Annotated in this window: 60 protein-coding genes and 3 pseudogenes (2 of these 63 only partly in view); 51 read left to right on the top strand and 12 right to left on the bottom strand. The window is 39.9% G+C overall.

The window, feature by feature from the left end; genetic code table 11:
* Together QR721_RS03525 and pruA are read left to right on the top strand one after the other, a co-directional pair.
* Positions 1-652 carry the 3' portion of a CamS family sex pheromone protein gene (locus QR721_RS03525; RefSeq protein ID WP_348029097.1) on the top strand. It extends 569 nt beyond the left edge of the window, so the window shows 652 of its 1,221 coding nt (coding positions 570-1,221); its start codon lies off the left edge, out of view; its stop codon occupies positions 650-652.
* Positions 653-777: 125 nt separating this feature from the next.
* The gene (pruA, locus tag QR721_RS03530) at positions 778-2,325 is read left to right on the top strand and encodes an L-glutamate gamma-semialdehyde dehydrogenase (RefSeq protein WP_348029098.1); all 1,548 of its coding nucleotides are present in this window, start codon (positions 778-780) and stop codon (positions 2,323-2,325) included.
* Positions 2,326-2,382: 57 nt separating this feature from the next.
* Here the strand turns inward: pruA and QR721_RS03535 are convergent, their stop codons facing one another.
* Positions 2,383-3,423: a flavin-containing monooxygenase gene (locus QR721_RS03535; RefSeq protein WP_348029099.1), complete on the bottom strand. Its 1,041-nt coding sequence runs from the start codon at positions 3,421-3,423 to the stop codon at positions 2,383-2,385.
* A gap of 365 nt (positions 3,424-3,788) precedes the next feature.
* Here QR721_RS03535 and gatC point away from each other — a divergent pair, with 365 nt between their 5' ends.
* The 4 genes from gatC to QR721_RS03555 all read left to right on the top strand — a co-directional run bounded on the left by gatC (position 3,789) and on the right by QR721_RS03555 (position 8,051).
* Positions 3,789-4,079 (top strand): Asp-tRNA(Asn)/Glu-tRNA(Gln) amidotransferase subunit GatC, encoded by a 291-nt coding sequence (gatC, locus tag QR721_RS03540; protein WP_348029100.1) that lies wholly within the window; start codon positions 3,789-3,791, stop codon positions 4,077-4,079.
* Between the two features lie 13 nt (positions 4,080-4,092).
* Positions 4,093-5,559, top strand: a complete 1,467-nt coding sequence (gene gatA / locus QR721_RS03545; RefSeq protein WP_348029101.1) for an Asp-tRNA(Asn)/Glu-tRNA(Gln) amidotransferase subunit GatA — start codon at positions 4,093-4,095, stop codon at positions 5,557-5,559.
* Complete coding sequence (gene gatB / locus QR721_RS03550; protein ID WP_348029102.1) at positions 5,559-6,989, top strand: Asp-tRNA(Asn)/Glu-tRNA(Gln) amidotransferase subunit GatB; 1,431 nt, start codon at positions 5,559-5,561, stop codon at positions 6,987-6,989. Before gatA ends, gatB begins: the two co-directional genes overlap by 1 nt.
* Before the next feature lie 144 nt (positions 6,990-7,133).
* A complete protein-coding gene (locus QR721_RS03555; RefSeq protein ID WP_348029103.1) occupies positions 7,134-8,051 on the top strand; it encodes a diacylglycerol kinase in 918 nt (305 codons plus the stop codon).
* A gap of 116 nt (positions 8,052-8,167) precedes the next feature.
* Here the strand turns inward: QR721_RS03555 and QR721_RS03560 are convergent, their stop codons facing one another.
* Both QR721_RS03560 and QR721_RS03565 read right to left on the bottom strand, forming a co-directional pair.
* On the bottom strand, positions 8,168-9,055 hold the full coding sequence (locus tag QR721_RS03560) for a hypothetical protein (RefSeq protein WP_348029104.1): 888 nt from the start codon (positions 9,053-9,055) through the stop codon (positions 8,168-8,170).
* Positions 9,056-9,142: 87 nt separating this feature from the next.
* On the bottom strand, positions 9,143-9,841 hold the full coding sequence (locus QR721_RS03565) for a DUF421 domain-containing protein (protein WP_348029105.1): 699 nt from the start codon (positions 9,839-9,841) through the stop codon (positions 9,143-9,145).
* Between the two features lie 105 nt (positions 9,842-9,946).
* Here QR721_RS03565 and QR721_RS03570 point away from each other — a divergent pair, with 105 nt between their 5' ends.
* The 3 genes from QR721_RS03570 (at position 9,947) to QR721_RS03580 (ending at position 12,208) form a co-directional block, all read left to right on the top strand.
* Positions 9,947-11,131: a DHH family phosphoesterase gene (locus tag QR721_RS03570; RefSeq protein ID WP_348029106.1), complete on the top strand. Its 1,185-nt coding sequence runs from the start codon at positions 9,947-9,949 to the stop codon at positions 11,129-11,131.
* An 80-nt stretch (positions 11,132-11,211) separates the two neighbouring features.
* Positions 11,212-11,727, top strand: a complete 516-nt coding sequence (gene uraH / locus QR721_RS03575; protein WP_348029107.1) for a hydroxyisourate hydrolase — start codon at positions 11,212-11,214, stop codon at positions 11,725-11,727.
* Positions 11,728-11,839: 112 nt separating this feature from the next.
* A complete protein-coding gene (locus QR721_RS03580; protein WP_348029108.1) occupies positions 11,840-12,208 on the top strand; it encodes a rhodanese-like domain-containing protein in 369 nt (122 codons plus the stop codon).
* Between the two features lie 182 nt (positions 12,209-12,390).
* On the opposite strand, the gene QR721_RS03585 is transcribed toward QR721_RS03580, so the two are convergent.
* A complete protein-coding gene (locus QR721_RS03585; RefSeq protein WP_348029109.1) occupies positions 12,391-13,602 on the bottom strand; it encodes a dicarboxylate/amino acid:cation symporter in 1,212 nt (403 codons plus the stop codon).
* 203 nt (positions 13,603-13,805) lie between these two features.
* Between QR721_RS03585 and QR721_RS03590 the strand changes: the two genes are divergently transcribed.
* The 3 genes from QR721_RS03590 (at position 13,806) to rlmD (ending at position 16,782) form a co-directional block, all read left to right on the top strand.
* Positions 13,806-14,633: a hypothetical protein gene (locus QR721_RS03590; protein ID WP_348029110.1), complete on the top strand. Its 828-nt coding sequence runs from the start codon at positions 13,806-13,808 to the stop codon at positions 14,631-14,633.
* A 93-nt stretch (positions 14,634-14,726) separates the two neighbouring features.
* Positions 14,727-15,251: a DinB family protein gene (locus QR721_RS03595; RefSeq protein WP_348029111.1), complete on the top strand. Its 525-nt coding sequence runs from the start codon at positions 14,727-14,729 to the stop codon at positions 15,249-15,251.
* A gap of 136 nt (positions 15,252-15,387) precedes the next feature.
* Entirely contained in the window at positions 15,388-16,782 is a 1,395-nt protein-coding gene (gene rlmD / locus QR721_RS03600) for a 23S rRNA (uracil(1939)-C(5))-methyltransferase RlmD (protein WP_348029112.1), read from the top strand.
* A 15-nt stretch (positions 16,783-16,797) separates the two neighbouring features.
* Here rlmD and QR721_RS03605 read toward each other — a convergent pair whose 3' ends face one another.
* A complete protein-coding gene (locus tag QR721_RS03605) occupies positions 16,798-16,962 on the bottom strand; it encodes a DUF4368 domain-containing protein (protein WP_348029113.1) in 165 nt (54 codons plus the stop codon).
* A gap of 437 nt (positions 16,963-17,399) precedes the next feature.
* On the opposite strand from QR721_RS03605, the gene QR721_RS03610 reads away from it, so the two are divergent.
* The 5 genes from QR721_RS03610 to QR721_RS03630 all read left to right on the top strand — a co-directional run bounded on the left by QR721_RS03610 (position 17,400) and on the right by QR721_RS03630 (position 22,602).
* Positions 17,400-18,335, top strand: coding sequence for an ABC transporter ATP-binding protein (locus tag QR721_RS03610; RefSeq protein WP_348029114.1), 936 nt, complete (start codon positions 17,400-17,402; stop codon positions 18,333-18,335).
* The gene (locus QR721_RS03615) at positions 18,328-19,098 is read left to right on the top strand and encodes an ABC transporter permease (protein WP_348029115.1); all 771 of its coding nucleotides are present in this window, start codon (positions 18,328-18,330) and stop codon (positions 19,096-19,098) included. The genes QR721_RS03610 and QR721_RS03615 overlap by 8 nt, the downstream gene beginning before the upstream one ends.
* Before the next feature lie 343 nt (positions 19,099-19,441).
* Positions 19,442-19,510 (top strand): hypothetical protein, encoded by a 69-nt coding sequence (locus QR721_RS03620; RefSeq protein WP_348029774.1) that lies wholly within the window; start codon positions 19,442-19,444, stop codon positions 19,508-19,510.
* Positions 19,511-20,144: 634 nt separating this feature from the next.
* Positions 20,145-20,681, top strand: a complete 537-nt coding sequence (locus tag QR721_RS03625; RefSeq protein ID WP_348029116.1) for a DUF6143 family protein — start codon at positions 20,145-20,147, stop codon at positions 20,679-20,681.
* Between the two features lie 652 nt (positions 20,682-21,333).
* Positions 21,334-22,602, top strand: a complete 1,269-nt coding sequence (locus QR721_RS03630; RefSeq protein ID WP_348029117.1) for a RidA family protein — start codon at positions 21,334-21,336, stop codon at positions 22,600-22,602.
* A 213-nt stretch (positions 22,603-22,815) separates the two neighbouring features.
* Here the strand turns inward: QR721_RS03630 and QR721_RS03635 are convergent, their stop codons facing one another.
* Together QR721_RS03635 and QR721_RS03640 are read right to left on the bottom strand one after the other, a co-directional pair.
* Positions 22,816-23,247 (bottom strand): hypothetical protein, encoded by a 432-nt coding sequence (locus QR721_RS03635; protein WP_348029118.1) that lies wholly within the window; start codon positions 23,245-23,247, stop codon positions 22,816-22,818.
* A 19-nt stretch (positions 23,248-23,266) separates the two neighbouring features.
* The gene (locus QR721_RS03640) at positions 23,267-23,608 is read right to left on the bottom strand and encodes a hypothetical protein (RefSeq protein ID WP_348029119.1); all 342 of its coding nucleotides are present in this window, start codon (positions 23,606-23,608) and stop codon (positions 23,267-23,269) included.
* 49 nt (positions 23,609-23,657) lie between these two features.
* Between QR721_RS03640 and QR721_RS03645 the strand changes: the two genes are divergently transcribed.
* The 5 genes from QR721_RS03645 to QR721_RS03665 all read left to right on the top strand — a co-directional run bounded on the left by QR721_RS03645 (position 23,658) and on the right by QR721_RS03665 (position 28,938).
* A complete protein-coding gene (locus QR721_RS03645) occupies positions 23,658-24,824 on the top strand; it encodes a hypothetical protein (RefSeq protein WP_348029120.1) in 1,167 nt (388 codons plus the stop codon).
* Between the two features lie 438 nt (positions 24,825-25,262).
* Positions 25,263-26,111: a DUF7164 domain-containing protein gene (locus tag QR721_RS03650; protein ID WP_348029121.1), complete on the top strand. Its 849-nt coding sequence runs from the start codon at positions 25,263-25,265 to the stop codon at positions 26,109-26,111.
* 52 nt (positions 26,112-26,163) lie between these two features.
* Complete coding sequence (locus QR721_RS03655) at positions 26,164-26,838, top strand: galactosyltransferase-related protein (RefSeq protein ID WP_348029122.1); 675 nt, start codon at positions 26,164-26,166, stop codon at positions 26,836-26,838.
* Between the two features lie 26 nt (positions 26,839-26,864).
* On the top strand, positions 26,865-27,533 hold the full coding sequence (locus tag QR721_RS03660) for a protein kinase domain-containing protein (RefSeq protein ID WP_348029123.1): 669 nt from the start codon (positions 26,865-26,867) through the stop codon (positions 27,531-27,533).
* A 112-nt stretch (positions 27,534-27,645) separates the two neighbouring features.
* Entirely contained in the window at positions 27,646-28,938 is a 1,293-nt protein-coding gene (locus QR721_RS03665; RefSeq protein WP_348029124.1) for a glycosyltransferase, read from the top strand.
* A 417-nt stretch (positions 28,939-29,355) separates the two neighbouring features.
* Here the strand turns inward: QR721_RS03665 and QR721_RS03670 are convergent, their stop codons facing one another.
* Positions 29,356-29,955 carry a hypothetical protein gene (locus QR721_RS03670; protein WP_348029125.1) on the bottom strand — a complete coding sequence of 200 codons (600 nt, stop codon included), beginning with the start codon at positions 29,953-29,955 and terminating at the stop codon, positions 29,356-29,358.
* 149 nt (positions 29,956-30,104) lie between these two features.
* Here QR721_RS03670 and QR721_RS03675 point away from each other — a divergent pair, with 149 nt between their 5' ends.
* From QR721_RS03675 to QR721_RS03795, 25 genes and pseudogenes are all read left to right on the top strand, one after another.
* Positions 30,105-30,578 carry a CotY/CotZ family spore coat protein gene (locus QR721_RS03675; RefSeq protein ID WP_348029126.1) on the top strand — a complete coding sequence of 158 codons (474 nt, stop codon included), beginning with the start codon at positions 30,105-30,107 and terminating at the stop codon, positions 30,576-30,578.
* A 370-nt stretch (positions 30,579-30,948) separates the two neighbouring features.
* Positions 30,949-31,494: a histidine phosphatase family protein gene (locus tag QR721_RS03680; protein WP_348029127.1), complete on the top strand. Its 546-nt coding sequence runs from the start codon at positions 30,949-30,951 to the stop codon at positions 31,492-31,494.
* Between the two features lie 157 nt (positions 31,495-31,651).
* Complete coding sequence (locus QR721_RS03685; RefSeq protein WP_348029128.1) at positions 31,652-31,918, top strand: hypothetical protein; 267 nt, start codon at positions 31,652-31,654, stop codon at positions 31,916-31,918.
* A gap of 179 nt (positions 31,919-32,097) precedes the next feature.
* The gene (locus QR721_RS03690) at positions 32,098-32,619 is read left to right on the top strand and encodes a PAS domain-containing protein (protein WP_348029129.1); all 522 of its coding nucleotides are present in this window, start codon (positions 32,098-32,100) and stop codon (positions 32,617-32,619) included.
* A 50-nt stretch (positions 32,620-32,669) separates the two neighbouring features.
* Positions 32,670-32,918 (top strand): hypothetical protein, encoded by a 249-nt coding sequence (locus tag QR721_RS03695; RefSeq protein WP_348029130.1) that lies wholly within the window; start codon positions 32,670-32,672, stop codon positions 32,916-32,918.
* On the top strand, positions 32,912-33,334 hold the full coding sequence (locus QR721_RS03700; RefSeq protein ID WP_348029131.1) for a GGDEF domain-containing protein: 423 nt from the start codon (positions 32,912-32,914) through the stop codon (positions 33,332-33,334). The genes QR721_RS03695 and QR721_RS03700 overlap by 7 nt, the downstream gene beginning before the upstream one ends.
* A gap of 363 nt (positions 33,335-33,697) precedes the next feature.
* Positions 33,698-33,904: pseudogene (locus QR721_RS03705) on the top strand (flagellin N-terminal helical domain-containing protein); the annotation flags it as partial.
* A 285-nt stretch (positions 33,905-34,189) separates the two neighbouring features.
* A pseudogene (locus QR721_RS03710) lies at positions 34,190-34,774 on the top strand (flagellin N-terminal helical domain-containing protein); the annotation flags it as partial.
* A gap of 377 nt (positions 34,775-35,151) precedes the next feature.
* Positions 35,152-35,268: pseudogene (locus QR721_RS03715) on the top strand (flagellin); the annotation flags it as partial.
* A 621-nt stretch (positions 35,269-35,889) separates the two neighbouring features.
* Positions 35,890-36,498, top strand: a complete 609-nt coding sequence (locus QR721_RS03720; protein WP_348029132.1) for a DUF8042 domain-containing protein — start codon at positions 35,890-35,892, stop codon at positions 36,496-36,498.
* Positions 36,488-38,332 (top strand): motility associated factor glycosyltransferase family protein, encoded by a 1,845-nt coding sequence (locus tag QR721_RS03725; protein ID WP_348029133.1) that lies wholly within the window; start codon positions 36,488-36,490, stop codon positions 38,330-38,332. The genes QR721_RS03720 and QR721_RS03725 overlap by 11 nt, the downstream gene beginning before the upstream one ends.
* Before the next feature lie 64 nt (positions 38,333-38,396).
* Complete coding sequence (locus tag QR721_RS03730) at positions 38,397-39,350, top strand: Gfo/Idh/MocA family oxidoreductase (RefSeq protein ID WP_348029134.1); 954 nt, start codon at positions 38,397-38,399, stop codon at positions 39,348-39,350.
* Complete coding sequence (locus tag QR721_RS03735; RefSeq protein WP_348029135.1) at positions 39,350-40,294, top strand: Gfo/Idh/MocA family oxidoreductase; 945 nt, start codon at positions 39,350-39,352, stop codon at positions 40,292-40,294. Before QR721_RS03730 ends, QR721_RS03735 begins: the two co-directional genes overlap by 1 nt.
* A 49-nt stretch (positions 40,295-40,343) precedes the next feature.
* On the top strand, positions 40,344-42,386 hold the full coding sequence (locus QR721_RS03740; RefSeq protein WP_348029136.1) for a sulfatase-like hydrolase/transferase: 2,043 nt from the start codon (positions 40,344-40,346) through the stop codon (positions 42,384-42,386).
* 101 nt (positions 42,387-42,487) lie between these two features.
* The gene (locus tag QR721_RS03745; protein WP_348029137.1) at positions 42,488-43,174 is read left to right on the top strand and encodes a class I SAM-dependent methyltransferase; all 687 of its coding nucleotides are present in this window, start codon (positions 42,488-42,490) and stop codon (positions 43,172-43,174) included.
* 308 nt (positions 43,175-43,482) lie between these two features.
* Positions 43,483-44,529: an N-acetylneuraminate synthase family protein gene (locus QR721_RS03750; RefSeq protein WP_348029138.1), complete on the top strand. Its 1,047-nt coding sequence runs from the start codon at positions 43,483-43,485 to the stop codon at positions 44,527-44,529.
* Positions 44,530-44,544: 15 nt separating this feature from the next.
* Positions 44,545-45,678: a UDP-N-acetylglucosamine 2-epimerase gene (neuC, locus tag QR721_RS03755; RefSeq protein WP_348029139.1), complete on the top strand. Its 1,134-nt coding sequence runs from the start codon at positions 44,545-44,547 to the stop codon at positions 45,676-45,678.
* An 11-nt stretch (positions 45,679-45,689) separates the two neighbouring features.
* A complete protein-coding gene (locus tag QR721_RS03760; protein WP_348029140.1) occupies positions 45,690-46,388 on the top strand; it encodes an acylneuraminate cytidylyltransferase family protein in 699 nt (232 codons plus the stop codon).
* A 153-nt stretch (positions 46,389-46,541) separates the two neighbouring features.
* Positions 46,542-46,871, top strand: coding sequence for a hypothetical protein (locus tag QR721_RS03765; RefSeq protein ID WP_348029141.1), 330 nt, complete (start codon positions 46,542-46,544; stop codon positions 46,869-46,871).
* A gap of 536 nt (positions 46,872-47,407) precedes the next feature.
* Complete coding sequence (locus QR721_RS03770; RefSeq protein ID WP_348029142.1) at positions 47,408-47,608, top strand: hypothetical protein; 201 nt, start codon at positions 47,408-47,410, stop codon at positions 47,606-47,608.
* Positions 47,609-47,730: 122 nt separating this feature from the next.
* Positions 47,731-48,591 carry a hypothetical protein gene (locus QR721_RS03775; protein ID WP_348029143.1) on the top strand — a complete coding sequence of 287 codons (861 nt, stop codon included), beginning with the start codon at positions 47,731-47,733 and terminating at the stop codon, positions 48,589-48,591.
* 235 nt (positions 48,592-48,826) lie between these two features.
* Complete coding sequence (locus tag QR721_RS03780; RefSeq protein ID WP_348029144.1) at positions 48,827-49,141, top strand: hypothetical protein; 315 nt, start codon at positions 48,827-48,829, stop codon at positions 49,139-49,141.
* A gap of 143 nt (positions 49,142-49,284) precedes the next feature.
* Positions 49,285-49,572, top strand: a complete 288-nt coding sequence (locus QR721_RS03785; protein ID WP_348029145.1) for a hypothetical protein — start codon at positions 49,285-49,287, stop codon at positions 49,570-49,572.
* Positions 49,569-49,691, top strand: coding sequence for a hypothetical protein (locus QR721_RS03790; protein ID WP_348029146.1), 123 nt, complete (start codon positions 49,569-49,571; stop codon positions 49,689-49,691). The genes QR721_RS03785 and QR721_RS03790 overlap by 4 nt, the downstream gene beginning before the upstream one ends.
* An 18-nt stretch (positions 49,692-49,709) precedes the next feature.
* Complete coding sequence (locus QR721_RS03795; RefSeq protein WP_348029147.1) at positions 49,710-49,931, top strand: hypothetical protein; 222 nt, start codon at positions 49,710-49,712, stop codon at positions 49,929-49,931.
* A gap of 142 nt (positions 49,932-50,073) precedes the next feature.
* Here QR721_RS03795 and QR721_RS03800 read toward each other — a convergent pair whose 3' ends face one another.
* Both QR721_RS03800 and QR721_RS03805 read right to left on the bottom strand, forming a co-directional pair.
* On the bottom strand, positions 50,074-51,354 hold the full coding sequence (locus QR721_RS03800) for a solute carrier family 23 protein (protein ID WP_348029148.1): 1,281 nt from the start codon (positions 51,352-51,354) through the stop codon (positions 50,074-50,076).
* A 536-nt stretch (positions 51,355-51,890) separates the two neighbouring features.
* A complete protein-coding gene (locus tag QR721_RS03805) occupies positions 51,891-52,676 on the bottom strand; it encodes a 3-hydroxybutyrate dehydrogenase (protein ID WP_348029149.1) in 786 nt (261 codons plus the stop codon).
* Positions 52,677-52,791: 115 nt separating this feature from the next.
* On the opposite strand from QR721_RS03805, the gene QR721_RS03810 reads away from it, so the two are divergent.
* Together QR721_RS03810 and QR721_RS03815 are read left to right on the top strand one after the other, a co-directional pair.
* The gene (locus QR721_RS03810; RefSeq protein WP_348029150.1) at positions 52,792-53,679 is read left to right on the top strand and encodes a LysR family transcriptional regulator; all 888 of its coding nucleotides are present in this window, start codon (positions 52,792-52,794) and stop codon (positions 53,677-53,679) included.
* Between the two features lie 98 nt (positions 53,680-53,777).
* A complete protein-coding gene (locus QR721_RS03815) occupies positions 53,778-54,185 on the top strand; it encodes a carboxymuconolactone decarboxylase family protein (RefSeq protein ID WP_348029151.1) in 408 nt (135 codons plus the stop codon).
* A gap of 19 nt (positions 54,186-54,204) precedes the next feature.
* Here QR721_RS03815 and QR721_RS03820 read toward each other — a convergent pair whose 3' ends face one another.
* Positions 54,205-54,675, bottom strand: a complete 471-nt coding sequence (locus tag QR721_RS03820) for a YjdJ family protein (RefSeq protein WP_348029152.1) — start codon at positions 54,673-54,675, stop codon at positions 54,205-54,207.
* 201 nt (positions 54,676-54,876) lie between these two features.
* Between QR721_RS03820 and QR721_RS03825 the strand changes: the two genes are divergently transcribed.
* Complete coding sequence (locus QR721_RS03825) at positions 54,877-56,580, top strand: flagellinolysin (RefSeq protein ID WP_348029153.1); 1,704 nt, start codon at positions 54,877-54,879, stop codon at positions 56,578-56,580.
* Between the two features lie 56 nt (positions 56,581-56,636).
* On the opposite strand, the gene QR721_RS03830 is transcribed toward QR721_RS03825, so the two are convergent.
* Complete coding sequence (locus QR721_RS03830; protein ID WP_348029154.1) at positions 56,637-57,488, bottom strand: VOC family protein; 852 nt, start codon at positions 57,486-57,488, stop codon at positions 56,637-56,639.
* 154 nt (positions 57,489-57,642) lie between these two features.
* Here QR721_RS03830 and QR721_RS03835 point away from each other — a divergent pair, with 154 nt between their 5' ends.
* A protein-coding gene (locus QR721_RS03835; RefSeq protein ID WP_348029155.1) for a winged helix-turn-helix transcriptional regulator crosses the window boundary here: on the top strand, positions 57,643-57,671 show its start. It continues 280 nt past the right edge of the window; the window shows 29 of its 309 coding nt (coding positions 1-29); it begins with the start codon at positions 57,643-57,645; its stop codon lies beyond the right edge, outside the window.

The following is a 57,671-nucleotide window of genomic DNA, read 5'->3' on the forward strand; positions in this document are numbered from 1 at the left end:
TGAACTTGCGGGTATTTCCATCGGTCTTGCCTTGAAATCGGTCTATCGTTTCCAGACAGAGATTGGCGGACCTTACTATTATGAAAAAATTCCTAAAGCTGAAATGGAGAAAAACGGTAAGGAAATCGCTCAGAAAGTTGTAGATCGTGTTCGCAAAATCAAAGGGTTGAAGAATGTGCCAATCGTCATTGCGTTGTACCGGGAAGAAGCCCAGGATTCTCCTGTTGCTGGCGACTTTGTTTCCAAAACGATTGTTGACGAAGGGGAAACACAAATTGGCAAGTGGAACAAGATTGATGAAAAGCATGTATTGTTCCCATCCGACAATGCAAAGAAAAATCATTTTGATGATAATCAGGCGATCAAGAGCTTTGGTGATGATATAGCGAAGTATTTCCCTAACTATGTCGGTATTGTCGGTGAAGGCTTCTATGTTAATAAGGACCTTCAACGTCTTACAATCCGTGTGCCGATTGAGTTTTACGGAAAGAGTGAAGTGACCGGATTTACGCAGTATGCTTATGGGCTGATTCAGGAGAAGTTCCCTGAGCATTATGATCTTGAAGTTCAGATTTCTTCAAATGAAAAGCTTGAAAGTTTGATTACAAGAGAAAAAGGGGATAAGAAACCTGTCGTGCATATACTCCATTAAGGCCCCTTTTTGAGATATAAGGACAAAAACCAGAAAGTCGTGTTCCTGCTTCGCCAGGGCGCCAAAGGCCTGGTTTTTGTCCTTTTCTTTAAGTGTGCCGAATTCAGGCAGGAGGTTGTTATGTTATGAGAACGCCTTATCGTCATGAACCTTTCACAGACTTTGAAAATGAAGACAATCGGAAAGCGATGCTGCAAGCACTTGATCAGGTCAAGGGAGAATTGGGGAAAACGTACCCACTCATCATTGGTGGAGAACGGGTTGAAACTGAGGACAAAATTGTTTCAGTCAACCCAGCGAACCCGGAAGAGATTATCGGTTACGTTTCCAAGACAGACAGGGAGCTGGCTGAAAAGGCAATACAAGTAGCAGATGAAACATTTAATGAATGGCGTAAATCAGACCCTGCTGTAAGGGCGGATATTCTATTCAAAGCAGCAGCCATTGTCCGTCGGCGCAAAACAGAATTCACTGCATGGGCAATTAAAGAAGGTGGCAAGCCGTGGAAAGAAGCGGATGCCGATGTTGCTGAAGGAATTGATTTTCTAGAATATTACGGTAGAGAAATGCTTCGCCTTAAAGATGGCGGGCATGTGATCAGCCGTGAGAATGAATACAATCAGTATCATTACATCCCGCTCGGTGTAGGTATCGTTATTTCCCCATGGAATTTCCTATTTGCCATCATGGCTGGTACTTGTGTCTCTGCTCTTGTGACGGGTAATACAGTGTTACTTAAGCCAGCAAGTGCAACACCTGTCATTGCTTACAAGCTGTTAGAAGTTCTCGAGGAAGCAGGTTTGCCAAAGGGGGTTGTCAACTACGTTCCAGGACCTGGGCGCGAAGTCGGTGACTATCTCGTTGAGCATCCGCGCACACGCTTTGTCAGCTTTACGGGGTCGCGTGCAGTCGGTACAGGGATTTTCGAGAAAGCCGCGAAAGTACAGGAAGGGCAGAAATGGCTGAAACGTTCGGTCATTGAAATGGGTGGAAAGGACACAATTGTTGTGGACAGCGATGCTGACTTGGAACTTGCTGCTGAATCAATCGTACAATCAGCATTCGGTTTCAGCGGTCAGAAATGTTCCGCTTGCTCGCGTGCTGTAATTGTTGGCGATGCTTATGACGAAGTGAAGCGTCTCGTCGTGGAGAAAACGAAGAAAATCAGCGCTGGTGACCCCCATGACAACAGCTATTTCACAGGGCCGGTCATTGAGCAAAAGGCTTATGACAAAATTATGGAGTACATCGAAATCGGAAAGAAAGAAGCAAACTTGCTCATCGGTGGCGATGGGGATGATTCAAATGGGTGGTTTGTGCAGCCGACTGTATTCGGTGAAGCAGATCAGCAGGCGAAAATTATGCAAGAAGAGATTTTCGGACCTGTTGTTGCCCTGACAAAAGCTAAAGATTTTGATGATGCTATTGAAATTGCGAACAATACCGATTATGGTCTTACAGGAGCGGTCATTTCCCGTGATCGGGATCACATTGAAAAGGCCAGACGTGATTTCCATGTAGGTAATCTATACTTCAATCGTGGTTGTACTGCTGCAATTGTCGGTTACCAGCCATTTGGCGGTTTTGATATGTCCGGCACGGATTCGAAAGCGGGCGGACCGGATTATTTGTTGCAATTCATGCAGGCGAAGACGACTTCAGAAATGTTTTAGTAAAGTTGAAGAAGCGGAGGGCTCATATGCCTTTCGCTTCTTTTGTTTAAAGATAAATTAATCAATCTCTTTAGCAAGATAAGCCGCATCGTCTCCAACTCCGAGAAGTAAAGCAGAACCCCGTCTGTGCTGCCAAGGTAGCCCGAGGAAATATAATCCTTTTTCCTCTGTAACCCCACGTTTATGTATAGGTTGGCCTTTATTATCGAAAATGTGTGGCAGCTTAATCCAATTATAATCAGAACGGTACCCTGTAGCCCATATAATATTAGCAGTCTCGATTCCTTCGTTGTTTTCAAAAAGAAGTTTGTCCGCTTTGGCTGATATGGTTCTTGGCAACAATGTTATATTTCCGGAACGGATCAGTTTTTGAGTTTCGAGCCCTATAATAGGATCTCTTTCTCTCAAGAATTTGCCCAACCGTGAGTTAACAGAAACATTCAAGATTCCGATAGACTTAAACCACCAGAAAATGTCCTTTTTGAATAAGGAGTCAGGTATGAAAATTGGTCGTTTGCTAATGGATAAATAGACTTCTCGAGTAGCAGATAGTTCAGCGGCAATCTGCATCCCCGAATTTCCACCGCCAATAATTACTGTTGGTCCACTGTTCAATTGTTCGGGATTACGGTAATAGGCAGAATGGATTTGGAATACACCATCAGAAAGGTTATTGGAAAACGACGGAATTGCCGGCTGTTGAAAAGGCCCAGTAGCAATAACAACATTGTTTGCCGTATATGCTTCTTCAGTGTTCGTCGCAATAGTGAAGATTCCCTCACTTTTCGATAAGTTCTCAACTTTTGTATTTAGCTTTACCGGAATTTCATAATGTTGAGCGTATTCTTTTAGATAAGTGGCAATCTCATCTTTAGTCGGGTACCCATCCGGAGCGCCGGGAACCTTCATCCCTGGCAAACAACTATTAGCTCTCGAGGTGAAGAGAATAAGAGAATCGTATCTGTTGCGCCAAGAATCTCCTATGGATTGGCTGTTATCCAGAATGAGGAAATGTTGATTCCTCTTTTTTAGATAATACCCCATTGCCAAACCGGCTTGGCCGGCACCGATGATGATCGTTTCATAATGTTCCCTCATTGTTCACCTCATTAATCTAATTCAGCCCTTTTTCTGAATTATCGGCTTTAAATTCTGTTTCAGTAAGCAGAAACTTGATAAAATTCCTTTCAAATACAGATTACTGAAAAAAATCAATTTTAATGTGAAAAGAAATTGAGGAGCGGAAGAGGAGACTGAGTAAAGAGATCGCCGTCGGCTTGTACTATACAGCTATATATTTGGTGAACGATCAATGAAGCTGACTAGACTTTAATTTGATAATTCTTCTCCAATAACTTAATGACTCCGGCAGTTGCCTATATGCAACCTGTTCTGCTATTATTAGTAGTATTGTTGCACTTTTTTACCTGTGCGAAAAAACAGAACCATGGAGGTGCTCGCTCGTGGCAGATATTACGAAGGATCAGGTGAAGCATGTTGCTCATCTGGCGCGACTAGAAATCACGGAAGAAGAAGCAGAGCAGTTTACTGAACATCTCAGCGCAATCATTACATATGCAGAGAAGCTGAATGAATTGGATACAGAAGGCATCGAGCCAACTACACATGTGCTCGATTTGAAGAATGTTTTCCGCAAAGACGAAGCAAAGCATACGATTACCCAAGAAGATGCAATGAAGAACGCACCGGACTCAGAGGACGGCCAGTTCCGCGTGCCATCAATTTTGGAATAGGGAGGGAATCTGAATGTCACTTTTGGATCATACGATCAAAGAACTTGAAGCCAAGCTTGCAGCGAAGGAAATCACTGTTGAAGACCTCGTGAAAGCTTCATTCGACCGAATTGGCGAAGTGGACGGCGAAGTCCAGGCTTTCATTACATTGAACGAAGAAAAAGCGCTTGAAGCGGCAAAGGAACTTGATGCTTCAGACGATAAGGACGCAAAACTGTTCGGGATTCCATGCGGGATCAAGGACAATATCGTAACTAAGGAATTGCGTACAACTTGTGCAAGCCAATTCCTACGCAACTTCAATGACCCCCTTTACAACGCGACAGTCGTTGAAAAGCTTGGCGCCGAGAAGGCGGTAAACGTTGGTAAATTGAACATGGATGAATTCGCAATGGGTTCTACAAACGAGAACTCCAGCTTTGCTGCGGTTAAAAACCCATGGAACACAGACTATGTACCAGGTGGTTCTTCAGGCGGCTCAGCAGCAGCTGTGGCAGCAGGCGAAGTACTGTTCTCACTCGGTACGGATACAGGTGGTTCAATCCGCCAGCCAGCTTCATTCTGTGGCGTAGTCGGCTTCAAGCCTACATATGGTCTTGTATCACGTTACGGCCTTGTTGCATTCGCTTCTTCTCTTGATCAGATTGGACCGATCACTAGAACAGTTGAAGACAACGCACGCGTGCTTGAAGTTATTGCTGGCAATGACAAGATGGACGCAACAAGCGCGAACCTTGATATTCCTGAATATACGAAGGCACTTACAGGCGATGTAAAGGGCCTGAAAATTGCTGTACCGAAAGAATATATCGGTGAAGGCGTCGATCCAGAAGTAAAAGAAGCAGTCATGAATGCACTCAAAGTGTATGAATCACTTGGCGCTACTTGGGAAGAAGTTTCTCTTCCACATTCAGATTATGCCGTTGCAGCTTACTATCTGATTTCATCTTCAGAAGCATCTGCGAACCTTGCTCGTTTTGATGGTGTACGTTATGGCGTACGTTCTGAAAACGCTGAGAACATGATCGATATGTTTAAGAAGTCACGTTCAGAAGGCTTCGGTGAAGAAGTGAAGCGTCGTATCATGCTCGGTACGTTCGCGCTCAGCTCTGGATACTATGATGCTTATTATAAAAAAGCACAGCAAGTTCGTACATTGATCAAGAACGACTTCGAGAACATTCTTGAGAAGTTTGATGTCATCATGGGACCAACTTCACCAACACCAGCTTATAAAATTGGCGAAGTAATTGATGATCCGATGACAATGTACGCAAACGATATCATGACTGTACCAGTGAACCTTGCAGGCGTACCGGGAATTTCCGTACCATGTGGTTTCTCTTCAGAAGGCATGCCAATCGGATTGCAGATCATCGGTAAGCACTTTGATGAATCAACTGTATACCGTGCTGCACATGCATTTGAACAGGCAACAGATCATCATAAGAAACGCCCTGCTCTTGGAGGTGCGAAATAATGAATTTCGAAACTATCATTGGACTTGAAGTCCACGTTGAACTTAAAACAAACTCTAAAATCTTCAGCTCAAGCCCGAATGAGTTCGGTGCTGAGCCAAATACAAATATCCACCCGATTGATCTTGGTTATCCGGGCACATTGCCAGTGATGAACGAAGAAGCAGTCAACTTTGCGATGAAAGCTGCGATGGCTCTTAACTGTGAAATCGCGACTGACACGAAGTTCGACCGTAAGAACTACTTCTATCCGGACAACCCGAAAGCTTACCAGATTTCCCAGTTTGACAAGCCAATCGGTGAGCATGGCTGGATCGATATCGAAGTCGATGGCAAGACGAAGCGTATCGGCATTACACGTCTTCACCTTGAAGAGGATGCTGGTAAGCTGACACATGGTGACTATGGTCATTCTTATGTCGATTGCAATAGACAGGGTACACCGCTTGTTGAGATCGTTTCTGAGCCAGATATCCGTACACCGGAAGAAGCATATGCTTACCTTGAAAAACTTAAGAACATCATCCAGTACACTGGCGTTTCCGATTGTAAGATGGAGGAAGGTTCACTTCGTTGTGATGCGAACATTTCCCTTCGTCCATACGGTCAGGAGAAGTTCGGTACAAAGGCAGAGCTTAAGAACTTGAACTCATTCGCATACGTGCAAAAGGGTCTTGAATTCGAGGAGAAGCGTCAGGAGAAAGTCTTGCTTTCAGGCGGTATCATCGAACAGGAGACACGCCGCTACGATGAGAAGACGAAAGAAACAATCCTCATGCGTGTCAAAGAAGGTTCAGAGGACTACCGTTACTTCCCAGAACCGGATCTTGTTCCACTTTACATTGATGATGCTTGGAAAGAGCGCATCCGTGCAGAGATTCCTGAACTTCCAGACGCTCGCCGCAAGCGTTACGCTGAGGAATATGATCTTTCAGCTTATGATGCAGGGGTTCTTACGAGCTCTAAAGAGATGGCTGATTTCTTTGAAGCGACAATTAATAATGGCGCTGATGCGAAACTGGCTGCTAACTGGCTTCAAGGTGAGATTTCTGGTTACATGAACAAGAACCAGAAGGAATTGCATGATCTTGCAATTACACCTGAGGGACTTGCGAAAATGATCAAACTGATCGGGGACGGAACAATTTCTTCCAAGATTGCGAAGAAAGTATTCGCTGAACTCGTTGAAAACGGTGGCGATCCTGAACAAATCGTCAAGGATAAAGGGCTTGTCCAGATCTCTGACGAAGGCCAGTTGACTGAGATCATCACAGCGATCCTTGATGCGAACGAACAGTCAATCATTGACTATAAAAATGGTAAAGACCGTGCCCTTGGTTTCCTAGTAGGTCAGGTCATGAAACAGACAAAAGGCCAGGCGAACCCGCCAATGGTTAACAAGATTCTTGTTCAGGAAATGGACAAGCGATAATAGCAACACCCGGTTTGGAAGGCTACCGTCTCTATTGGCGGTAGTCTCCATTTGATTAAACAGCCCGGTAGAGAGTATGATAGAGAACAGTGCTGTAATGATTCGAACGATTAAGTAGCAATCAGATTAAGGGGGATGATGTCCATGCAGAAGGCCCGGATCATTTACAATCCGACTTCCGGACGTGAGGTTTTCAAAAAGGAATTGGCAAATGTGCTGCAAAGTTTCGAGCAGGCTGGTTACGAGACGTCGGCTCATGCCACGACTTGCGAAGGCGACGCGATCGAAGCGGCAAGCAAGGCAGTCGAAAATGGTTTCGATGTTGTCGTAGCGGCTGGCGGCGATGGGACGATTAATGAAGTGATCAATGGAATCGCACCAGCAGAGAATCGTCCACGACTTGGCGTCATTCCGACTGGAACGACGAACGACTTTGCCCGGGCGCTGGGCATCCCCCGCGATATTAAGAAGGCAGTCCAGATTATCGTCGAAGGAGAATCGATGCCGCTTGATATAGGGAAGGTCAACGAACGCTACTTCATGAATATTGCTGGTGGTGGTAAATTGACAGAACTGACATATGAGGTTCCGAGCAAGCTGAAGACAATGCTTGGACAGCTCGCATATTATATGAAAGGTATTGAAATGCTCCCTTCACTGAAGCCGTTATCCGCACGCATTGAACTGGATGATGAAGTCATTGAAGAGGACATCATGCTTTTCCTCGTCGGTAATACGAATTCCATTGGCGGTTTTGAAAAATTGGCTCCAGACGCAGATTTGGAAGATGGCCTTTTTGATGTGCTGATTCTCAAGAAGACGAATCTGGCGGAATTTATCCATATCGCTTCACTTGCCCTGCGTGGCGCCCATTTAGGTGCCAAGCAGATCATCTACCGCAAGTCGAGCCATGTGAAGGTGACAGCTGAAGATAAGATGCAGCTTAACATTGACGGTGAGTATGGTGGATTGCTGCCAGGAGAATTCAACAATCTCAACAAACATATTGAGTTTTTTGTTCCAGCTGAGTTTAAAGGGAACAAAGTCTTGGCTGAAGATTGATAGATACTTAAAACTTAGAGACTGTGCTGAGAGTCCTGATGGGCTGTCGGCACAGTCTATTTGAATTTCCGTATACATGAAGTTTTCAGCACAACGAGCGCGATTGAATTTACGTATTATTTGACTGAAACGGCCATACTCAAAGCATCAAGTGGCACTTTGTTCGTGTTCAAACGATAGATCATATCATTCTCCTGCCAGCGGATGTCAACATCGACGGAGTTTGCCCCTTGTGGATAGTTTATCGCAACAATTCCTTTATCTTTAGGCGCGGGCAGTTTATGTTTCTCAAGATAATTAACGATTTCCTTGGCAATGGCAGGGCTGTTCAATTTATCTTCAGTTATATAGGTAATGTTGAATGTCCAATTGCCTTCTTCCCAGCCGAAGTAACCGTGACCGGCAGCACCTTCACTATAACCTCTGATGCCATAGCCTAAGTCTGTTGCAGTTTCTATATTTTTCGGTACTTCTTTTCCATTCATGAATTCTTTCAAATCTTTTGCAGCGGCATCGGCTGAAGGGAAACGTATTCCAGAGAACGTTGCGACGAGGTCGTCCGCTTTTGTCCTGTAGTCAACAGAGTAGAAGGATGATGTATCTTTGGTGACATTTGTAGTGACATCACCGTTAACTGGGAAAGCAGTCGGACGTTTAACGAGAGAATTGTTCATTTTCAATGTATTAGCTAAAGTTTTTGGCTCAATTTGATTTGATTCCGTATCCTTGCTTTTGTCAGATGCAAGTTGTTGGTTTTTTGTGCCGGGGTTCTTATTAGCTGCTTTCTGTTGATCTTGTTCGTTTTCGTTCTGTTTTTGCTTATCATTTGTTTCTTTTTGTACATTGGTTGCATTATCATCATTGCTGTTCTTCTCTTTGGAAGCAGTCGGATTCTGGCTGGACTCATCCTTCGTTCCCTTTGAAGAGCCGTCATTTGAAGAGCAACCAGCAATAAGTCCGGCACATAGTAAGACAGACAGCAATGTGTATACTTTTCTATTCATTATGTATCTCCTCCTGTTATCTATTACATTGTTCACATTCCCTCCATGAAATGGTAAAAAACGAATTTAACTGTAATTCTTATCCACTTATTTAAGCTCTTCCCCCGTATAATCCACATGTAAAGAGCCATCTTCCTGAACTTCTGCATAAAACACATCATCATATGATTGTACGCCTGCCATTTGGAGCTGCTGATCAAGCCATTTGCAGTCAATATCGAGTTTTTCCAAATTGCCGGTAAGTACTTGACCGTCTGTAATGACACTGGTCGGGATTGGGAAAATCTTTTGCTTTGAAGGCTGCTTATTGAAATCCTTTTGAACGAGAGGCTGTTTCTCCTGCTTTTTCAAGACAGAGAGTTTACCGTCTGTTTCAAAAATGGCATAGTCAACATCTTTAAGAGAAAATACGTTGTTTTCCCGCAAAAGGCTGTTCAGACTTTCCATATCGAGACGCATCGTTTTCAATTGTTCTTCCATGATTTTTCCGTCTTTGATGACGATGACGGGTTGTCCACTGATGATTTTGCGTGCTGCTTCTGATTTGATATTGAGCCAGCCAAGCAACAAGGTGAAAATCGCCCAGCCAAAAAGTGCAAGGAGACCATTGCGCATGCTGATACTACTGTCAATCGCGAGCGATGCACCAATTGTTCCAATAGAGATAGCTGAAACAAAGTTAAAGAATGTCATTTGTGATATTTCTTTGCGTCCCATAATGCGTGTAAGCAGAAAAAGTACGATAAAAGAGAGACCGAGACGAAGCAGTAGGGTAGTTATGGACATAATCAAACTCCTTTTTTTCTTAGCGTCTGCAATTTTCACAAAAATTATTAGACATAAGGATAGAAAAAGCTAAATTCACCCATACTGCAAATAGAGGTGAATCGTATGTTCAAATTGCTTACACATAATGACTTGGATGGAGTGAGCTGTGGCATTTTGGCAAAGCTCGCTTTCGGTAAAAAGGCGCAAGTTCGTTACAATTCCGTCGCCGGCCTGGACCGGGAAGTTGCTTGGTTCCTTGAAAATGGGGATCCAGAGACATTTCTGTTCATAACAGACCTTTCCGTAAATGAAGAAAATGAGCTCGCATTGCAGGCCTTCCATGAGCGTGAGGGACGTGTGAAACTGCTTGATCACCATAAGACATCCATGGATTTCAATAAATACGACTGGGCTAAAGTCGAGGTTGAAGACGAAGCAGGGAAACTGAAATGTGCTGCTTCCATCTTCTATGAATATCTCGTTGAAGAAGGTCTGCTTGAGAAGCGTGCAGCGATTTCCGACTATATCGAGCTTGTCCGTCAATATGACACTTGGGAATGGGAAAAACAGAACAATCAGATGGCACGCCGCCTGAATGCTTTGTTCTACCTTTTGTCGATTGAAGAGTTCGAGGAGAAAATGCTGGAGCGGCTTAATGGGAATGAGCCATTTTATTTCAATGATCTTGAAAAAGAAATTCTCAAGATGGAAGATAAGAAAATGGAGAGCTACATACGCCGTAAACGCCGTGAACTCGTCCAACTGAAGGTTGGTGGGCTTTTCGCTGGTGTCGTGCATGCTGAATCATACCACTCGGAGCTTGGCAATGAACTAGGTAAAGAATATCCGCATCTCGACTATATTGTGATCATCAACATGGGTGGCAGGCGTGCCGGTTTCCGCACAATCCATGACCATGTCGATGTGTCAGATGTGGCCAGCCAGTTTGGAGGTGGTGGTCATGCAAAAGCATCCGGCTGTGCGATGTCGGATGAAGTGTACGAGCATTATGTTTCGCGTGCTTTTGCTGAGGAACCGCTTCGTGAAGATGCACGGCGCAATCGATTCAATTTGAAAAATGCAGAAAATGGTTCACTGTATCGCAATCGCGCTGGTGATCGATTCTTCCTGCATCCTGGTGGAGAAGACAGATGGATTATTGAAATGAATGGCCGGGATTTGGAGCGTGAGTTCACGAGCTTTGAGAATGCTGAGAGATATGTGAAACGAGCTGAAGCTGCATGGCTAGCGTTCGATGAAGATCTAGTTGATTATTTGCATATGGATCGCCGAGGAAGAAAATCTTAAAGGAAGCGCTTACCAAAGTTTCTTGCTTTGAATAGACGGGTATCTCTTTGAACATAAACAATTAAGGGAGGCTCCTCAATTTGAAGAAATCATGGATTGGTGTTATCGGATTTGTTCTAATCGCAGTTGTGGCATTCCTGTCATTCGAGATGGGAACAAATTCAATGAAAAGCGCTGAAAGCAAAAAGACTTCAGAAGAAAAGACAGAACAGCAATCAAAGATGGATAAGAAGAGTGGCTCAGGTCAGATGCAAGGCGGCCTTTCTACACATGTGCTTGATCAGGCACAAGGTAAACCTGCAGAGGGCATACCAGTCACTTTGTATAAGGTTGATCATTCAGGAAAGAAAACCAAAATCAATAAGGCAAAGACAGCAGAAGATGGTCGTGTGAAAGAATTGCTTGCACCTTCTAAAGTAAAGGAAGGCGATTATGAAATCGTCTTCTCTGTGGGCAAATATTTTAAGAAGTCGGGTGCGAAGACAGAATTTCTTAATGAAATCCCAGTCCGTTTTCATGTAGAGGATGCAAGCAAACATTATCATGTGCCGATTGTAGCAGCACCAGGTGGCTATAGCACATATCATGGCAGTTAAGAATTTTGAATAAAGAGCGTGCAGGTACATATCCTGCACGTTCTTTTAATTGACATATTACCCATGGGGTATATTATGAAGTTATAATCCATTAAAACGAGGTGCAGAGAATTTGATTTTCTTGGTACTCATCGGTGTGCTCGTAATTGTTTTTGTTTACCAGACATTCTTTATGAATAAGAACATTCGTAATATACCGGCAGAACAGCTAGACAACTTGATTCGGGATAAGAAGGACAAGCAGCTGATTGACGTTCGGAATCCAGGTGAATTTGCAAGCGGACATGTTAAGGGTTTTCAGAATATCCCTTTGAACGACTTGCCAAAGTATTTGGACACAATGCCCCGTGATAAGGAGATTATCGTCATGTGTGAGAGTGGCTCACGGAGCAATAAGGCATGCAGTCTTCTTAATCGAAGCGGTTTTGAAAAAATTACGAATGTGCAAGGCGGCATGAGCAAGTATCGAAAAAGTAAATAAAAATAGTTGAAGAGCGGACTGGCCTGGGGGGGCTGTCCCGCTTTTTTGTTTGCACCTAAAAAACAGTTCTTAAGAGCTGAGATGGTGTGTACCGTTTAGTACGTAGAGTGTAACTACAGCAGTTAAGCAAACAAAAAAGACGCTCCACTCTCACAAGGAGAATTGAAGCGTCTTGCAAGGAATTATCTCTCTAATTCTCTTTCCGATCCAGCGACAACAACTGCTGCTGATGCGTCACCGATGATGTTGACAAGAGTTCTTAACATATCAAGAATCCGGTCAATTCCAGCGATAAGCGCGATGCCTTCAAGCGGCAGACCGACAGAGGATAGGACCATCGTCAGCATAATCAGCCCAGCACCAGGAACTCCCGCTGTGCCTATGGAAGCTAGCACTGTTGTCAGCACGACAGTCAAAAGTTGCATCATGCTCAGATCCAAATTGAAGAACTGGGCGATGAACACGACAGAAACCCCTTGATAAATGGCAGTTCCGTCCATATTAATTGTCGCGCCAAGTGGCAAGACAAAGCTGCTGATCTTCTTCGGAACGCCAAGGTTCTCTTCGACATTTTGAATCGTTACAGGGAGCGTACCGGCACTGCTTGCTGTACTGAACGCGACCATGCCAGCTGGTGTCATCCCTTTAAAAAATCTGATTGGATTCATCTTTGCGAAAACACGTACTGCAGATGAATAGACAAATATCATATGAAGAATGCATGCAACAAGTACCGCGAGAATGACTTTCAGAAGCGGCAACAGAACACTAAGGCCATATGCGCCGACAACTGGTGCTACGAGACCAAGAATCCCGATCGGAGCGACTTTCATGATCATGCCAGTAACTTTGTACATGATTTCTGAAAACGCGTCAAAAAATGTTAATACTGGCTGAGCCCGTTTTCCAACAATTGTAATGGCAATACCGATAAAGATTGCGAAGAAGATGATTTGCAAAATATTCGCAGTCGCCAACGCCTCGAATGGATTCGTCGGAACAATCTCAAGCAATGTCTGAATTGCTCCCGGCGCTTTCTCTGCGCTAGCAGCTTCTGCCGCTTGTGACGCATCAAGCTTAATATCAAGACCTTTACCTGGTGAGAACATGAGTGCCACAGCCAGCCCAATGATGATAGCAAGTGCAGTGGTAATGAGGTAGTAGACGATTGTCTTCATTCCGATTCGTCCGAGTTGCTTCGGATCTCCCGTACTTGCAATCCCGACAACGAGCGTAGACAGGATGAGCGGAGCGATAATGAACTTGATGAGACGCAGGAACAGATCTCCAAGCGGCTTAATGACTTCAATAGATTTGCCAAAAATCAAACCAAGAATGATGGCAACAACAAAAGCGATGAAAATCTGTGTGACAAGATTGAACTTGAGTTTCATTTCAAAGCGAGCCTCCTTTAATAGTGAACATTCCCCTGACACTATGAATTACTGCTGCTCTGATGTATGAATCCGTGATGTCTTTTAGTGATGAAGCAGTCTGAATGGGACAATCTACATCACTGTTATTCCATGTTTTACCCTATTCACCAAAAGGGAAAAGTATCCTGGACTGAACAGAATTCGGCAAAGGAGAGAACATCATGAAGAAACCACGCAAATGGCTCGCAACTAGCGCAGCCTTGTTTATTATACCAGCACTTGCAGCTTGCTCAAGCAGTAATGGAAGTGATACCGGTAAACAGGAGCAGCCCAAGACAGAAATGAGTTCAAAAGCCAATACATCCTCTGATCGTAAATCTGATCAAGAATCCAAAAAAAGCCAGACTCAAAATAAAGAAATGCCGCAAGCCCAAGTGTTGCAAGCAATAAAAAAAGACTTAAAAACTAAGATTCCAATAAAATTGCCCACACAGCTACCAGTTGATGAAGGAAAGCATCTGACAGCTATCACATCATCAGGGGACACGAGCTATCAGATTCAGTTTTACGAAACGGATACACCTGTAGCGGTGAATGATCCAAGTGTGCCAGGTAAAAGGAAAGATGCTGTGAAAATTGCCGACATGCAAGTGAAAAAGTTTGATTCTGTAAAGAAGGCACAGGAACAAATCGGTTATCAGAATTACAGCAAAATCGGCGGTAAGAAAATGGATCTAGGACATGGGGTCTCCGGGTATCGGGATGCTGGAGCAGGATCTGCGAATATCGGCTGGAATGAAGGCAGATGGGATCTTGTTTCAAGAGCGCGTACTAATAACGCGAAGGCAGGAGAGCAGCTGGCTTTAAAGACAGTCGATTATCTGGAAAAACATACATTACCGGCGCCAAACAAATACGGATCCTTCCATCTCGATGCTGAAGATAAAGGAACGAGCTGGGTTCTATGGCAGGACGGAGATACTGTTTATAACTTCAACAAAGTCGATGATCCAATGAATCTATTGGCAATTGTTGAGGAGATGAAATAGTAGTGCCATTGTTAAGCAAGTGCCTAGGCAGGAAGCCTGGGCACTTTTCGTGCTATCTTAATCTATAGATTGTTACCGAAAGGAAAGATACTAATGGACTTTAATATAGAAGAAGCAGTTCAAATATTGGAGAGGACGCCAAAAACATTAGCGTCATTTTTGGCGGGCTTGTCTGTTAGTTGGCTGCACTGTGATGAAGGAGAAGATACATGGAGTTCTTATGAGGTGATCGGTCATTTAATTGATGGAGAAAGGAACAATTGGATTCCGAGATTGAAGCACATACTGCAAGAAGGGGAGAGAAATCCTTTTCCTCCATTTGATCGATTTGCTCATTTGCAGGATGATATGAAAAAGCCTATCGAAGAGAAGTTAGCCGAATTTGCTGAGTTGAGAAAGCATAATTTGCGAGTGCTGAAAGAATTTAGATTGAACGATGAACAACTCGAGAGAACAGGATTCCATCCGGCATTTGGAATTGTCAAAGTGAGAGAGTTGATTTCGACATGGGCAGTGCATGATATGACGCATATGAGTCAGATCGTCAGGGTCATGTCGAACAGATATGAACAGGAAGTCGGTCCTTGGAAGGCGTACTTGGGGATACTGAAACGATAGGGCGATCAGCTACGGGTATCATTTTCTGTCCATTTAAAAAGTCTTATTGGCATTTGAGTTGGAGATGATGAAGCAGAGGGTCATTATACATGATACAATAGAACTTATCCTATTAATGAAACGAAGGAAGATCAATTTGGCAAAGACAAAACCACCTGTTAATAAAAATGATTCCGTTCATATAACGTTCGAAGACCTGACACATGAAGGAAATGGCGTTGGCAAAATCGACGGTTATCCAATTTTTGTCCCGCATGGCCTACCTGGTGAAAAGGCACTAGTGAAAGTCGTAAAAGTGAATAAAAACTTTGGTTTCGGCAAGCTGCTTGAAGTAGAGAACCGAAGCCCGGAACGAGTCGAACCCCCGTGCAATGTGTATTACAAATGCGGTGGCTGTCAGCTCCAGCATATGAGCTATGATCTTCAGCTGGAAATGAAGCGAAACCAGGTGCTTGGCGTCATGAAAAAAGTTGCCCATCTGGAGCATGTTCCAGTACATCCAACACTCGGTATGCCGGATCCTTGGCGTTACCGTAACAAAGTTTCCATCCCAGTCGGTGAGAAAAACGGCGAGCTGATCACAGGCTTCTACCAGCAGCGCAGCCATCATATTATAGACGATATGGAAACATGTGTGATCCAGGAAGAATTGAATGACCGTATGATTGAAGCTGTTCGCCGTATTGCGACGAAGCTTGGCATCACAGCTTACAATGAGAAAACTGACCGCGGTATGCTGCGCCATATTATGGTGCGGAGCGGGGAGGCGACGAAAGAAACGATGATCGTTCTCGTTACTCGTACAAGCAAGCTGCCGAATAAGGAAAGGCTCATTAAAGAGTTGACAGAGACGTACCCGAATATCAAGTCGATTGTCCAGAATATTAACGATCGCCAGACAAACGTTATCCTCGGACGCAAGACGAAGGTGCTTTGGGGTACGGAATACATCCATGATAAGATTGGCGATATTACATTCGGAATCTCGGCATTGTCATTCTATCAAGTGAACCCGGAACAGACGAAGGTGCTTTATGACAAGGCGCTTGAGTATGCTCAGATCGGAGCGGACGATGTCGTTGTTGACGCGTATTGTGGCATCGGTACGATTTCACTCTTCCTTGCTCAAAAAGCGAAAAAAGTATACGGCATCGAAATTGTCCCGGAAGCGATTGAAGATGCGAAAAAGAATGCAGAGCTGAACGGAATCGAAAACGCTGAATTTGTCGTCGGTCAAGCTGAAAAAGTGCTTCCTCAATGGAAAGCGGAGGGATTCACGCCAGACGTTGTAGTCGTCGATCCGCCACGTAAAGGGTGCGAAGTCGACTTTCTCGATGCAATTATTGAAATGCAGCCGAAACGAGTTGTATACGTGTCTTGCAATCCGTCGACACTTGCGCGCGATTTGCGCGTATTGGAAGACGGAGGATATGAGACAAAAGAAGTTCAGCCAGTCGATATGTTCCCACAGACGAATCACGTTGAGGTAGTATCGCAGTTAGTTTTAAAAGAAAAAGCAGGCTCCAGTTAAGGGGGAAACCTGCTTCTATTCAAATGTTCGGGCGGCAAATCGGTAATGAACTACGGGTGTGCCGTCTTCTTTTACATCAATCCGATTGATCAGGCGATGTAAAATCTCAGGTGTTAATTCATCAAAGTTTAGAAAATGGAGAAGCTCATGTTTCAGCTTGTCGGTATTTTGTATCTTCAATGACCTGCTCAATTGGACGGGGTGGTTCCCTTCTCCAGATCTAGCGATAATTGAATGCCCGCAGTGTGACCCCTAGAGCTGCTTGTAATATCATAGGTTCGCTTGTCAAACGGGATCATTGTCCCAACCAGACCGAAACATGCTTATACAAGTAGGGGGTGAACAGTTTTACGGACGGGATCACATCGTCCACGGGCTTTAGCTGTTGCATTAGGTTGTTTATATCTCTTAGTTATAAATTGGGGAAACAATTGGATTCTTACGGGTATTTGGGATAGGATGTATTCGTTTGTGGAACGGCAGGGTTCCTTAAAATAAGGTGGGCTATTCATAATAAAAAGAAGGATATAAAGCATTAAGTTTTGCTAATGGGGGGGAATACTGGCAAATGGGTATTTTAATTGCAGCTAATTAAAAAATGGTAAGGAGATAAAGGAATGACATACGCATTAGAAATAAAAGACTTAAAAAAGGTCTATACCGGGGGTGTCAAGGCTTTGCGTGGCATCGATTTGAAAGTGGAAGAAGGAGACTTCTACGCTCTCTTAGGTCCTAATGGTGCCGGCAAATCTACGACCATCGGGATTGTGACATCCCTCGTCAATAAGACATCAGGAAAAGTCAGTATCTTTGGTTATGATATGGACACACAGTTAATGCAGGTCAAGCTGCAGATTGGTCTGGTCCCTCAAGAGTTCAACTTTAGCCCTTTTGAAACGGTCCAGCAGATTGTCGTGAACCAGGCGGGTTATTACGGCGTGTCAAGAAAAGAGGCGTTGAAACGCAGTGAAAAGTACTTGAAGCAATCTGATTTATGGGAGAAAAGAAATGTTCGGGCAGGGATGCTTTCTGGAGGGATGAAACGTCGACTGATGATTGCACGCGCCTTGATGCATGAACCGCGTCTACTTATTCTTGATGAACCGACTGCCGGTGTGGACATCGAGTTAAGGCGAGAGATGTGGGCGTTTCTGAAAGAGTTGAATGCAAACGGCACGACGATTATTCTGACAACACACTACTTGGAAGAAGCGGAGATGTTGTGCCGCAACATAGGTATCATTCAAAAAGGGGAACTGATTGAAGATACCAGTATGAAATCATTGCTAGCCAAGCTCCAGTTTGAAACATTTATTTTAGATATCGAATCTTCAGGAAGGATGCCGGTGATCAAAGGCTATAACAGCGAACTCGTGGACGAAACGACCCTTTCAGTGGAGGTAGCGCGTGATCAAGGAATCAACGAAGTATTCAATCAACTGTCAGAACAAGGGGTTAAAGTGTTGTCCATGCGCAACAAGTCCAACCGATTGGAGGAGTTATTCTTAAATCTTACAGAAAAAAACCGCGTAGTGGAGGAAGCCCATGTTTAAACTTTATTTTACAGCATTAAAAGGTCTGGCGGTTAAAGAAACTAACCGCTACCTTAGAATCTGGGTCCAAACACTGGTCCCGCCAGTCATCACAACTTCCTTGTACTTTATTATCTTCGGGAATTTGATTGGGAAACGGATTGGCGAGATGGGAGGATTCTCCTACATGGAGTTTATAGTCCCTGGATTGATTATGATGTCGGTCATCACGAGTTCCTATGCAAATGTCTCGTCATCATTTTTCTCACAAAAGTTCCAAAAGAACATTGAAGAACTGTTGGTTGCTCCCGTACCGACTCATATCATTATTTGGGGCTTTGTGATTGGGGGAATAGGAAGAAGTATTCTGGTGGGGACACTGGTCACAATTATTTCCCTGTTTTTTGTTCCGTTACAAGTCCATTCTTGGAGCATTGTCGTCTTGACACTTTTGATGACATCTATTTTGTTCTCTTTGGGGGGACTGTTGAACGGCATTTTTGCGCAATCATTTGACGATGTGTCTATTGTTCCTACGTTCGTCCTTCAGCCGTTGACTTACTTAGGCGGCGTGTTTTTCGCCATCTCCATGCTGCCTCCGTTTTGGCAGGTCGTATCGAAACTTAACCCGATTGTTTATATGATTTCCGGATTCCGATTCGGGTTCCTCGGTGTGATCGATGTTCCGATTTTATTCTCTATTCTCATTTCGATTATCTTTGTCATTGTACTTTATGGAGTCAATTGGTATCTGATTGAAAAAGGTCGCGGACTGAGGAGTTGATATCTATTGTACTTACTCAATAAGCCCTTAAAAGATGTGACAAATCCAAACCATCTTCCGCATTGAAAGATGGCTTTTTATGGCGAGTACTAATTTGTGGAATAATTGAGGTAGCCATTGGACGCTGACGTTATGGTACACAGTATCTGTATGCGAAGGGAACGGAAATAATCGGGTAAATTCAAATCATTAGTAATTTGTTGATATATTAATTTTTGCATAGACTTTTTCTAATGGAATTTATTATTCGATTACAAATCTTATAAAAGAAAAAATGGAATAGTTGATTCAATGATATGAACAATCGGAAACGAAAAGACTGCATCCGATTGCTCGAGGAGCTATGCTACATGCTATCTTTGTTACAATTCATCCATTTATTGATGGAAACTTTGTTTATCAGCAATACTAACATTTTATTAACGCAATCCCATAAAAAACGGTAAATCCACGTTAAAGATGTTACAGCTAACAATATCCAAAACGTTAATTTACCGCACTTTTTGCACCGCGCATTAACGATATTACACACTCTCATCTCACGGGCGGCATGATGAAGAAGTTTTTAGGTAAACACTACTACATCTATGTTTATCTGCGATCACCATCCAAGTCATGTAGAGTGCTGTTCATTACTCGTTAGGAAAGAGAAATAAAGGTTATATAACATAGAGTAAGAGCCTTTTCTTGAGAGAAAAGGCTCTTTAATCATTCATTAACTAATATTAAACCTCATGCAGTAATTGTTTGTTACTCTAACAATGGTTTTGATATAGCGAGGTTCCATATATAAAAACAGCACTGACCAACTAAACTCTTATACTTTTATCAACTCCGTAGGCCATTACATGGTTCCCCTATGGCACTATCCAAAACTCTTCACCAGCAAGCTCCTAAATGTATAAACATCTAAAATCCCTTCCTATACACACTTAATAAATTCATGAGATACGAAACTAATTTGTTTAACCTCTATGTTTTTAATATGTTTGTCCAAGCGTAATTTTTCAATTCACATAAATTATTGAGAAAGGAGTGAAGTTCTTATGACGAACTATAATGACCGATTTAGTAATGTTGTTAACATCCCGAATCCTTTGTATCAATCTTTAAAAGGAAGATATTTTGTTGGACAAACTGATCACATACGTTTCGGTAAAGGGACAAATGCGTGGGGAGGATTAATTAATCCGGTTAAATCTGATGTTGATTTATTTGTAAATGCATTTACGATCACCAACCATTCCAACCAACCGATCGAAGCCGAGATTTGGTTTAATCCCATTCCTCCTGGAGAATTTACAATTTCGGATAATGTGACACCTGCAAACACAGCCCTCTGTCCTCCGCCAATTCCCGAAGTGAAAATTGCGTATGCAGAGTTTGTTGAAGGATCTCCAAGAAAAGGAGTAATGGCATTTAGACGGATTGTACCTCCGCAAAGTACTTTAGTCAGTGAGGAAGATGGGAAATTTATTTTTCCACCTGGCGGGTCATTTATTATTTTCTTAAGATCAAAAACTAATGAAATCATTAAATCTGAAGTCGCGTTTGGCTGGTTTGAAAAAGATACGAAGGATTAATTAATAAACCGGATCTAAACTATATAATCAAGATAATACTCTGTTAATCTAATAGCTCTAAAGCAAATAGAAAATTCTAGTTGATTGCCTATCATCTGTTGTATTTAAACAGTTGATAGGCCTTTTGATATTGTATGAACGGAAATATCATAGTTGATTTATTGGTTAACTCTGCAGAATCTTCTTTGCTGTCATGTTCACTTCTACTTAATAAGGTAACTATATCTTTTGTTATATGGAAATTTTAATTAGTAAAAATGAAGAAAGCCTGCTATAATTGCAACGAGAGTGACCACTCGATGATTATTAACTCAAGTTTCGCTAAAGAAATTGGACAGGAAGCCTTGATCTAAGAGGCTGCGAGTTAACAAAAACATCGCTTGCTTAAAAACGAAGTCTTTGTCTATTAAGAATTGTTTTTTCAACTGCATGCAGAACGCAAATCGGTTGAGTCATAGCAGTCTTCATATACATATTAATGATTTCATCGCCAAGCTGATACAATAAATCTCGTAAAGTCTAATCATCTTGTTTCTGCCGTTGTACTTACTTCATTTACGCGGCAAATTCAGTTCTCGTCTTAAAATTACGGGGCGAAATATGAGTTAATACATAGATTTATCAAATTATATTGTTAAAGGGGATTTATTAAATGAGCGGATATAACGCAGTAGCACCAGCAAATACTGAAAATGCTCCAAAGAATGGTCTTTCTTCACATTCTGCAGCATTCTCACATTACAGCAACATTTCGGCACAATTGCCAATCGATCCAAAGACTGGTGAACTTGTAGCTGGCGGCATCAAAGCACAGGCAGAACAGTGCTTTAACAACCTTAAAGCAGTAGTTGAGAGTGTTGATCATGTCTTGAGCGATGTAGTTAGAGTTAGTGTATTCGTTAAGGACATTGCAGATGTTGATGCTGTAGATGAAGTTTACAAAACTTTCTTCCCTACATACGTTCCTGCACGAACAACAGTTGCAGTTGCAGATCTTCCAAAGGGAGCTTCTGTTCAAATCGACGCACTTATTACACACGGCCTAGGTACAATTCCAAATGCACCACAGGCAGGCGACTTGATCAAGCTTACAAACAACACACACAATGCGCCAACAAGCACGCTTTCTACACAGACTGTAGCGTTCTCACACTACAACAACCTTACAACACAGCTTCCGATCGACCCGAAAACTGGCCGTTTGGTTGTAGGCGGTGTTAAAGAGCAGACTGCACAGGCTTTGAAAAACATTAAAGCTATTCTTGAAAGCATTGACGTACCATTTGATGATATCGTGAAAGCTACTGTATTTGTTACAGACTTGGCTGACGTTGAAGCTGTTAACGAAGTATACTCACGCTTCTTCCCGGATTCAGCAATTGCAAGAGCTGTAGCATACGTGCCTGCTCGCACAGTAGCTCCGGTTGCTGCATTGCCGCTTGGCGCTTCAGTTGCGATTGAAGCAGTCGTTTCTCACGGTGACGGTACGCCTCCACAGGAGATCGAAGACAGACATGGTATCGTAATCTGGGCAAACAACACTGAAAATGCTCCTATCGATGAGCTTTCTACACAGACTGTAGCATTCTCTCACTACAACCACCTTTCAGCTCAATTGCCAATTGACGCTAAAACTGGTGAAGTTGTATCAGGCGGCATTAAAGAACAAACTGAACAGACTTTGAACAACCTTAAAGCAATCGCAGAAAGCATCGAACACTCTTTGGAAGATGCAGTTAAAGTTAACATCTACGTTAAGAACATTGCTGATCTTGATGCTGTAGACGAAACTTACAAAGCATTCTTCCCAGAAGGCAAGCCTGCAAGAAGAGTTGTTGGTGTATCAGAATTGCCAAAAGGCGCTCTAGTTCAAATCGATGCAATTCTTGGAAATGCTGAAGGAACTCCTCGCAAAGCATAATTGGCTTTTGCTTTTATGCTGAACGCATGTCCTTTCATAAAAGAGCAGCCTCAAATGAATATTTGAGGTTGCTTCTTTTTTTAGAGGCTTAGTGCGATTGTCCGAATTGAAGAAAGACGGTTAACCGATGTGGTTAACCGTCTTTTTCATATAGTTTTTATTATGATTTTATTGCGCTTTATCCAAAATTAATTTCTATATGGTTCAGCAATGTTATTTCCATTTCTTTCGGATACAGATTTTTACAATATCCTTTTCTTTTAGCCTCCAAAATACATCTTTGTTATGGCGTACTCCTTTATTCATTAATATTGGCTTTCCTTCACATAGAACGGAGTAGCCAACCACTTCAAATTCATCTCCTTCATTTGCATCTTCACGATCAATGACGCATTGGAATGAACGTTCATCAGTTATCGTCTTCGTTTCTTTGGTACCGTCTGATTTGACTGCTGTATACGTTATGGTTTTAATGAGCTTCCCGCATACGATGACTTTTTCTGGACATACATCTTCAATAACGGGTTTTGGAAATGTTAATTTTGTTACAACACTCCCGGGAAGAGCAGGTGGAACGAGCTGAGTCTTGAACTCTATGACCTTTTGGCAACAGGACTGCGGATTGGGTGTTGGACAATTATACAATGCTCATATCTCCTTTCGTTTATTTCTTTCGAATACAAACTTTTATAATGTCCTTCTCAACTAGTCTCCAGAACACATCAACTGTACCGGATCCACCAGGTGCTGGGCGTTTTCCTCTATTGATTAGTTTTGGTTTACCTTCACAGAGAACATCGTAACCGACTACTTCAAATTCGTCTCCCTCATTCGCATCCTCACGGTCGATGACACACTGGAATGCTTGTTCATCGATTAGTGTATTTTGCTTCAATGTCCCATCTTCCAGAACAGCTGTATAAACGATTTCCTTCGTCAGCTTTCCACATACAATGACTTTTTCAGGGCAAACATCTTCAATAACTGGAGCTTGTGCAAAATACACTTTTGTTTCTACGATTTTAGTAGATGATGCTGGTGGGACAATCTGTGTTTTGAACTCGACTACATGTTGGCAGCAAGATTGCGGGTTTGGATTCGGGCATAGCGTAGTAGTTGATGATGTTGAAGTACTTGACGATGTTGAAGTACTGGTTGAAGTCGAAGTACTGGTTGAAGTCGAAGTACTTGTAGATGTTGAAGTACTTGTAGATGTTGAAGTACTTGTAGATGTTGAAGTACTTGTAGATGTTGAAGTACTGGTCGAAGTCGAAGTACTTGTAGATGTTGAAGTACTGGTAGAAGTCGAAGTACTTGTAGATGTTGAAGTACTGGTAGAAGTCGAAGTGCTGGTAGAAGTCGAAGTACTAGTCGAAGTCGAAGTACTTGTAGATGTTGAAGTACTGGTCGAAGTCGAAGTACTTGTAGAAGTTGAAGTACTTGTAGAAGTTGAAGTACTTGTAGAAGTCGAAGTGCTTGTAGAAGTTGAAGTACTTGTAGAAGTTGAAGTACTTGTAGAAGTCGAAGTGCTGGTAGAAGTCGAAGTACTAGTCGAAGTCGAGGTGCTTGTAGAAGTTGAAGTACTGGTAGAAGTCGAAGTGCTTGTAGAAGTTGAAGTACTAGTCGAAGTCGAAGTACTAGTCGAAGTTGAAGTACTAGTCGAAGTTGAAGTACTAGTTGAAGTCGAAGTGCTGGTTGAAGTCGAAGTACTAGTCGAAGTTGAAGTACTAGTCGAAGTCGAAGTACTGGTCGAAGTCGAAGTGCTTGTAGAAGTTGAAGTACTGGTCGAAGTCGAAGTGCTTGTAGAAGTCGAAGTACTGGTCGAAGTCGAAGTGCTGGTTGAAGTTGAAGTACTGGTCGAAGTCGAAGTACTAGTCGAAGTACTTGTTGTTATGGGTGGAGTACAGGATGGTCCAGGAATCATTGAGTTCCCTATAATTGTTGGATTACCTGCCTTTGCGCTAACCAGTACACAATCTAGGAAAAGTGGACGGGTAACATTGAATGTAATACAGACAGTTGCTGAAGTAGTATTTGGATTAGTCAAGCTTTCAATTTTAATACCTCTAATCTCATTAGTACCTGGACTTCGAATAATTGTACACTTTGGATTCCCACCTTGGCCTATACGTGTACAGGTTATATTTTGGTCTGTTAGTGAGTTAAGAAAATCAGGGCAGCCTATTTCATTAATTCCGATAATAAAGTGGCTTAATCCTTGAGGATTTCCGACTCGCCGAACATCATAACAGAAGCGATTAATACTTGGGTCAGATGAAGTCGTATTGTATGAGAACTCCCAGCCGTCAGTTGGCTGACTGTTTGGAAAAGAAATGAATACCGAATTATCACATGCCATTTATTGCTCTCTCCTTTTTAATGCGCTTTAACATATTATTACCGTTGCCAATTTTTGAATTGGACGAAAAACCTATTCTTGTGATCCTCCTTTTTTCATTTCTTAACATGCTATTATCGAAATTCATTTTTGGACTGGACAATAAAAATGTTGGGCCTTCAATTTTGATTGTTGGTGGTTAAGGCATAAAGCGATAGATGGCCAACTATACACTTCAATGCTCCCTTACATAAAAATAATATTGACTCGTATAAATCTAAAGTTGAGGTTTGTGCAGAAATTATAATAAAGGATGTGTAGCATGTTGCGGAGAGCTGTTGTTGTATTTGTTGAAGACAACAAGCATTTACTTCTTCAACTCGGTTGTTTATATGCTTCTTTTAAACATATTGGGTCTTCTGATACGGACTTAATTGTTTTTGGTACAGAAGAGGCACTTCGAAAAGTTCCTGAAGACTGTATCAAGGTTCAGTATGACATTGCTGCGGATCCTCCTGAATTTTTGGATTACCGTTTTATTAATTCCATTAGTTGCCTAGTAGGTGAGCAAGCCGATTTTTTAAATGACTATGATTTGATTTTAAGAACGGATGCGGATGTTTTTCTGACACCTTCATGGAATTCATATTATCCGGAACTGTATACAGTAGGAAGAGGCGGTTACGTAAATGATGAAATAACAAGGGAAAATATTAAACTTATCTCCTCTAAATTTAATTTAACTCACAAGGGACTGCATAATTTGGGGTCAACGCATTATGGCGATGCAAGATTAGTTAGAGAGGTGTGTAAACTTGCAACTGAACTGACTGCGTATATCCTGACAGAAGAATTTAAGGAAGGTGAGGGACAGTGGCCGAGTTGGTACCGAGGTGTTGCGACAATGTACGCTTGTGAAATCGCAGCCAACCATCTTGTAGGACAAATTAAGGTGGATCCAACGAAACTCGATGTCGGAAGCGCTTCAGATGATTCTATAGAAGGGCACCCCCATATTCACTGCTGGCATACAGATAACATGTTTTCAAAGTTCCAATTCACTGCTGGGAATTATGACCATCTAAGTATGGATAATTTGGATGTGAACAAAATTAACGAATATTGTCTTTATAATGCTTTAAATTCTAAAGGGATGATTTTGGTTGATTAAGGTTTCAAAGTTAACGATTTGTTGGCTAAAGAGCGGATAAAGGGTGATGCAAATGTTGGATAAAACATCTATCATCATTCCAATCAGTTTGAATGATGAGATTAGAGCTAAGCTTTTTCGATGGGTGAAAAGTTTTTATGAAAATGTTATGCCTGAAGTGGAATTGTGCATCGGAGTTGCAAATGAGAAGCCATTTTCTAAAGCCAAGGCAATAAATGAAGCGGTGAGATCTTCAAAGGGTCAATATTTAGTACTTGCAGATGCAGATATATTTTACAATCCTAAATTAATTGAAAAATCAATTGAAGCATTGGCAGAACATCCTTGGGTAATCCCATACAATGAGGTATTAAATGTTCATAGAGGTAGTACAGATGAGCTGATTCAAACGGAACCCCAATGGCCGGTTTCTATTGAACTTGATACGCGCCCCCGAACACATGGACCGCGTCTAAGGGGAGGAATCAATATTGTAACACGTGAAAATTTTGACCTTGTTGGTGGGTTTGATGAAAGATTTACCGGATGGGGAGGAGAGGATGATGCGTTCGCGTCGTCACTGAACCATCTTTGTGGCCATTATAAGAGACTTGAAGGAACGATTTATCATCTTTGGCATCCTGCGAATAACAGCTCTGATGAGAATTATAAAGCAAACATTGAATTATTGAAGAGATATTCAAATAAAGAAGCAGTTCTGGAGGAAATCAGGAAAAGGGAGAAGTGATAGAGAAATATTGGGGAGGGACTAACTTGGAACAGCAAATTAAATATTATGCTTTGCAGCCTAAACCAATCGGAATTGGACACTACGGAACCGTTTATGAAGCATTTGATTCATTAAAAGAGCAAACTGTAGCAATCAAAAAAATACGGGCTTATGATGGGGAAAAGGAAGCTTTCATTTTAAAAGAGGCGGGGAAGGGCAATGGATTCCTGCCAATATTTCATGATTTCTTTGTGATAGATGAGTATGGGTATGTCGTTATGGAACTCCTGGATGGAAAAAAGCTGGGAGCAGGATTTCATGACAAAATTAAACAGTGGGATGAAAAAAAGGCTGTTCAGACCGCAATCAATATTTTGACAGGAATTTCTTCTATACATGAGCTTGGTTACATTCATAATGACATCATGCCCAAGAATATTATGGTGAAAGAGTATCGTCCTGAATTGACGAAAGTTTATGATTTTAATCGTGCCAAGGAAATTCGGAATGAGGGAATGGTTTTAAAAGATTTGCGCAATACAGCAGAAGTATGTTTCGTCATGTTAAATGGCATGTTGCCCAAAGTCTTAACAGGGGCAGATTTGGAGAATAAGGAGCTTGAGTCTGTACTGCTAAAGGCAATTAAGCCGACTGATGAAAATAAATATCATTCTACAAAGGAATTTATTGATGCATTAAGACCTTTTAGTTAAAAACAGCGAGGGGGCGGGTTGATTACCCGTCTCCTTTTTTATGAAAGTCATTTCTACAAAACAAAACATATATTAAAAAGATTGGATTCAAAAGTTTAATGGAGGTTGCTAAATGAAAGTTGCGTTGCTGACTATGTTTAATGGCCTGGATAGCACATATTCAATAGTGAATGTTGTAGCTGAACAACTGAAAATGATGCTAGATGACGAGGATGTAACACCGATTATGCTTGTAACTGAAAATTGTTCGCTGAATGAGAGATATGGAGTTTTCCTTGATGAACGGATTGAATGGCGAAAAGTTGCAAACTCAGTAAACGATAAACAAATTCATTGGCATGATTATACCGAAGCGAAGGGGGAAGTTCACGATACTTTCTTTAATGAAGCCGAAACGGTAGCTGCAGATCTTACTGAGAAACTAAAAGATGTGGACGTTTGTGTGATGCATGATATTCATTACCAAGGATGGCATTTGCTTCATAATATTGCAGTCAGAATGGCTCAAAAGAAATTGCCGCAACTCCCTTTTATTGCTTTTACTCACTCAGCGCCTGTCAGCCGACCAAAAGAAACAGCTTGGCCATTTTCTGCTCGTTTCTCACCAATGCCGAATACGACATATGTATATCCGACTCAATCAGGCATCTCAGCGCTTGCTGAGCAATACGACACACCTGAAGGGACTTGCAGAGCTGTTAATAATAGTCTCGATCTGTTAAGTAATGCTTCAGAAGCCGTACTCGCATTAGCTGAGAAAGTTAATTTATTTACTCCAGATATATTAGTCATATATCCTGGAAGGTTAACTACGGGTAAGCGATTTGAGAAAGTGGCATCACTTTGCGGTGCGATTAAGAAGCATTATGAAAAGACAGTTCAAATTATTTACTGCGATTTCCCAAGCGCAGATATTGAGTCAGACCGATATAAGACATTTATAAGACATACGGGTAAAGAGCATGGATTAGAGAATGAAGATATATTTTTCACTTCAGACCTCGATTCATATAAATACGGTTTTCCAAGAGAAAGTGTCCTTGAGCTGTTTCAGCTTTCCAATCTATTCATATGTCCATCCTTCTCAGAGTCATTCGGATTAACCGTATTGGAAGCGGCTGGCAGAGGAAATATAATTGTATTGAACGAACGGGTTCCTGCACTTGAAGAATTAGGAAAGAAGTTACATGCCCATTTCATGTGCTGGGATGCAAGGAACTTCGGTTTTGATACGTTTGAAGACTACCATCCATCAGAGGAAGCGTATTTAAAAGATCATGCGGGAATCATTGTGAATTTAATGAAGGAAAACCCGGTGATTCATGCCAAGACAATTGCAAGACAGCGCTATACACCACAGTGGATTTGGCACCATCAGCTAAAACCATTACTGAAAAAAGAATAAAAAAATAGAATAACACCTGTGAGCGGGTGTTATTCTATTTTTTCTTTTTTATGCAAACTTTTATGATCCCCTTTGAAAAATGTCGAAAAGCGACTTTATTCTCGGTATGTTCATTTTGGGCAAAGTTCGCCTCTTCACTTATAACATCGCAAACTATTTTTAACTGTTCAATCTTATACAAATCCGTTTCACTAATATCAGGACGATCGATCAGGCAGTTGAAAGGGACTTCATCATGTACTGCATAATTTGAAATGATATTTCCATCCTTAACCGCAGTGTACGTAATGATCTTTCTTAATAAACCGCAAATGACTACGACCCCATTACAGACTTTTATAATGTCAGCCGTAATCTTGTTTGAAACAGACGTACTGCCTTGGACAGCTGGGGGTACAAGCTGAGTCGAATGTTCAATTAGATGGAAGCAGCATAATTCTTTTTGATATCCCGGAGGGCCTGGTTCGCCCTTAGGCCCTTGAGGTCCAGGTTCACCTTTTTCACCTTTGTCGCCTTTAGGACCTTGAGGCCCAGACTTGCCGTGAGGTCCCTGGGGTCCACGATCGCCTTTGTCGCCTTTAGGACCTTGAGGCCCGATCTTGCCATGCGGTCCCTGAGGTCCAGGTTCACCTTTTTCACCTTGAGGCCCTTGAGGTCCGGTCTTGCCCCGTGGTCCCTGGGGTCCACGTTCACCTTTTTCACCTTGAGGCCCTTGAGGTCCGGTCTTGCCCCGTGGTCCCTGGGGTCCACGATCGCCTTTGTCGCCTTTAGGCCCTTTAGGCCCGGTCTTGCCGTGAGGTCCCTGGGGTCCACGATCGCCTTTATCTCCTTTAGATCCTTGTGATCCTTGTTCTCCCTTAGGTCCCCTAGGTCCAGTTTTCCCGGCAGGCCCAGAGGGTCCTTGTTTTCCTTCTGGTCCGGGAATACCTCTTTTACCCCGCTTCCCTGGTGGACCAATACAGTGGCAATGCTCATGTCCGCATTTATCACACATATTTTCACTTCCCTTTGCTGCATCTTATGTATGCTTCACAACCAATGTAAGACAATTGAACAGAAATCCGCTATTTCACCATTTAACGCCATAGTCAACTAGTGCCTAACACATCGGTACAACAGTGCCAATATGCTGGAATTAGGACACTTATGCTGGAGGGGGGAAGTAAATGGGTCAAAAACAAGAGGGGGAGCATAAGGATTGTCATGAAAATTGCATCTGCAAAGTCCTCAAAAATCTTCTTGAAACCCAAAGAAAAAGAAAGGGTGAGATGGACACTACGGAATCATGTACATGTTCCATAAATCGTGGAACGGATCAAGAAAAAGAACCGATTTCTTTTATTTTGCAGACACCATATGGTCATCCGTTTTTTACTTGGGGGAAAATTGGAAAGAAAGACTGTTTCGCTACAGTTTTTTTTACAGTAGAAAAAGTTGATTGCAAAGAAAACTGTGCGTTATTGCGATTAATGAAGCCTAACAAGACAATCATTGATCCAGACACTGAATGTATCGAATCATCAAGTATTTGTGGAGTTGATTATGTAGTACCAACAAAAGAATGTGTTTTCATCAAGTTGGACTGTTACAGTGCAGTAAAACTGACATCAGCTGATTTTATTAAAAGTAAATCATGCTAAACAGACGGGTAGGCAAGACTTTTCTGAAGTAGGAAGAGTCTCGCCTTTTTTGATTACAGCAATGGGCTGGAAATTGGTGTTCCGCTATCTTCTATTAAAATTGCTTAAAGTTACATAGTTGCTGATATATTCAGATAAATAGGATTCACTTAACGACTTCAGGTACTCAACGGAATACATGTTATAATTAATGACATAAGCTAAGAAATTTAGGGACAACCCTTTTTAATTAGGCTAGTTTTCCATATAGTTCATATTGTTATGTTCTCATAAGGGAATTGATATGAGATCATCCAGTGGGCTGTCGTTGAAAAAGGACAAATCTAATTATTAGGACAAAAACTCATTAATCATAATGAAGGTGAAACAAGTGGAGAAGAATATTTACATCATTAGACATTGCAAAGCAAAAGGGCAGTATCCGGAAGCTGAATTAACAGAAGCAGGGCAGGAACAAGCGAAGGAACTGGCTGCTTTTTTAAAGGATATAAAAATAGAACGAATTATTTCTAGTCCTTATTTGCGGGCAAAGCAGACCATCGCACCGTTTGCGGAAGCCGAGAGTATAGAAGTAGAGATTGACAGCCGCTTGGCCGAACGTACTTTGGATCCGAATGCGGTTCCAGATTGGCTGCAGTGGATGAAAGACTCATTTAAGGATTTGGAGATTAGGGATGTCGGCGGTGAATCCGGCAAAGAAGCGACGGAGCGCATTGCTGGTGTCATTCATGATATTGTAGCAGGAGATGTTGAAAACACAGCTGTTGTAACACATGGTGGGATGACCACGTTGCTATTGCGTCAGTATGATGAGGGCATTGGATTTGATCAGTGGAAAGCTTTAAGCAATCCTGATGTGTATGTATTGACAGTCTCGGATGAAGAAGTTCGGTATGAACGGCTTTGGAAATCGTAATCAGTTAATTTCATTATTATATTTATATAAGCAAGGGCTCTGCTAAAGCGGAGCCCTTGCTTTTTATCTCTTTGAGGAGAGGTGGGCGAACGCCGTGATACCGGAATGAATCTTGCATACAATGCCCATGTAAACAAAAAAACTATGAGGTGAGTTAATGTATTACAATGAGCCATCGGGTTACGGTTATCAAAATGTTAGTCACGGTCATCATGGACATCATGGATTAATGCATCGCGTACTAATGGAAACTGAGCCAGTTGTACGGCACGGTTTGATGGAGGCACAACATACATCCGTTATGCATGCTATGAGAGAGGTCGCAGCTATGTCTTACTTGATGGGAATGGGCTATTGTTACGCAGATGCTAGACGCATGGTTGAATCATGGGAATGCAACGAAACATTCCCTCAGGGACGCTAATTAGGATAAAAGCCTGCTTCAAGGTTCCTTTATTAAGGAACTTTGGGGTAGGCTTTTGTATTATTGGCTGGATATTTTTAAATCAGACTTTTTGCATACGTATAGTAATAAAATGTATCGTAAATCTATTGGAATTGGTATAATATGTCTAAAATTCTCCCCTTTTAGGATGGTTAAGCTTGGATAATAAGACAAAGTCATTAGAAGAAGTCATCGCCGATCGAGAACGATACCGGATGCTTGTGGAACATGTAAGCGACTGGATTTGGGAAGTGGATCAGAATGGGATTTACACATACGCTAGTCCACAAATTAAGGATATCCTTGGGTATGAGCCGGATGAAATTATCGGTAGAACGCCATTTGACTTGATGGTACCTGAAGAGGGAGAGCGAATTGGACCGATTTTCGTTCATCATGTTGAAAATAAATTGCCGATTAAAAGCCTTGAGAATAGAAACCTTCATAAAGATGGACAGGAAGTTATCCTCGAAACGAGCGGCTCTCCTATACTTGATGAGGAAGGGAATTGTATCGGTTATAGAGGAATAGATCGAGATATTACCCTTAGAAAGCAGGAAGAGCGCAAACAGCAGCGTCTTCTCGATATTATTGAAGCAAATCCTGAATTCATTTCTACTTTTCATATTGAGGGACAGGACTATTATTATAACCCTGCGGCCGTCAGCTTCTTGGGATAGAAGAGGGAGATAAACATAAAAACCGAGAAAATCTGTTGTGGAATGCTGAATTGGTGAAAACAGAGGGTATCCCAATAGGTGAGAAGGGATTCTGGAAAGGTGAATCTGAACTTCTTGATCAGGAAGGAAATTATATCCCTATATCTCAAATGATCGTTGCACATAAATCGCAAAATGAGAAAGTGGAATTCCTATCAACAATTGCCCACGATATTTCTGAACGAAAAGAACTGGAAAAAGTCATTCATCACCAGGCACATTATGATCACTTACGAACTTGCCAAATCGGAGAATGCTGAATCACAAATTGTCTCTGTTACAGGAACTGTCTGATGATTATCAAGTGGCTGTGCTATTTATTGATCTGAATAATTTTAAGCACATTAATGACAGTCTTGGTCATGAAGCCGGAGACCTAGTTTTACAAGAAGTGTCAGATCGATTACTTAAATGTGCTCAAGATGCGGGCTTTGTATGTCGTTATGGTGGGGATGAGTTTCTTATAATTTTGGAAAACAATCAGCTTGTTCAAGTGGAAGAGCAAGTTGAGAAAATCAGGGAAGCATTTAGCAGGCTGTTTGAAATTAGAGGAAATCTGTTGCATGTGACAGATAGTGTAGGTGTTAGTATGTATCCTGAAGATGGGGAGGATTTGGTTACGCTCATTAAGAATGCGGATCATTCGATGTATCGAGTGAAGAGGAGGGCATTGTAGCTGTTCCCACAAACAACACATCTAGACTGTATCTCACAACAGTGTTTAAGAAAAAGGCATGTAACCCCGCGGTTACTGCCTTTTTATGTTGTTTAAAAAATGTGTAGCTGTTTTTCATGTTACTGTTCTTTCTTTAAGTTGAAAAGTTCAATAGTATTTAACATCTCATCTACTTACCCGATATAAAACAAGTCAGCTGATAAAAATACTTAGCTAAAAAAAGAATTAAAAGTTTTTTACTAAATATGCTAAACATAGCAAAATGGCTGACGATAATATAAGTGTAACCGGGAAGACCGAGTTACATAAATCACGGGACACACGGATGTGACCCGAATACAAATACACGGAGGTAGATTGATCATGATTATCAATCACAATATGTCAGCACTAAACGCACATCGTCAGTTGGGCGCAAACAATGGAGCAGTTCAGAAGTCTTTGGAGAAACTTTCTTCAGGTCTTAAAATCAACCGTGCAGGAGATGATGCAGCAGGTCTTGCAATTTCCGAGAAAATGCGCGGCCAAATCAAAGGTTTGGAAATGGCGTCTAAGAACGCTCAAGACGGTAGACAATAAATGCCGCTTCAGGCAGCAATGTCTGGATGAAAACTCCGTGAATTCGGTGGAACCCCAAACCAAGCTTAGCAGTTGCGGCTGGTGGGCAATACCGAGCCAAGCCTGGTGAATTGAGAGCAAGATGTAGCCAGGAAGGTGTAACGATCAGGTAGTGAGGACTCAAAACCAATAACCTACCCACGAGCGCGGGGCATCCCAAGTGGATGAAGATATGATCTGAACTTTATGGAAACATAAAGAAGCAGTGGATTAAAAGCCATTGCGATAACAAAATTGATTTCTCTTATCCAAACTGCTGAAGGTGCATTGAACGAAACACACGCAATCCTTCAAAGAATGCGCGAACTTGCAGTTCAGTCTTCGAATGATACCAATACAGATAAAGACCGCCAAGAATTGCAAAAAGAGTTGAATCAGTTAACTGAAGAAATCACTCGTATTTCAACTGATACTGAATTCAACACTAAGAAACTTATTAATGGAGACGCTGATGGAAAAGTTGTTGGATCTGGAAGTGGAGCGGCTGCAACAGGATCTTCATTGACTTTCCATATTGGTGCTAACCAAAGTCAAACAATTTCCCTTGATATTGAAGATATGGGGGCTGTAGCTTTAAAAGTTGCTACAGAAAATACTACAGGATCTGGAAGTGGCGCAGTAACGACTACTTCAGCAATTAGTATTTCTTCTCAAACAGGTGCTGAAACAGCAATTACTACAATTCAAAGTGCCATTGACAAGGTTTCTGCTGAACGATCTAAACTTGGTGCATACCAAAACCGCCTAGAGCACACTATCAACAACTTGGGTACTTCTGCAGAGAACCTGACTGCAGCTGAATCTCGTATCCGTGACGTAGATTTTGACTTAGTTGCCGCATAAACTGGCAATGACAGTCACAGTCGTCCTGACTGGGAACGGTCAGTGATTACAACCGGGTGAATTGCTGGAAAACCCTAATAGTTTGTCTTGCCACAACGCAGCTGGAAACGGCAAACGTGAAGGCTTTGAAAAAAGACGAGATTGGGCAATCAGCAGCCAAGCACCTGTGGCGAAAGCCTGGTGAAGGTTCAACGACTAGGATATACCACCTAACCTTTCACAAGCATGGTGATGAAATCCGTAGGGAACTGGAAGAGCCGCAAAGCTTCCAGCAACCGAAGTGCCCGGCCCCGATCCGAAGCAAGTCTTCGAAGGGTGAAGATATAGTCTGGTCATTTGTGAAAACAAATGTTCGCACGATGGCGAAAGAAATGATGAACTTCACTAAGAACAACATCCTTTCTCAAGCGGCACAATCTATGATTGCTCAAGCAAACCAGCAGCCTCAAGGCGTGCTACAGTTGCTTCGTTAATTTTAAACATTTAGGAGACTCTAGCTTTGCTAGAGTCTCCTTTCTAATTAAGGTGACAGAGTTGAAAAGTATTTCTACTATAAAAGTAGTCATAAAGTTTTCGATACAAAGTATCGCATGTATGACTTTGTTGTAATCGAACACAAGATTGATTTGGATAGAATTTGGGGAAAGTGATTTAACAATCTCGCAAGTAAGTATATGGAATGGCCATGTTATCTGCTATTTTTGTATCCGCCAAGCCTGGTACCAGGTACCAATTAAAATTTCTCAATTACTAGGATATAAGCTTAGGCGGGATTCAAGTGTAAACTCAGCATGGTTCTATTAGAGGGATTCAATCTTGAATACAAATTTAATAGTTCTGTTCATGTCCAAGTTTTCCTGACCCAAGAGTATTAGTTTCTACTTGACGGTAACATTTAGTCACTGCATGTTTATTACCAAAAACAGGGAATATTTTATGTGGGATTTACTCGAAACACTCAACTAATCTACGTAGGACCCATATACCAAATATAACCTCTCCATTTTTGTGTAGGTTTAACTTTAACTGATTCCTAATGCAGCCGATGATATAAGTAGTAATTAATCGAGAGTGAGAAAGCTGGTGTGTAGTAAATGTTATTAGTCTATAAAAACACCAAGAGGGAATTATCAAGAGATGATACTGTATTTCTTAAAGTTTTTCAGCAAGTGAATGAGTTGATTGCTGAAAGAGATGTAGTACTCAGTCATCTAATAGTAGATGGTGTAGACGTATATGAGAATCATGAAGCTTTTATTAATGAGAGATTATCAGAGATAATGCGTATTGAGATTGTTACGAAATCAGCAGCATCAATGATTTATGAGACAATGGATTCCATTCATGAGTATCTGGATAGGGCAATTCCAGCTCTAAATGAACTCGTTGATAATAGTTTTGAATCCTTTGATAGCGAAACTTGGGATGGAATCAATCTATTGGCGGAGGGAATGCAGTGGGTTTTACAGTTTGCTTCATTTGTGAATGAGCAGAAGCGAAAGCCGGATAATTGGAATGCAGTGGAGAAGGCAATTTTTCAGTGTGAATTAAGTTTTAAACAGCTGATGGAAGGCGTGGTATCAGAAGATACTGTTTTAATTTCTGACATTCTTTTATATGAAATTGCTCCAGCTTATGAAGAGCTGAAGAATTCCCTAAAGAAATCTTTGCAGGATAAGGAGTTTTTCAAAGATGCTCATTGAGAACATTACATTGTTAAGAGAAAAGTTTCCGGAAGTCCGTAAATATTTCCTGAATAATGAGAATGAGTTGTACACAGAGCATATAGAAATTAAGCAAGCAAAATCAGGGTTACCAACGGCAGTATATCAAGTCGATGGCAAAGCAATGATGGTTCATAGTATATATGATCCTGTAAGAGAAGCTGATCGTATTATTAAGAGTCATGCTGAGCATTTACAGAAAGACACGCATGTTATGTTTTTCGGTATGGGGATGGGCTATCATATCGAAGCATTTAACAGACAGTATCCTGATTTGACTTACTCCATCTATGAGCCTTTTCCAGAAGTTTTTCTTACCATTTCCAAGGTGAGGAAATTAGGAGAAGTGTTTAGTAAGAAGCTTAATGGTTTATATGTTGATCAGGTAGATGTGCCTAATTTGAATTATTTGCAGGAATTTCATACTGAGAATCGCAGTATTCATATTATTATTCTCCCAAGCTATGAAAATATAGCAGGTGTAAAGAAAATTAAATTTTTTAAACAAATAAAGGATTCTGTACAAAATAGGAGATCTGAACTTCATACAAATGCAGCATTTCAAAAGCGCTGGATTGTAAATAGCATCCGAAACTTTAACGAAGTACTATCCACACCCAATATCATGCATGGTATTAATAATAGCCAACTTAAAGATAAGCCAGCTATTATTGTATCAGCAGGTCCTTCGTTGGCTGAGGATATCGAGCATATTCGTTATATTAAGGATAATAGTCTTGCTTATATATTTTCAGCAGGTTCAGCAATCAATAGTTTGCTGTCTTATGATATATTGCCAGATGCTGTGTTTACATATGATCCTAGTGTTAAGAACCAGCTTGTATTTACAAAGATGAACGAAATGGGTATTAACTCTATACCTATGATTTTCGGTTCTAGTGTTGGTTATGAAACATTAGAAAATTATCATGGTCCTAAGTCTCACTTCTTAACGACACAAGACCGAACATCCATATACTTCCTAAGGGACCAATTAAATATTGAGTGCGATATTATAATGGATTCGCCATCTATCGCAGTAATGACATTTGATATTTTAAACAAACTTGGATCAAACCCCATTATCTTTGCAGGTCAGAATCTTGGATATTTGTATGGAAGGCGCTATTCGAAAGGGATTGAATATGCACACGTTGACGTCAAAGTAGACCAAGCTGAATTAGAAAAAGCTATTACTGTACAGGATGTCTATGGAAACGAAATTAAGACCACGAAATTGTTTAATGTGATGAAGAGTAGTATTGAAAACATCGTGGATAATTACAAAGAAAAGATATTTATCAATACTACAAAGGGTGGAGCGGCCATAAAAGGGATTGCTTTTAGTCCGATTGAAGAAGTGATTAATGAAGTGCTTGTAAAAAAGGTGAAAAAAGAAACTTGGTGGACTGAAAGTCTTAAGTATGAGTTAACCCATGTGAATCTTAAGTTTAAAAAATTATATAATAGTAGAAATTCCCTTGATAGTATTATAGATAGTTTTCGAGCAGTTCAGAAGATGCTAGCTCTGGCAAAAAAGATAAATAGTAAGCAGGAAGCAGTAAAGGCGTTAGAACAGTTTGACACATTATATAATTCAATGATCGATAATCTCTTCTATAAAGAATTTTTGTCTTATTATCTAAGGATTTTCATCGATTATTTTAGTAATGAAATATTGTTGTTAAATCGAGAGAGAGATGTACTTATTAAAGCAAACAGGCTCCATCTTTTACTTGTTAATTTTCATGAACAGTTACAGCAAGGAATAAATGAGCTTACTATTCTTTTTAAGGACATAAAATTCGTATAAATATCCATAAAAGTATTAATCATATTTCAATAAATCTTAAAACAAGGTGGCATTAATTGTAATAGTGGAAAACATAGCAATTATAGGTGCTGGACAACTGGGGAGTAGACATTTACAGGCTATATCTTTATTGTGTAAAAGTCTAAATATCTTCGTTGTTGACCCCTGTGAAAAATCATTGGAAATCGCTAATAAAAGATTTCTAGATACAGATTTCAGGCATAATAAGAACGTTTTTTACTTTCAAGAAATTTCTCGACTTCCTAATGAGTTAGATTTTGTAATCATAGCAACCTCTTCAATCCCGCGGTTGGGAGTTTTAAAGCAACTGTTAGGTCATGCGCAGGTTAAATATCTTTTGCTAGAAAAATTTTTGTTCCCACATGTATGGGAATATAAAGAAGCTGAAATTCTTCTGGAAAAACTTAATACTAAAACTTATGTTAATTGTACGAGAAGAGCTTGGCCTTTTTATCATGAGGTACGTAAACTGTTTTTAAATGAAAAAAACATAGTTTTGACTGTTGAGGGAGCAAATTGGAATCTAGCCAGCAATGCGATTCATTTTATAGATATTTATTTATTTTTAACAAATGAGAGTGATATAGAATTAAACACTGAGCTTTTGGATAATGAACTCCAGTTTAATAAAAGGCCTGGCTATATAGAATTGACTGGCACTTTACAAGGGAGAACACCAAAAGGGAAGATAACTCTCAGCTCTATTAATGATCAAAACCAAGGGGAATTTAAAATAAAGATAGAGTCTATTAATAAAAGAGTAGAAATAGATGAATTTAATGAGAAAATTAATATTTACAATAAGAAATCAGGCGAAAATAAAATCCAAGAAATTAATATTTTTATGCAAAGCCACTTAACGAATACAATTTACGAACAGTTAAAAAATGAAGATGACTGTAAATTGGTCACTTTTAAGGAATCAATGAGACATCATTTGACTTTACTTAAAGCAATTAACGATTTTTTAGGAGAACGTGAGGGAGTGATAACCTAATGCATGTTCTACTTCTAGGTGCAGGAGAAATGGCCAAGCAATATATAAAGGTACTAAAGACGTTAGGTGTCTGTTTTACAGTGGTTGGTAGGAGTGAAGAAAGAGCAAAATATTTAAGCAAAGAAATGGGAGTGCCAGTATTAACTGGTGGTATAGCAGAAGCCTACACTTCAATCCCTTCGGTACCTACGCATGCAATTATAGCTACTAATATAGAGAATCTTAGTGAAAGCGCGCTTTTTCTATTGGATAAAAACATCAAAAACATCCTTGTTGAAAAGCCCGGTTCTATGGATTTGGATGGTTTGACTAGGGTCTGTTGGAAGGCTGAAAGGTTAAAAAGTAGTGTGTTTATCGCTTATAATCGAAGGTTCTATTCCTCTGTTTTGCAAGCTGAGAAACGAATTAAATCAGATGGGGGCCTGTTATCTTTTACTTTTGACTTCACTGAGTGGAGTCACATTATAACAGGTCTTAATAAACCAACTTTCGAATTGGAGAATTGGTTTATAGCAAATTCAACTCATGTTTTAGATTTGGCGTTTTTCTTTGGAGGGAAGCCTAATCGCGTTAGCAGCTTTGCTAAAGGTGAACTGGACTGGCATAAACAAGGATCTATTTTTACAGGGTGTGGCGTAACAGAAGGAGATATACCTTTTTCATACCATGCTAATTGGGAAGCGCCGGGAAGTTGGAAATTAGAACTGTTGACCAAAGATAATAAGTATATTTTTAGACCCTTAGAGAAATTACAAGTTCAGAAGAAAGGGTCCCTAGACATTGATTACGTTGACTTGGATGATGCCATAGATCATGATTTTAAGCCCGGTCTTTATCGTCAAGTGCAAGCGTTTCTATATAAGTCAGAAATGGATAAAAGATTATTGCAAATAAATGAGGCTGTTAAAATGATGAAAATATATTATAAGATGATGCGCAATTAAATCGCGCCACCAGAATTGTAATAACAGAATTTTAATTGGAGAGAAGAATATGGGTAGATACTTAATAGAGAAAAATGAGTACTATAAAAAGTTAAGTAAACGTTTGGAAAAAGCACTCAACGTAGGTGATATTGAATTATCTAAAAAGATACTTACAGAGCTAGGCGATATTGATAATGCAACCGTATGCACTCAAAAAGCGATATATGAATACCTTATTGGAAATGTTTTAGAAGCAAAAGACATACTAGAAAAAAGTTTGGTTAAACATCCATTTAATTACGAGATTCAATATAATCTATGTTTTATTTTAAATGAGTTAGAATCTTTTAAGAGTTCTATACAGCATGCGGTACTAGCTGTGAAGTATGCTGTTGACGATAAGCAAAGGAAAAATAGTATTCAATTAATTGAAGAAATATTAAAAAATGCGAAAAAAAAAGGCGAGCAAACTTTTAAGTCGGTACTAGGGGAGTATGAAAATAAAAAACGTCTTTTGGAAGAAACGGATTATCGTGTGTATCCCCTAAATGCTGATAGAGAAGACTGTATGAGAACAGTCTATAAAGAAGATGGAGAAAACCAATATTTAATAAATATGTACAAATCAATGAATATATCTAGTGTAGATTCGAATAGTAGGTTCTTTTTTAAAAGTGAATTAATAAAAGGAAAAGAAAATAGATGTGAAATTAATCTCCAATTAAGGTATCCAGCAGTAATACCTTTTTCTTTGATGGAGCCACAAACAAATGTTACGTTTTTTATAAACGATAAAGAATATAAATTTAAGGAAACATTCTTATCTTATAATAAAATTCATTATATAAAAATAAATGAACCGGGAAATCTAGTTATCAAATCTAATAAAAATGTATTTGTTGGGACACCTATTCAGAACGTTTCAGAAAAAGTTGCAAAAAAACTAGTTTTACAAATTTTTATTGATGGCATTTCAATGAAATATTTAGAGGAAAAGGGATTAGCAGAATTAATGCCTAACACCTCTAGTTTCTTTAAAGAAGGATTTATTTCTACTAATTGTTTTGGGACTAGTGAATGGACTATGCCATGTAAGGCTAGTGTTAACACAGGAAAGTATCCAACTAATCATAAATTACTACACCCTGCACTGAATTTCCAAAACTTTGAAAAAAACCATAAATTGATGTCAGAATACTTTAGTGAAGCCGGCTATTTAACTACCAAGATTTCATCTAATTGGCGGACTAACCCAGCATTTGGTTATTACAAAGGGTTTGATCGAATCTTATATCAGAATTTTATGGGGGGAATGGATGTAAGAGATACCATAATGGAAGTAATAGAACACTTGGAAAGTTTTAAGGATAAGAACAATTTCCTTTCAATGTCAATAATGGACGTTCATAATGTTCCAGATGAAATTGAAAACCATATATTAACCGAAACACAAACAGATTTGGCTTATCGAGTACGGACTAAAACAAAAGGTATAACATCAGTTCAGACAAGATATGACGAATCAAAAGTTTATAAATATGGTTTAGAAATAAAAAGGGTTGATTTTTTCCTAGGTATCTTGTTTGATTACATTAATAAAAATTATGATATGAAAGATATAGTTGTCCTCTTGCACTCAGATCATGGTCAGACATTTTTAGAAAACACTGATGAAATTCTGCACGGAAGCAGAACAAAAATTCCTTTGATGTTAAAGGGGGAAGGTATTCCACATGGGAAATCAAATGAAATCATTGAGTTAGTGGATCTTTTGCCAATAATATTAAAAGCTACTGGGCTACAGGTAAGTGAAGAGATAGATGGTATTTTACCAAAGACTTTAGGTGGAACTAAGGAAAGAAGGTATGCTATAACTCAATTAATACACCCAAATCAAACTTATCAAGCGCGAATAGAAGATGAAAAGTATATATTTCGTTTTACCTCCAAAGAAAATGTACAATTTGATTTAACGTTTAATATAGATAATTATAAATCCAGTCTATTAGATAAGGAGACAGGAGAGGAAGTTTCAGCTATTCATAGTGAGATTATAGATTTTTATGAAAGAGTTGTGTATCAACATATTAAGAATTTTATTACGTGGTAAAAAGTTATGAATATATCTTTTATTTTGAAAGTATTAAGCCAAGATACATTATTTTTGTGTTTATAAAGGTGAAAAATTTATTGGGTTGAGGAGATTTATTGATGGAAAAGTTGTTATTTAACAATTTTGAGATAGAGAACGATAATGTTACTTATTGGGATTCATATTATGCGGGAACAGAAATTTCATTAGAGGAATCTAGCTTTTGTAAATTCACTAAAAGATTTGTTAGTAAAAATTCCTTGATTATCGATATAGGATGTGGTTCTGGAAGGGACTCCCAATCGTTTGCTAAGAGTGGTTTTAAGGTAATCGGGTTAGATCGTTCGAAAGAGGCTATCAAGAAAAACTTACTTAGTATAAAGGCGATAAAAGAAAAGTTTTGCTTGGATATTGAATTTATACAGTTAGATCTAAAGGAAAGTGTAGTTATAGAAGAACTTTTGAAAGAGTTATTTGTAGATAATAACAAAAAAAACATTGTTATCTATTTAAGATTTTTGCTACATTCAATCGATAAAAATACTGAGGAGGAACTTTTTTCTATATTAAGTACCCACTTACCTTCTGGAAGCCTTATAGCAGCAGAGTTTCGAACTATTGAAGATAAGGGGAAATCAAAAATTTACGACAATCATTATAGAAGGTTTATTAAAGCAGAGGACTTAATGAATGATTTGAAAAGTCAGTATGGTTTTGAAGAACTCTATTTTACTAAGGGTACTGGGCTTTCTGTTTACAAAGATGAAGATCCATTCTTAGCAAGGATTATTGCTAGAAAGTTATAAAATACTTATAGAGTAATCTAAATTGGATTGTACTATTATGTGCGGACGAAAATCTACAATGCAGTGATAAAATTTTTAGTAGTGAAAATTGTTTAATCTTCATGTTTTTTATGAATGATTTAATAGAATCTTGGAGAAGACTTGAGTCGATAAAAAATTAGAAGGTTATTCCGAATTTAATAAAGTCTTCGTACTCCCTTTTGTTTATTACTAAAATTACTGTGCTTAATTATGTGATTTGCCAAGGGGAAATCCAAAAAGTAAGTTTTATAATTGTTTTCCATAAAAATTTATTGAGGGTGGGTTAAATGAGGAATAATCAAATCGTTATTGGAGATAGGAAAACAGGTATTAATTTTCCTCCATTAATTGTTGCTGAAATAGGTATTAATCACGAAGGCAGCGTCACTGTAGCCAAAGAAATGGTAGACGCAGCTTATGAAGCTGGTGCTGAGGTTATAAAACATCAAACTCATATCATTAAAGATGAGATGAGCAAAGCTGCTAAGAGAGTTATCCCTGGAAATACAGATGTATCAATATATGAAGTAATGGAACGATGTGCTTTAAACGAACAAGATGAAATTACTCTTAAGAATTATGTCGAAAGCAAGGGCATGATCTTTTTAAGCACCCCTTTTTCTAGGGAAGCGGCTGATCGACTTGAAAAAATGAATGTAGTAGCTTATAAGATAGGTTCTGGAGAGTGCAATAATTATCCATTAATTGAACATATAGCTTCGTTTGGAAAACCTATGATTGTGTCTACAGGCATGAATGATATTAATAGCGTACGTAAAACTGTAGAAATTCTTGAAAAGCATCAAGTACAGTATGCGTTGCTTCATTGCACAAATATTTATCCAACACCACCTCATTTGGTAAGACTAGGCGGTATGCAAGAGTTACAAAATGCTTTTCCTAATGCTGTAATTGGGCTCTCTGATCATACGCTTAATAATAATGCCGCACTTGCAGCCACTGCTCTCGGCGCCTCTATTCTTGAGCGACATTTTACTGATTCTTTTGATCGACAAGGGCCAGATATTGAGGTGTCCATGGGGCCTGAAGAATTAAAAGGACTAATTAAGGGAAGTGCAGAGATTGCTCAAATGAGAGGCGGTAAGAAAGAGGCTGCGAAGGAAGAACAGGTTACAATTGACTTTGCATTTGCTACAGTAGTTACAACTGTAGCTTTATCAAAAGGAGATATCCTGACAGAAGAAAATATTTGGGTGAAGCGACCGGGTACTGGAGAAATTAAGGCAGAATCGTATAAGGGGCTGCTGGGAAGAAAAGTTATTAAAGATATACTGCAGGATGAGCATTTAAAGTGGAGCGATCTTGCTGACTAATAGTTGGTGGTTAATATGAAAAAAATAGTATTCTTGAGTGGAACCAGAGCTGATTATGGGAAAATCAAATCTTTAATGAAAAAAGTAGACTCAAGCCCTCGATTTGAATTGCATATTTTTGTAACTGGTATGCACATGCTTTCGAGATACGGATCCACATGGAGTGAAATTGAAAAAGATGGGTTTCAGAATCTTTATAAGTTCATTAACCAATATCAAGGTTCGGATATGGATACCACTTTAAGTAACACAATTATGGGGTTCGGTAACTACGTAAAAGAATTGAATCCAGATCTGATTGTTGTGCATGGTGATCGTCTTGAAGCGCTAGCTGGTGCAATAGTCGGTGCATTTAACAATATTAAAGTTGCTCATATTGAAGGAGGAGAGATTTCGGGAACAATTGATGAGTCAATTAGACACGCAATTACTAAATTCTCTCACCTCCATTTTGTGAGCAATGAAGCAGCCAAAACACGTGTAATTCAGATGGGAGAACGGACCAATGACATATTTGTCATTGGTTCACCCGATATTGACATTATGTTATCTGATGAACTTCCAGACTTGGAGATAGTTAAAAAGAGGTATGAAATTGCATTTGATAACTATGCACTCTTAATGTATCATCCGGTGACTACACAGAACGAAAAAATGAAACGACATGTTGAAACTTTAATTAATTCTGTGAAAAAGTCGAATTATAACTATGTAGTTGTCTATCCTAATAATGATCCAGGAAGCGAATTTATATTGGAAGAGTATAAACGCTTGGAGAAAGATAAGCATTTTAAAGTATTTCCCTCAATTCGATTTGAATATTTTTTAACTTTGTTAAAAAATAGTGACTTTATAATTGGGAATTCAAGTGCAGGTATAAGAGAGACAGGTGTGTACGGAATCCCAGCTATTGATGTCGGCAATAGACAAAAGAACCGTTATAACAATAATACCTCCTCTAACATCTTCCATGCGGTTGAAGAAGAGGAAGATATTTTAGATAAAATAAAGCAAGCTATGCTATACAATGGGGTTCCTACAAAAGGTTACGGAGAAGGTAACAGTGATAAGCGATTTATGAATGTTCTTGAGGAAAAAGCAATATGGAATCTTGAAATTCAGAAAAACTTCATAGATGTTATAAATTAGGGTGACATGAAATGTACAAAAAAAATACATTTTTAGCAGTAATTCCTGCCAGAGGTGGTAGCAAAGGAATACCGGGTAAAAATATTGTTAATGTACAGGGGAAGCCGTTAATTGAGTATACGATAGATGCGGCTAAAGAATCTAAATACCTTGATCAGGTAATCGTTTCGACAGATGATGACAATATAAAAGCATGCGCCATTAACGCGGGGGCGGAAGTGCCATTTATCAGACCTGCTTATTTAGCAACAGATACTGCAAAGACAATAGATGTTCTGATCCATGCAGTTAATGAATTAAAAAAATGTGGAGAGAGCTATGATTTTCTAGTTCTTTTACAGCCAACCCAGCCTTTGAGAAAAAGCTTTCATATCGATGAGGCGATAGTAAAAATGTGTGATGGTGGTTACGATAATATTGTTAGTGTTTCTCCAGTAAGTGAGCATCCTATCTTAATGAGAAAAGTTAATGGGAACGATAAACTATCAAACTTATTAGGTGTAAACAGTACCGTTAGACGACAAGATTTCTTAAAGGTATATAAAGTAAATGGTGCTATTTATATAAATAAAATTGACAATTCGTTTAATCAGGATTTGAGTTTAAATGACAATAAAGTGCCTTATTTTATGAATTCTAAATATGATTTGGATATCGATTCGTATAGAGATTTAAAGTTGCTAGATTTAATCCTAGCCGAAAAACTTTAAATTTATTATTTTATAAGAACATATATTCCTGTTTGTGTTATAATTAAATTAGGTGATTTTAATGCAAAATAAATATCAAAGCTAAAGCTATCTGCGGGCGAGATACCGAAAATCACTAGGAAAACAATAAGAGACCAAAAATTGTGGGGAGCTTTGAATCGATTCAAATCGATCAAGAAGCTTCTCCATTTTGTATATCCGGATACTTATGAGGAATTTGATTTCCAACGTGTAAGAAATGAGTACTGGGCAGATGTTCATAATATTAAGGCTGATTTTGAACAGAAGCTTATAGAAAATGGTATCGATTTTGCAGAAATACCGAAGCATATTACTTGTGAACGGTTGATTAAGTGGCGGCTATCGAATGCTTTCAAACGGCATGGCGATTCTCCTTTCCAGTTAATGGAGGCGCTTTATCCTGGCAGATTTAAAGCTGAGCAATTTAGGAAAGTACTTCAGCGCTATTGGAATGATAAATAGATGTTACGGGAGCAGTTTAATGTGGTGCTTCAAGTAGAGGGATTAGACTTTGAAGAAGTTCCTTTGAAGGTAACCCAACGGCTTTTACAGGATTATGGATTTGCCCAGGTACTCAGTAATTATGGACAGTCTCCGGCCCAGTTTATAATGGATCTGCATCCAGAACATTTCAATTCCGCGCAGTCTACAAGGATGCAAGGGTACTGGAGTGAAGTAAAGCATGTCCAGACAGATATACGCTTTTGGACTTTAATCGGGTGCCAGATGGTTATTGGGACAATCAAGAGAATCGGGTTGCTGCTTTGCGGGCTTTCTGCGGTCTGCATGGGATTAATAGAGAGAATTTATATGAGGTTACAAGAAGTTGTTTTCGCAAATATTATCCGCGTTTCGTCAGTGTGCTAGATAGGTATTATGAAGGCAAATGTTATCTATGGGTTATTGAATCCTTTACTGATGATAATTTGAAGCCTCAAGAACTTGGCTTGCCCGTTTGGCGTGCTGGGTAGATTTGTGATTTAAAGGAAGAAATGCTCGTGCATAATATGCTGCTTGAGTATTTTTCTGAAGGGACTGTAAGGAGAGACAAGGAACTCTTCGTAAATGAGGCATCCGGAGAGACTTATATTCCCGATTGGATTCACACAATCCTCGGTGAAATTCCTTCTTTTGGTCAGCCTGCTCTGTATACCCTGAAAAACGTTCACTTCCATACAATCCGAAATACTCAACAATGAACTTCCTATCACCCTTTGAAAAATTAATAATAATACTAGATAGCAGGAAGATTAAATGAGGATTAGAACAAAAATATTTCAGACGTATATAAGTATTCATTCTTTTATTGGGAGAATTATAAATGATAAGTTTATTCTCTACTAGAGAAATAGCTTTAGGCATATGGATGGCTATCACTCTAATTATTATACTAATTATGGCAATGAAGTATAAAGATATCAGAAAGTCTATGCATGATGTAATAAAGGCTTTAATGAATAAGTATATTATTTTATTTTTTACCATTACATTAATTTATGCTATTTCTTGTGTGAAAATGCTGTCTATGTTACCTATATGGGAATGGCAGTTTTTGAAGGATATTATCATATGGGTGTTGCTAATTGGATTTCCTATTTGTATGAATGCAATTCAGAAAAGAGACCAGTTTTTTTTCCGAAATGTTGTTATAGACAATATAAAAGTGTTTGTACTAATAGAATTTTTTGTTAATACTTTTACGTTTAACATTACTGCCGAATTGATTTTAATTGCTTTTGCAACCGTATTGCTGTTACTTATACATGTTGCTTCAAGCAATCAATCTTATAAACATGCAGAAAAACTTCTCTCGTATGTCCAGATTTTTTTAGGATTTTCAATTATTTGTTTTGCACTAAAAAATGCGTATCAACATTATCATGGATTTAATCAAATAGATTTGATGATTACATTCAGCCTTCCATTGGTTTTATCAATATTATTTTTGCCACTGGCCTATTTATTTGCAATCTATGCAGAGTATGAATTAGTATTTGTTATGTTAAACTTCCGAGTCTGCAGTGAAAAAAGAAAAAAAGTGAAATGGAGAATATTTACTACTTGCAAGCTTTCTTTAAAGAAAATCTATACAATTAAATTAAAATACTTAAAAGAATTTTATAAAACAATGGATTATAAAGACATAGATGATGTATTTCAAAAATTTAATATAAATGAATGACTAAGTAAATAGATATTCTTGCAAGTAGTATTAAGTTAATGAAGGTACTATAACAATTTTGAAATGTCATTGTCATTGTACTGAATTCTATTAAAACGATTCGAGAAGGACTTGTACATATTTATTATTAATAAAATAAGGGAGTCATAGTTCGATGACATCGTATAAATTCAGAATCTTCACCATAAAGAGGAGCAAGGAACACGAGAATTGCACATAACCTGAAGGTCATAATGTGGCGATGGAACTCGATCAGGCGGACTTGGACCGATTTGCCGATCCGCACGGAAATGATGATCCGTACAATTACTTTGATGCTACAGTCACGCATGAGATGGTACATGCTGTCTTTACCCAGACATTGAATATGGGGTCGGACGAAAGTGGCGACCGAGCGATCCCAAAATGGTTTAATGAGGGATCAGCAAAATATTTAAGTGGTGGCGCAGACCGGTTGTATGGAGAAGTTCAGAACAGAATCATTGCCGGTCGGTCAAAATCTGAAGCGATTGGAGATGTACTCAATGCGATCGGCAACAGCCAGACATGAGGAGGTGCGAGTGTAAACTATGCGGCAGACTATACGGCTGTACGCTTCCTTGATGAAACGGTAGCTGCAATAGCAATAATACGTATAAAGATATTAAAGCTGTATTTGCCGAGCTTTCAAAAGGTGGAGCGCTAGATGACACATTGAAGAAAGCAGGATGGGCCAATGGATTAACAAATTTTATTGTTGATTTCAAAACGAACGGTGCGGCAACTGCTGAGCAGCGCTTCGACAATTTTGCATTAAATCAAGATGTAGGTTCAGTCATCCAAGGCAAGACGCCAGAAACTGTGATCAGCCAGGATTCGCGCCCCCTGCAGATGGCTCGGCGCTCGTTTATTGGAGGGCGACATTTGCGACAGTTGATACATCGATTGCAGAGCCGCTCCATTTCCAAATCGGTGCCAATGCAGGTCAGCAGCTTACCGTGAACTTGGAGAGTGTTGGCAGGGCTTCTCTCGGTGTGAATGGAGTCGACCTCACTGCGGATGCAAACGGTGTTATCTTCAAGTTCGATCAGGCGATAGGCAAGGTGTCTGCCTACCGTTAGCCTCGGAGCGATATAGAATTGCCTGGATCACGCACTTACGGCTGGGGAGTTAACAGTGTAGAGAATCTCACCGTAGCTGAATCACGTGAAAGAGACGCAGATATCGCTAAGGAAATGATGACTTTTACAGGCAGCCCAAGCGATGATTGCGCAATCGAATCAGTTGCGGCAAGGTGTGTTACAGTTGTTAAAGGTAGGTTTGTAATGGCTCGTTGCAAGGGAGGCATGCGTTCCATTTGAATGATATGAGCGAATAACTTTTAAGAATATAAATTCTTCAATAAGATAGAATGTCGGATGTAAGATGGTACTCTATTCATACGGCTTTTTTAAATCAAAAACACCGGTTTCTGATAAGAAACCGGTGTTTTTGATTTAAACTTTATTCTATAGCTTGTTTTTTAACGTCTCGCTCTTCAAGAGCCACTTTTGATTCTTTAGGTTTTCTTAAAGTATCAAAATTAAAGGCAACGTTTAGAAGCACTGCTACTACAGCGGCTGAGAACAGTCCATTACCAAACAGCATTTCTGCCATACGAGGTAACTTAGTAAACGCTTCCGTTACAAAGTTTGAACCGATACCGATAGCCATACTCGTACCAACAATCAAATTATTATGATTCTCAGACATATTGACTTGAGAGAGGATAGAAATCCCTGCTGCAATAATGATCCCGAAAATCGCTAGCATCGCACCGCCACGTACACTGGCAGGTATGATTGTGATGATTGCTGCAAACTTTGGCAAGAAGCTGAGAACGACAAGGATACAAGCAGTTGTAATTTGTACATATCGGCTTTTCACACCACTAAGTGCTGCTACACCGATGTTCTCATTCAAGAAAGCATGTGGAACGGAGTTGAACGTACCTGATACGACTTGAGCGACTGCTTGTCCTCTTAGTCCTCGAACAATTACCTTGTTCGATGTTTTCGTACCAAATGCTTCGTCGATGACTGAATATGCACCTAAACATTGAATTAGGTTAATCAAAGAGAAAACAGTCATTGTAATAATTGCGCTTACATTAAACACAGGCATTCCGAAATGGAACGGAGTTACAACTTGTCCCCAATTTGCGTCTGCTACAGGGCTGAAATCAATCATTCCCATTACACCGGCAATAATAGTACCTACTATTACACCGATTAGCAATGACATCGTTTTCACAAAACCTTTACCAAACTTGTGAAGCAATAGAACGATCGCTAATACGATTAAACCGATAACCATATTCTTTGGTGAACCAAATTCAGGTGTACCTTCTCCACCTGCAAAGTCTCTAAATGCTACTGGAGCAAGTGTAATACCCATAATTGTAATGAATGTTCCTGTTACAACTTTTGGGAACAAAATTAGTAATTTATCAAGGAAAAATGATAAAAGGATAATGATTATTCCTGATCCGATAATAGAACCGAAAAGAACAGGTAGTCCGTATTGTTTTCCGATTATAATCATCGGTCCAAGAGTAATGAAAGAAGATCCCAATACGATCGGTAATCTTGATCCAATTCCTTTACCAATCCCAATAACCTGAATCAATATAGCCAATCCGCTCGTAAGCATGATGGCAGAAACCAAATAGGCAAGACTCTTAGCATCAAGACCAATTGCAGTTCCGACTATAACAGGAACCATAAATGAACCAACCATTGTCATCAGATGCTGGAACCCTAGTGGTAATAATGTCGAAAACGGTACTTTTTCACTGAAGAAACCGTTTTCAGATGTTGGTTCTGTTGTTCTAATTTCGTTTTCCCCCTATGATTAACCTAAATGTCGTTGAAATTCGACATTAATAGATTTTTAACCACAAAATTCTTACTCCACGAAAATAAATTATTCTACTATCACGTAAAAATGTCAAGCTAATTGAGTTTAAAATTTAGTGACTTTTAAAAATATTCCTCCTAAGAAAGCAGGACTAAAATCGTCAAAATCACTGTCGTTATTGGTATTAAGAACTATTTAGAAGGTGTGGAGCAGAGTGAAATTTTTTTAAGTTTAAACCCGATTTGCCAACTGGAAATAATGCAGTAAAATTTATCATCATTTATAATTTTCCCCAGTATTCATAAAAATATCCTTATATTTCCAAGAAGAAATATAATGAACTATGCTTGTTTATAAAAAACCATCATCTCAACCCTGGATTACAGACAGAGGGTGGGGATGATGGTTTTAAAATACTAAATTTATTGTGCTGTATATCCTCCATCAATCACAACAGCCTGTCCAGTAACACCTTTTGCTTTGTCACTTGCAAGGAATATGGCATAGTTAGCAATTTCCTGTACTGTGAGCAAACGCTTCTGCGGAACAAGTGGATAAATTACTTCCTCAAATACTTTATCAACTGAGACACCACGAGTTTCTGCAATGTCTTTCAGCTGATTTTGTACGAGTGGAGTATCGATATAGCCAGGGCATAGAGCGTTGACTGTAATTCCATGTTCGGCTCCTTCTAGTGCGGATACTTTTGACAAACCGATGAGCCCATGCTTGGCGCTGCAGTATGCTGCTTTTCCAGCGAAGCCGACAAGTCCGTTGATCGATGCCATGTTGATGATTCGTCCGAACTTCTGTTTTTTCATAATGGGGAATGCCAATTTTGTAGCCTGGAATGGGGCTGTCAGCATGATTTTAATCATTTGTTCGAATTTATCTGTCGGGAAGTTCTCTATGTCAGATACATGCTGGATTCCAGCGTTGTTAATTAAAATATCCATACGGCCGAATGTATCGATTGCTTCTTTAAAGCTTGCTTCAATTTGATTTTCGTTCGTAACATCACATACAACAGGGATGACTTCGGCTCCTTTTGAACGCAAGTCTTCTGCAGCTGCTTTCACGGCTTTTTCGTTCAAGTCTGCGAGCACAACTTTGGCGCCTTCTTTGACGAATTCATGTGAAATCTCCAATCCGATTCCACTGCCAGCTCCTGTAATCAATGCAACTTTATTTTCCAATAATTTACTCATGTTGTTAGCCTCCGATGATATTATTGTCTTCATCAATGTATACCCTGATTCTCATATTAGTAAAATGAATTAAAAGCATATAAACTATTCCTAAAAGTAATAGGAGAGGGAGCAGATGGACTTTCGCCAATTGACGTATTTCATTGAAGTCGCACGTTGTCAGAGTTTCACGAAAGCCTCAGAAAAACTGCATGTGTCGCAGCCGACTTTAAGCAAGATGGTTAAGAATCTGGAAGATGATTTGGCTGTAGAGCTGATTGACCGCTCCGCCCGCCAAATTACCTTGACAGATGCCGGGGAGATTGTACTGCAAGAGGGTCAGAAAATTATTGAGTCGATGGGGGATTTGTCAAATCATCTATATGACTTAATGCATTTGAAGCGCGGCAAAATCAAAATCGGCATTCCGCCTCTCATCGATGTATTATTCTTCCCAAGAATTATAAAAGGTTTCAAGAAGCTCTATCCGGATATTGAAATCGATCTTCTGGAAAGAGGCGGAAACAAGGTAATGGAGGAAGTGAGGGAAGGGCTGCTTGATCTTGGTGTTGTTATCATGCCTGATGATGAGACTGTTTATAATTGTGTGCCGTTCCATCATGATGAGTTGAATCTTTTCGTTCATTCAGGGCATAGGCTTGCTGAGCGAGAGAAAGTGGACATGAGTGAGCTGCGAGAAGAGGCGTTCATTTTGTTTAGTGAGGACTTTACCTTACATGACAAGGTGATAGAAGAATGCAACAAGGCGGGCTATGATCCTCATATTGCCTATGTAAGCTCCCAGTGGGATTTCATTAGTGAAATGATTGGTGAGGAGCTTGGCATTTCTATTTTTCCCCAAGCAATTGCAAGCAAAGTGAATGAGCGGTTGGTGAAGTCAGTACCGATTCGGCCCTCGATTCCGTGGAAACTCGTCACCATTACGAAAAAGGGTAAGTATATATCAAAGGCGGCTCAAGTGTTTATAGATTTTATAACAGATGAGCAGAAGAATCATGTATAGACTAAGGGCATAGCAGGGATAGCTTATATGTATTTTTAGAATGGTTCAGCTGAGGGTATAGTTGATAATGTAAATCATACAGCTTGGAGGATATCAACATGACAGAGAATCGTTATCAAAAAGGTTTGGACAAATTGATGGAATACACTATGACAAGCAATAATAATATCTCCACTCATCTTAAGATTGAGGAGAATTTGAAAGATATTGCGCCTGATGTCAGCAAGTTTATCATTGAATTCGCTTACGGAGATATATACACAAGAGCAGGACTGGATAATCAGCAGCGTGCCCTTGTCGTCATTTCCTCTCTCGTTACCCAAGGAACAGAGCCACAGTTGGAGCTGCATATTAATACTGGACTCACTTCAGGGCTAACACCACGACAGATTGTCGAGACAATCATCCAATTGGTTCCATATACTGGATTCCCACGCGTGCTAAATGCATTGGAAGTGGCGAAGAAAGTGTTTGCTGATCGTGATTTGAAACTGGAAGAGGAATAGCAAAAATAAAGAGCGTCTCTTATACAGAAGAGACGCTCTTATTATTGTGATAGTGAGTGAACGTGGAAATGACGAAACAGATAATCCCACTTGCCAGTGACAAATAGAAGAATAGCTTTCCGCCGCTTGTATAAGCATTGAACATTACGAGACTCAATAGAAGCAGAAGAGCACCAAGCACAGCTACATAAACAAAAAATCCTCTGTCACCTTTTCTAAAATAGATCCGGCCAACTAGAACTAAGAGATAAACTCCACTTAAAAGCATCAAAGCCGGATACAAAGGATGAAATTTTGCTGCGTAGACAAAGTGATCCAGTAGTGAAATATCACTTACCTTGTTAACTTCTCCATGAAGCAAATGGGAGAAAGGAGTTGAATAATTCCATTCCCACGGATTTTCAAGGACGGCGCTTCCTTCGTACCAGGAAAATAAAAAGGATGCTAGGAAAATAAAGATTGTCACACCCAATTGTATGAAGAGAAACATTGTAAACGCTCCCTTAAACCTTCTTGTTATGGAAATTATATCATATAACCTCCTAAATATATCTAGTTGTGCAGAATGAAATTATTGAAAATAAAATATTTTGCTGCTTTAGTCTGTTAATAATCAGTTTATTTCTGCCGATAAATTAATATCAGTAATCCGGAAATAGAAATCTTCATTACAAACAGGAGAGCAACAACAATGAGAATAGCACATAATCTGACTGCCATGAATGCACATAGGCAGCTCTCTATGAATAACAGCCAACTTAATAAAACATTGGAAAAGCTCTCTTCTGGTTTGCGTATCAACAGGGCAGGTGATGATGCAGCAGGATTGGCGATTTCTGAAAAAATGCGAGCACAGATCAGGGGGCTAGATCAGGCTGCACGTAATATACAGGATGGAATATCGCTCGTACAAACAGCGGAGGGTGGCCTGAATGAAGTTCATTCAGTACTACAGCGAGGGCGTGAATTAAGCGTACAAGCGAGTAATGATACGCTTACTGTAGATGACCGTAAAGCATTGCAGAAAGAGATGGATCAACTGCTGAGTGAAATGGACCGGATTTCGACTGATACGGAATTCAATACGCTCAAGTTGCTTAACAAAGATTCTTCGGTCAGCAAAAGCGATTTGCAGAAGTTTCAGGAAGCCTTGCCGAAGATGCTTTATAATGCGGAGAAGATGATCGAACAAGGTTTCGGGTTAAAAGCAAACGGCTCTGATATGAATATTTCGTTTACAGACATCGATGGTAAGGGTGGTACACTTGCACAAGTTGTGTACTATCTTTCTTCTAATGATACATTAGGTCATAATATTGCAATGCAGATTGATCAGGCGGATTTGGATAAGTTCGTTGACCCACATGGTAATAACGATCCTTACAATTATTTTGATGCAACTGTTGCCCATGAGATGGTACACGCTGTTTTTACCCAGACATTGAATATGGGACCGGATGGAAATAGCGGCCGAGCGATACCGAAATGGTTCAATGAAGGTTCTGCAGAGTACTTGAGCGGAGGAGCGGATCGTCTCTATGCAGAAGTACAGAATAGAATATTCAGTGGGCAATCCAAAGCGGATGCAATTACCGATGTACTGAATACAATCGGTGATGGGCAGAGCTGGGGAGGTACGAGCACGACTTATGCGGCTGGTTATACGGCTGTTAGATTTCTCGATGAAACTGTTAACGCAAAGAGTTCAGGGAGTTTTTCTGATATTAAGGCAGTTTTTGCCGAGCTTGCTCAAGGACGAGGTACATTGGATGATACATTGAAGCACGCTGGCTGGGTTAACGGGTTAACAGACTTTATCGCTGACTTCAAAGCGAACGGTGTGACGACTGCTGAGCATCTTTTTGATAACTTTTCGTCTAATAAAGATGTCGGTTCTGTTTTTCCTGGAAAGACACCTGAGACTGTAATTAGCCAGGAGGAGCCCTCGGCAGGTACAATCCTAGTCAATTGGAAAGCGACGCTCGTTAAAATTGATTCGCCTTCCGCAGAACCGCTCCATTTCCAAATTGGAGCAAATTCAGGCCAGCAGATGACAGTGAACTTGCAGAGTGTAAGTTCAGCTTCACTCGGTGTGAAAGGTGTAGATTTGACAGATAATGCGAATGGGGCAATTTCGAAGTTTGATAAGGCAATCGATTCTGTTTCATCTTATCGTTCAAGCCTGGGCGCAATGCAAAACCGTCTTGAACATGCACTTACAGCTACTCAAAATAGTGCAGAGAATTTGACCGCAGCGGAATCACGCATAAGGGATGCTGATATCGCGAAGGAAATGATGACTTTTACGAAGCAAAATATACTTTCGCAAGCAGCACAAGCAATGATTGCACAATCGAATCAGTTGCCGCAGGGTGTCTTGCAGCTGTTGAGATAGTTTTTTAAATAAAAAAAGCCCCCGCAAAAATGCGAGGGGCTTCTTTATATATTACATTACACAGTTAACTCAATACGATTCCCAGACGGATCATAAGTGAAATACTGACCGTTTTCCACTATCACAGCAGTCCCAATCTTTTTTAATCTCCCAATCGTATCTTTAATTGCTTCCTCATTAGACAAAATGAGTGTGTATGATTCCATGCCAACACTGTTTTCGGCTGGTTGAGGGGCGCCGACTCCATTCCAAGTATTCACGCCAATATGATGATGGTACTTTCCAGTTGAAAGGAATAATGCTTGGGCTCCGTATCGATTGACTACTTCAAAGCCAAGGCCTTTCACATAAAACTCCTCTGTTTTCCTCAAATCAGAAACGTGTAAATGAATATGCCCCATAACGGTCTTTTCAGGTAAGCCACTCCATTGTTTTCCAGGTTCTGACTTTCTGAGTAATGAATCAAAATCCAATGGGTCTGTTGCCATTGCGACTTCTTCGCTGTCCCAACTCCAATCAGAAGGATCTCGATCGATATAAATTTCAATTTCATTTCCATCAGGGTCTTGTAAGTACAATGCTTCACTTACAAGATGATCTGATGCTCCGAACTGAATATTATTTTTTGATAAATGAATAACGATATTGGCAAGGTCTGATTTTTCGGGTAAGAGTAAAGCAAAGTGATACAGACCTGTCGTTCGGCCTCTTTTTGGTGTAACATCTTCAGGTTGTATAAGTGTTAAGATGCTTGTCTTGCCATCCGTAGTAAGCTTAGCTGTTGATGCGGTCTTTTCTAGAATGTTAAAGCCGATGATTTCTTGATAGAACTTCAAGGAACGCTCTAAGTTCGTTACTTTAATTTTTACATGCCCTACAAATGTTGTTGGTTTGCTATGGAAACTCATATTATTCCTCCTAATAACTCTATTCGAATCGCAAGACACTAAGTTACTTTATGAAACTTAATATACTTAAGAAATTAACTCTAGTCAAGAAGCCATATTGCTGTTTATTGACTCGTTATTTTTTGTGATATTATAAACCGAAGAGGTGAAGCATATGACACAGCCAGCAATTTGCCCAAAATT

This window comes from Aciduricibacillus chroicocephali (assembly GCF_030762805.1).
GTDB lineage: Bacteria > Bacillota > Bacilli > Bacillales > Amphibacillaceae > Aciduricibacillus > Aciduricibacillus chroicocephali.

What these genes read in the sequence shown, in the direction of transcription:
- QR721_RS03805 (WP_348029149.1), bottom strand. Translation starts at nt 52,676, where the DNA reads ATGAGTAAATTATTGGAAAATAAAGTTGCATTGATTACAGGAGCTGGC.
- QR721_RS03745 (WP_348029137.1), top strand. Translation starts at nt 42,488, where the DNA reads ATGGAAAAGTTGTTATTTAACAATTTTGAGATAGAGAACGATAATGTT.
- QR721_RS03590 (WP_348029110.1), top strand. Translation starts at nt 13,806, where the DNA reads ATGAAGAAACCACGCAAATGGCTCGCAACTAGCGCAGCCTTGTTTATT.
- QR721_RS03675 (WP_348029126.1), top strand. Translation starts at nt 30,105, where the DNA reads ATGGGTCAAAAACAAGAGGGGGAGCATAAGGATTGTCATGAAAATTGC.
- QR721_RS03735 (WP_348029135.1), top strand. Translation starts at nt 39,350, where the DNA reads ATGCATGTTCTACTTCTAGGTGCAGGAGAAATGGCCAAGCAATATATA.
- QR721_RS03670 (WP_348029125.1), bottom strand. Translation starts at nt 29,955, where the DNA reads ATGCAGCAAAGGGAAGTGAAAATATGTGTGATAAATGCGGACATGAGC.
- QR721_RS03570 (WP_348029106.1), top strand. Translation starts at nt 9,947, where the DNA reads ATGTTCAAATTGCTTACACATAATGACTTGGATGGAGTGAGCTGTGGC.
- QR721_RS03595 (WP_348029111.1), top strand. Translation starts at nt 14,727, where the DNA reads ATGGACTTTAATATAGAAGAAGCAGTTCAAATATTGGAGAGGACGCCA.
- QR721_RS03665 (WP_348029124.1), top strand. Translation starts at nt 27,646, where the DNA reads ATGAAAGTTGCGTTGCTGACTATGTTTAATGGCCTGGATAGCACATAT.
- QR721_RS03820 (WP_348029152.1), bottom strand. Translation starts at nt 54,675, where the DNA reads ATGTTTCTCTTCATACAATTGGGTGTGACAATCTTTATTTTCCTAGCA.
- QR721_RS03720 (WP_348029132.1), top strand. Translation starts at nt 35,890, where the DNA reads ATGTTATTAGTCTATAAAAACACCAAGAGGGAATTATCAAGAGATGAT.
- QR721_RS03655 (WP_348029122.1), top strand. Translation starts at nt 26,164, where the DNA reads ATGTTGGATAAAACATCTATCATCATTCCAATCAGTTTGAATGATGAG.
- QR721_RS03560 (WP_348029104.1), bottom strand. Translation starts at nt 9,055, where the DNA reads ATGAATAGAAAAGTATACACATTGCTGTCTGTCTTACTATGTGCCGGA.
- QR721_RS03650 (WP_348029121.1), top strand. Translation starts at nt 25,263, where the DNA reads ATGTTGCGGAGAGCTGTTGTTGTATTTGTTGAAGACAACAAGCATTTA.
- neuC (WP_348029139.1), top strand. Translation starts at nt 44,545, where the DNA reads ATGAAAAAAATAGTATTCTTGAGTGGAACCAGAGCTGATTATGGGAAA.
- QR721_RS03625 (WP_348029116.1), top strand. Translation starts at nt 20,145, where the DNA reads ATGACGAACTATAATGACCGATTTAGTAATGTTGTTAACATCCCGAAT.
- QR721_RS03615 (WP_348029115.1), top strand. Translation starts at nt 18,328, where the DNA reads ATGTTTAAACTTTATTTTACAGCATTAAAAGGTCTGGCGGTTAAAGAA.
- QR721_RS03535 (WP_348029099.1), bottom strand. Translation starts at nt 3,423, where the DNA reads ATGAGGGAACATTATGAAACGATCATCATCGGTGCCGGCCAAGCCGGT.
- QR721_RS03810 (WP_348029150.1), top strand. Translation starts at nt 52,792, where the DNA reads ATGGACTTTCGCCAATTGACGTATTTCATTGAAGTCGCACGTTGTCAG.
- QR721_RS03585 (WP_348029109.1), bottom strand. Translation starts at nt 13,602, where the DNA reads ATGAAACTCAAGTTCAATCTTGTCACACAGATTTTCATCGCTTTTGTT.
- QR721_RS03775 (WP_348029143.1), top strand. Translation starts at nt 47,731, where the DNA reads ATGATAAGTTTATTCTCTACTAGAGAAATAGCTTTAGGCATATGGATG.
- gatB (WP_348029102.1), top strand. Translation starts at nt 5,559, where the DNA reads ATGAATTTCGAAACTATCATTGGACTTGAAGTCCACGTTGAACTTAAA.
- QR721_RS03740 (WP_348029136.1), top strand. Translation starts at nt 40,344, where the DNA reads ATGGGTAGATACTTAATAGAGAAAAATGAGTACTATAAAAAGTTAAGT.
- QR721_RS03555 (WP_348029103.1), top strand. Translation starts at nt 7,134, where the DNA reads ATGCAGAAGGCCCGGATCATTTACAATCCGACTTCCGGACGTGAGGTT.
- QR721_RS03800 (WP_348029148.1), bottom strand. Translation starts at nt 51,354, where the DNA reads ATGACAATGGTTGGTTCATTTATGGTTCCTGTTATAGTCGGAACTGCA.
- QR721_RS03815 (WP_348029151.1), top strand. Translation starts at nt 53,778, where the DNA reads ATGACAGAGAATCGTTATCAAAAAGGTTTGGACAAATTGATGGAATAC.
- QR721_RS03610 (WP_348029114.1), top strand. Translation starts at nt 17,400, where the DNA reads ATGACATACGCATTAGAAATAAAAGACTTAAAAAAGGTCTATACCGGG.
- QR721_RS03685 (WP_348029128.1), top strand. Translation starts at nt 31,652, where the DNA reads ATGTATTACAATGAGCCATCGGGTTACGGTTATCAAAATGTTAGTCAC.
- QR721_RS03830 (WP_348029154.1), bottom strand. Translation starts at nt 57,488, where the DNA reads ATGAGTTTCCATAGCAAACCAACAACATTTGTAGGGCATGTAAAAATT.
- gatA (WP_348029101.1), top strand. Translation starts at nt 4,093, where the DNA reads ATGTCACTTTTGGATCATACGATCAAAGAACTTGAAGCCAAGCTTGCA.
- QR721_RS03565 (WP_348029105.1), bottom strand. Translation starts at nt 9,841, where the DNA reads ATGTCCATAACTACCCTACTGCTTCGTCTCGGTCTCTCTTTTATCGTA.
- QR721_RS03750 (WP_348029138.1), top strand. Translation starts at nt 43,483, where the DNA reads ATGAGGAATAATCAAATCGTTATTGGAGATAGGAAAACAGGTATTAAT.
- QR721_RS03760 (WP_348029140.1), top strand. Translation starts at nt 45,690, where the DNA reads ATGTACAAAAAAAATACATTTTTAGCAGTAATTCCTGCCAGAGGTGGT.
- pruA (WP_348029098.1), top strand. Translation starts at nt 778, where the DNA reads ATGAGAACGCCTTATCGTCATGAACCTTTCACAGACTTTGAAAATGAA.
- QR721_RS03825 (WP_348029153.1), top strand. Translation starts at nt 54,877, where the DNA reads ATGAGAATAGCACATAATCTGACTGCCATGAATGCACATAGGCAGCTC.
- QR721_RS03630 (WP_348029117.1), top strand. Translation starts at nt 21,334, where the DNA reads ATGAGCGGATATAACGCAGTAGCACCAGCAAATACTGAAAATGCTCCA.
- QR721_RS03700 (WP_348029131.1), top strand. Translation starts at nt 32,912, where the DNA reads ATGCTGAATCACAAATTGTCTCTGTTACAGGAACTGTCTGATGATTAT.
- QR721_RS03725 (WP_348029133.1), top strand. Translation starts at nt 36,488, where the DNA reads ATGCTCATTGAGAACATTACATTGTTAAGAGAAAAGTTTCCGGAAGTC.